The 52,270-nt window shown below is 70.6% G+C and carries 53 protein-coding genes, 1 pseudogene and 1 riboswitch (1 of these 55 running past the window's edge); of the genes and pseudogenes, 45 read left to right on the forward strand and 9 right to left on the reverse strand.

Translation table 11 applies throughout. From position 1 onward, the window contains the following. Both BK819_RS14120 and BK819_RS14125 read right to left on the reverse strand, forming a co-directional pair. Positions 1-46 carry the 5' portion of a hypothetical protein gene (locus BK819_RS14120; protein ID WP_143049314.1) on the reverse strand. Its footprint begins 227 nt before the window's first position, so the window shows 46 of its 273 coding nt (coding positions 1-46); it begins with the start codon at positions 44-46; its stop codon lies beyond the left edge, outside the window. A gap of 10 nt (positions 47-56) precedes the next feature. Next, positions 57-239 (reverse strand): hypothetical protein, encoded by a 183-nt coding sequence (locus tag BK819_RS14125; protein ID WP_071329695.1) that lies wholly within the window; start codon positions 237-239, stop codon positions 57-59. Between the two features lie 1,022 nt (positions 240-1,261). Between BK819_RS14125 and BK819_RS14130 the strand changes: the two genes are divergently transcribed. From BK819_RS14130 to BK819_RS16630, 7 genes are all read left to right on the forward strand, one after another. After that, a complete protein-coding gene (locus tag BK819_RS14130; protein ID WP_071329738.1) occupies positions 1,262-1,441 on the forward strand; it encodes a hypothetical protein in 180 nt (59 codons plus the stop codon). A gap of 19 nt (positions 1,442-1,460) precedes the next feature. Next, a complete protein-coding gene (locus BK819_RS14135; RefSeq protein ID WP_256209480.1) occupies positions 1,461-1,844 on the forward strand; it encodes a TadE/TadG family type IV pilus assembly protein in 384 nt (127 codons plus the stop codon). Next, positions 1,834-2,268 (forward strand): TadE family protein, encoded by a 435-nt coding sequence (locus BK819_RS14140; protein WP_071329697.1) that lies wholly within the window; start codon positions 1,834-1,836, stop codon positions 2,266-2,268. The genes BK819_RS14135 and BK819_RS14140 overlap by 11 nt, the downstream gene beginning before the upstream one ends. 8 nt (positions 2,269-2,276) lie before the next feature. Then, positions 2,277-2,705: a pilus assembly protein TadG-related protein gene (locus BK819_RS14145; protein ID WP_256209481.1), complete on the forward strand. Its 429-nt coding sequence runs from the start codon at positions 2,277-2,279 to the stop codon at positions 2,703-2,705. A gap of 243 nt (positions 2,706-2,948) precedes the next feature. Beyond that, entirely contained in the window at positions 2,949-3,362 is a 414-nt protein-coding gene (locus tag BK819_RS16625; protein WP_143049315.1) for a hypothetical protein, read from the forward strand. 119 nt (positions 3,363-3,481) lie between these two features. Beyond that, complete coding sequence (locus BK819_RS14150) at positions 3,482-4,081, forward strand: hypothetical protein (protein ID WP_143049316.1); 600 nt, start codon at positions 3,482-3,484, stop codon at positions 4,079-4,081. Further along, a complete protein-coding gene (locus tag BK819_RS16630) occupies positions 4,081-4,479 on the forward strand; it encodes a hypothetical protein (protein ID WP_143049317.1) in 399 nt (132 codons plus the stop codon). The genes BK819_RS14150 and BK819_RS16630 overlap by 1 nt, the downstream gene beginning before the upstream one ends. A 28-nt stretch (positions 4,480-4,507) precedes the next feature. On the opposite strand, the gene BK819_RS14155 is transcribed toward BK819_RS16630, so the two are convergent. Then, positions 4,508-5,749 (reverse strand): MFS transporter, encoded by a 1,242-nt coding sequence (locus tag BK819_RS14155; RefSeq protein WP_071329740.1) that lies wholly within the window; start codon positions 5,747-5,749, stop codon positions 4,508-4,510. A gap of 122 nt (positions 5,750-5,871) precedes the next feature. On the opposite strand from BK819_RS14155, the gene prfB reads away from it, so the two are divergent. Continuing rightward, positions 5,872-6,981 (forward strand): peptide chain release factor 2, encoded by a 1,110-nt coding sequence (gene prfB, locus BK819_RS14160; protein ID WP_025105296.1) that lies wholly within the window; start codon positions 5,872-5,874, stop codon positions 6,979-6,981. A 66-nt stretch (positions 6,982-7,047) separates the two neighbouring features. On the opposite strand, the gene BK819_RS17045 is transcribed toward prfB, so the two are convergent. Continuing rightward, positions 7,048-8,370: a DUF2510 domain-containing protein gene (locus tag BK819_RS17045; protein ID WP_071329699.1), complete on the reverse strand. Its 1,323-nt coding sequence runs from the start codon at positions 8,368-8,370 to the stop codon at positions 7,048-7,050. 176 nt (positions 8,371-8,546) lie between these two features. Between BK819_RS17045 and ftsE the strand changes: the two genes are divergently transcribed. The 3 genes from ftsE to smpB all read left to right on the forward strand — a co-directional run bounded on the left by ftsE (position 8,547) and on the right by smpB (position 11,097). Next, a complete protein-coding gene (gene ftsE, locus BK819_RS14170; protein ID WP_071329700.1) occupies positions 8,547-9,641 on the forward strand; it encodes a cell division ATP-binding protein FtsE in 1,095 nt (364 codons plus the stop codon). Then, a complete protein-coding gene (gene ftsX, locus BK819_RS14175) occupies positions 9,638-10,552 on the forward strand; it encodes a permease-like cell division protein FtsX (protein ID WP_071329701.1) in 915 nt (304 codons plus the stop codon). Before ftsE ends, ftsX begins: the two co-directional genes overlap by 4 nt. Positions 10,553-10,620: 68 nt before the next feature. Continuing rightward, positions 10,621-11,097 carry an SsrA-binding protein SmpB gene (gene smpB, locus BK819_RS14180; protein ID WP_062636644.1) on the forward strand — a complete coding sequence of 159 codons (477 nt, stop codon included), beginning with the start codon at positions 10,621-10,623 and terminating at the stop codon, positions 11,095-11,097. Positions 11,098-11,107: 10 nt separating this feature from the next. Here smpB and BK819_RS14185 read toward each other — a convergent pair whose 3' ends face one another. Continuing rightward, the gene (locus BK819_RS14185) at positions 11,108-12,970 is read right to left on the reverse strand and encodes a prolyl oligopeptidase family serine peptidase (RefSeq protein WP_071329702.1); all 1,863 of its coding nucleotides are present in this window, start codon (positions 12,968-12,970) and stop codon (positions 11,108-11,110) included. A gap of 184 nt (positions 12,971-13,154) precedes the next feature. Here BK819_RS14185 and BK819_RS14190 point away from each other — a divergent pair, with 184 nt between their 5' ends. Together BK819_RS14190 and metE are read left to right on the forward strand one after the other, a co-directional pair. After that, positions 13,155-14,102 (forward strand): methylenetetrahydrofolate reductase, encoded by a 948-nt coding sequence (locus BK819_RS14190; protein ID WP_071329703.1) that lies wholly within the window; start codon positions 13,155-13,157, stop codon positions 14,100-14,102. A gap of 21 nt (positions 14,103-14,123) precedes the next feature. After that, a complete protein-coding gene (metE, locus tag BK819_RS14195) occupies positions 14,124-16,433 on the forward strand; it encodes a 5-methyltetrahydropteroyltriglutamate--homocysteine S-methyltransferase (RefSeq protein ID WP_071329704.1) in 2,310 nt (769 codons plus the stop codon). A 79-nt stretch (positions 16,434-16,512) separates the two neighbouring features. On the opposite strand, the gene lexA is transcribed toward metE, so the two are convergent. Then, positions 16,513-17,199, reverse strand: a complete 687-nt coding sequence (lexA, locus tag BK819_RS14200; protein ID WP_025105289.1) for a transcriptional repressor LexA — start codon at positions 17,197-17,199, stop codon at positions 16,513-16,515. Positions 17,200-17,482: 283 nt separating this feature from the next. Between lexA and BK819_RS14205 the strand changes: the two genes are divergently transcribed. The 6 genes from BK819_RS14205 (at position 17,483) to BK819_RS14230 (ending at position 21,911) form a co-directional block, all read left to right on the forward strand. Further along, positions 17,483-17,851 (forward strand): LysM peptidoglycan-binding domain-containing protein, encoded by a 369-nt coding sequence (locus tag BK819_RS14205; protein WP_071329705.1) that lies wholly within the window; start codon positions 17,483-17,485, stop codon positions 17,849-17,851. Between the two features lie 79 nt (positions 17,852-17,930). Continuing rightward, the gene (locus BK819_RS14210) at positions 17,931-19,025 is read left to right on the forward strand and encodes a histidinol-phosphate transaminase (protein ID WP_177173848.1); all 1,095 of its coding nucleotides are present in this window, start codon (positions 17,931-17,933) and stop codon (positions 19,023-19,025) included. Then, entirely contained in the window at positions 19,022-19,639 is a 618-nt protein-coding gene (gene hisB, locus BK819_RS14215; RefSeq protein ID WP_071329707.1) for an imidazoleglycerol-phosphate dehydratase HisB, read from the forward strand. Before BK819_RS14210 ends, hisB begins: the two co-directional genes overlap by 4 nt. Further along, positions 19,636-20,271, forward strand: coding sequence for an imidazole glycerol phosphate synthase subunit HisH (gene hisH, locus BK819_RS14220; protein WP_071329708.1), 636 nt, complete (start codon positions 19,636-19,638; stop codon positions 20,269-20,271). Before hisB ends, hisH begins: the two co-directional genes overlap by 4 nt. A gap of 112 nt (positions 20,272-20,383) precedes the next feature. Further along, entirely contained in the window at positions 20,384-21,130 is a 747-nt protein-coding gene (gene priA, locus BK819_RS14225; protein WP_025105284.1) for a bifunctional 1-(5-phosphoribosyl)-5-((5-phosphoribosylamino)methylideneamino)imidazole-4-carboxamide isomerase/phosphoribosylanthranilate isomerase PriA, read from the forward strand. Continuing rightward, positions 21,114-21,911: an SseB family protein gene (locus BK819_RS14230; RefSeq protein WP_071329709.1), complete on the forward strand. Its 798-nt coding sequence runs from the start codon at positions 21,114-21,116 to the stop codon at positions 21,909-21,911. The genes priA and BK819_RS14230 overlap by 17 nt, the downstream gene beginning before the upstream one ends. Positions 21,912-21,929: 18 nt before the next feature. On the opposite strand, the gene BK819_RS14235 is transcribed toward BK819_RS14230, so the two are convergent. Next, positions 21,930-22,328: a DUF1844 domain-containing protein gene (locus BK819_RS14235; protein WP_025105282.1), complete on the reverse strand. Its 399-nt coding sequence runs from the start codon at positions 22,326-22,328 to the stop codon at positions 21,930-21,932. 232 nt (positions 22,329-22,560) lie between these two features. Here BK819_RS14235 and infC point away from each other — a divergent pair, with 232 nt between their 5' ends. The 22 genes from infC to argH all read left to right on the forward strand — a co-directional run bounded on the left by infC (position 22,561) and on the right by argH (position 46,243). After that, a complete protein-coding gene (infC, locus tag BK819_RS14240; RefSeq protein WP_083391811.1) occupies positions 22,561-23,187 on the forward strand; it encodes a translation initiation factor IF-3 in 627 nt (208 codons plus the stop codon). A 72-nt stretch (positions 23,188-23,259) separates the two neighbouring features. Beyond that, complete coding sequence (gene rpmI / locus BK819_RS14245; protein ID WP_025105280.1) at positions 23,260-23,454, forward strand: 50S ribosomal protein L35; 195 nt, start codon at positions 23,260-23,262, stop codon at positions 23,452-23,454. Between the two features lie 32 nt (positions 23,455-23,486). Further along, on the forward strand, positions 23,487-23,873 hold the full coding sequence (gene rplT, locus BK819_RS14250; RefSeq protein ID WP_017202428.1) for a 50S ribosomal protein L20: 387 nt from the start codon (positions 23,487-23,489) through the stop codon (positions 23,871-23,873). An 88-nt stretch (positions 23,874-23,961) separates the two neighbouring features. Beyond that, positions 23,962-24,774: an RNA methyltransferase gene (locus BK819_RS14255; protein ID WP_071329711.1), complete on the forward strand. Its 813-nt coding sequence runs from the start codon at positions 23,962-23,964 to the stop codon at positions 24,772-24,774. A gap of 22 nt (positions 24,775-24,796) precedes the next feature. Then, positions 24,797-25,468: a response regulator transcription factor gene (locus BK819_RS14260; RefSeq protein ID WP_071329712.1), complete on the forward strand. Its 672-nt coding sequence runs from the start codon at positions 24,797-24,799 to the stop codon at positions 25,466-25,468. A 3-nt stretch (positions 25,469-25,471) separates the two neighbouring features. Then, positions 25,472-26,845, forward strand: coding sequence for an ATP-binding protein (locus BK819_RS14265; protein WP_071329713.1), 1,374 nt, complete (start codon positions 25,472-25,474; stop codon positions 26,843-26,845). Next, on the forward strand, positions 26,842-27,807 hold the full coding sequence (locus BK819_RS14270) for a TAXI family TRAP transporter solute-binding subunit (RefSeq protein ID WP_256209482.1): 966 nt from the start codon (positions 26,842-26,844) through the stop codon (positions 27,805-27,807). Before BK819_RS14265 ends, BK819_RS14270 begins: the two co-directional genes overlap by 4 nt. A gap of 261 nt (positions 27,808-28,068) precedes the next feature. After that, entirely contained in the window at positions 28,069-28,815 is a 747-nt protein-coding gene (locus tag BK819_RS14275) for an amino acid ABC transporter ATP-binding protein (RefSeq protein WP_025105274.1), read from the forward strand. A 46-nt stretch (positions 28,816-28,861) separates the two neighbouring features. Beyond that, a complete protein-coding gene (locus BK819_RS14280; protein ID WP_025105273.1) occupies positions 28,862-29,776 on the forward strand; it encodes a glutamate ABC transporter substrate-binding protein in 915 nt (304 codons plus the stop codon). Positions 29,777-29,860: 84 nt separating this feature from the next. Next, a complete protein-coding gene (locus tag BK819_RS14285; protein WP_071329714.1) occupies positions 29,861-30,508 on the forward strand; it encodes an amino acid ABC transporter permease in 648 nt (215 codons plus the stop codon). After that, the gene (locus BK819_RS14290) at positions 30,505-31,431 is read left to right on the forward strand and encodes an amino acid ABC transporter permease (protein ID WP_071329715.1); all 927 of its coding nucleotides are present in this window, start codon (positions 30,505-30,507) and stop codon (positions 31,429-31,431) included. The genes BK819_RS14285 and BK819_RS14290 overlap by 4 nt, the downstream gene beginning before the upstream one ends. 49 nt (positions 31,432-31,480) lie before the next feature. Beyond that, positions 31,481-32,521, forward strand: coding sequence for a phenylalanine--tRNA ligase subunit alpha (gene pheS, locus BK819_RS14295; protein WP_025105270.1), 1,041 nt, complete (start codon positions 31,481-31,483; stop codon positions 32,519-32,521). Further along, positions 32,521-35,025: a phenylalanine--tRNA ligase subunit beta gene (pheT, locus tag BK819_RS14300; protein ID WP_071329716.1), complete on the forward strand. Its 2,505-nt coding sequence runs from the start codon at positions 32,521-32,523 to the stop codon at positions 35,023-35,025. Before pheS ends, pheT begins: the two co-directional genes overlap by 1 nt. A 237-nt stretch (positions 35,026-35,262) precedes the next feature. Beyond that, positions 35,263-36,234, forward strand: a complete 972-nt coding sequence (locus tag BK819_RS14305) for an NAD-dependent epimerase/dehydratase family protein (protein ID WP_071329717.1) — start codon at positions 35,263-35,265, stop codon at positions 36,232-36,234. A gap of 7 nt (positions 36,235-36,241) precedes the next feature. Next, positions 36,242-36,335: riboswitch (TPP riboswitch) on the forward strand. Beyond that, the gene (gene thiM, locus BK819_RS14310; RefSeq protein ID WP_083391812.1) at positions 36,327-37,175 is read left to right on the forward strand and encodes a hydroxyethylthiazole kinase; all 849 of its coding nucleotides are present in this window, start codon (positions 36,327-36,329) and stop codon (positions 37,173-37,175) included. It overlaps the preceding riboswitch by 9 nt. After that, positions 37,172-39,319 (forward strand): bifunctional hydroxymethylpyrimidine kinase/phosphomethylpyrimidine kinase, encoded by a 2,148-nt coding sequence (locus tag BK819_RS14315; RefSeq protein ID WP_071329718.1) that lies wholly within the window; start codon positions 37,172-37,174, stop codon positions 39,317-39,319. The genes thiM and BK819_RS14315 overlap by 4 nt, the downstream gene beginning before the upstream one ends. 239 nt (positions 39,320-39,558) lie before the next feature. Further along, entirely contained in the window at positions 39,559-40,620 is a 1,062-nt protein-coding gene (gene argC, locus BK819_RS14320; protein ID WP_071329719.1) for an N-acetyl-gamma-glutamyl-phosphate reductase, read from the forward strand. Beyond that, positions 40,617-41,774: a bifunctional glutamate N-acetyltransferase/amino-acid acetyltransferase ArgJ gene (argJ, locus tag BK819_RS14325; protein ID WP_071329720.1), complete on the forward strand. Its 1,158-nt coding sequence runs from the start codon at positions 40,617-40,619 to the stop codon at positions 41,772-41,774. Before argC ends, argJ begins: the two co-directional genes overlap by 4 nt. After that, complete coding sequence (argB, locus tag BK819_RS14330; RefSeq protein WP_071329721.1) at positions 41,771-42,688, forward strand: acetylglutamate kinase; 918 nt, start codon at positions 41,771-41,773, stop codon at positions 42,686-42,688. The genes argJ and argB overlap by 4 nt, the downstream gene beginning before the upstream one ends. Next, positions 42,685-43,890: an acetylornithine transaminase gene (locus BK819_RS14335; RefSeq protein ID WP_071329722.1), complete on the forward strand. Its 1,206-nt coding sequence runs from the start codon at positions 42,685-42,687 to the stop codon at positions 43,888-43,890. Before argB ends, BK819_RS14335 begins: the two co-directional genes overlap by 4 nt. Next, positions 43,887-44,816, forward strand: coding sequence for an ornithine carbamoyltransferase (gene argF / locus BK819_RS14340; RefSeq protein WP_071329723.1), 930 nt, complete (start codon positions 43,887-43,889; stop codon positions 44,814-44,816). The genes BK819_RS14335 and argF overlap by 4 nt, the downstream gene beginning before the upstream one ends. Next, a complete protein-coding gene (argH, locus tag BK819_RS14345; RefSeq protein ID WP_071329724.1) occupies positions 44,816-46,243 on the forward strand; it encodes an argininosuccinate lyase in 1,428 nt (475 codons plus the stop codon). Before argF ends, argH begins: the two co-directional genes overlap by 1 nt. Positions 46,244-46,273: 30 nt before the next feature. Here the strand turns inward: argH and BK819_RS14350 are convergent. After that, a pseudogene (locus BK819_RS14350) lies at positions 46,274-46,844 on the reverse strand (DUF1349 domain-containing protein). 74 nt (positions 46,845-46,918) lie between these two features. Between BK819_RS14350 and BK819_RS14355 the strand changes: the two are divergent. The 4 genes from BK819_RS14355 to BK819_RS14370 are packed head-to-tail and all read left to right on the forward strand — an operon-like array spanning position 46,919 to position 50,536. Continuing rightward, a complete protein-coding gene (locus BK819_RS14355; RefSeq protein ID WP_071329725.1) occupies positions 46,919-47,563 on the forward strand; it encodes a SatD family protein in 645 nt (214 codons plus the stop codon). Continuing rightward, entirely contained in the window at positions 47,560-48,357 is a 798-nt protein-coding gene (locus BK819_RS14360) for a hypothetical protein (protein WP_071329726.1), read from the forward strand. The genes BK819_RS14355 and BK819_RS14360 overlap by 4 nt, the downstream gene beginning before the upstream one ends. Before the next feature lie 52 nt (positions 48,358-48,409). Continuing rightward, on the forward strand, positions 48,410-49,711 hold the full coding sequence (tyrS, locus tag BK819_RS14365; protein ID WP_143049319.1) for a tyrosine--tRNA ligase: 1,302 nt from the start codon (positions 48,410-48,412) through the stop codon (positions 49,709-49,711). A gap of 12 nt (positions 49,712-49,723) precedes the next feature. Continuing rightward, positions 49,724-50,536, forward strand: a complete 813-nt coding sequence (locus BK819_RS14370; RefSeq protein ID WP_071329727.1) for a DUF4184 family protein — start codon at positions 49,724-49,726, stop codon at positions 50,534-50,536. 39 nt (positions 50,537-50,575) lie between these two features. Here BK819_RS14370 and BK819_RS14375 read toward each other — a convergent pair whose 3' ends face one another. Further along, positions 50,576-51,910, reverse strand: coding sequence for a CoA transferase (locus BK819_RS14375; protein WP_143049320.1), 1,335 nt, complete (start codon positions 51,908-51,910; stop codon positions 50,576-50,578). Between the last annotated feature and the right edge of the window lie 360 nt (positions 51,911-52,270).

Here is a 52,270-nt window from a genome sequence, read left to right on the forward strand (position 1 = left end):
CGATCTCGACCCGCGCCCGCATCTCATCGTCAGGTCCGGGGCGCATGCGTGACAGGCTATCCCTCGTCGTGGTGTCCGGACCCGGGGTTGTGCGATTCGCGCGACGGGGGTACAGAACCCCGCCGCTTCGCCCTCCGGGCGCCGACGACGATGACGATGATGACGGCGACGAGGATCACCACGCCGACGACGATCGCGATCAGCACCGGAATCGACGGCAGCAGAGGGTTGGGTTCCATGAGGTGGGAGCCTATTGCGTTCCGTCGCTTTCGGACAGGCAGCGACGCAGCCCGCCCGGATGCACCGTCTCGGCATGAGCGGCCTCACCTCGAGATCCACCTCACACCGTCGATGTCGGGCGGTAACCGAGTTGCAGCGTTCGTCTCGAGCTCTTCTACCAGGGGAATGAGGACCTCCCAGAGCGCCCAATGCTGCGGTGTACCCGTTTCTCCTGGTGTCTTGTCACTGCGCATATGGGTCGGAAGTGGCGTACGCCAACCGAAGCGCGACCCGGCGGAGTCTGTAACCTGCAGCGTCAACGACTCGCCGTCGGCTTCCAGATGCGTCAACTCGAGTTCCGCCGGCACCACGATCGTCCCGTGCGCCTTATCCCATTCTTCGCGGACCGCTGAGAGAAAGGTCTCTGCATTCACGTCGCTACCCATGCGTAGTGCTGCCCTTCAGCCCGCAACGTTAATGACCCACTGGGGACACACCGTGACGTGGTTCCATTGCCCGCGCGAGCAACGATCGGCTGTGCAATATTATCGGCCCACGTCGAGACGATCCGATAGGCCGTGTCACCCACGGCCATCGCTGCGCGGTCGTCGGATCGTCGCCCGCTCGGACTCGACGGGTGGTTGAGCCGCTGCCGGTGCGACGCCAGTTCCCAGCATCGCGACGGCAGCAACCAACGCCATCCCTGCACGCCATTCACACTTCTCCGAAATCCCCATCATCGCTCGATGGCTCGCACCTGCGGGCCAGCGTCACAGTCACCTCGAAGTGATCAGGTGTCTGTCACCTCATCGCGTCCGGCTGCGGACGTGTGGTGCCTGCGTGGCTAGACGGGCTTCGGCACGGCGCGAAGTGCACGTGAATCACGGATGCGCTCGGTGACTTCTGGCACGATCTGGCAAGCCGGCTCCGGCTCGGACAAAGACCGCCTCGAACTGGTGTCGCCGCGTGAGGGCGCGGGTCACCCGCACGGCCCTGTGGATAACGTCCGCACCGCGACGGCTCTCCGATGCACACTGGCGGCATGATCTCTCGTGCGCGCTCGATGCTCCGTGCCCTTCAGGATGACGAACGGGGAGACGTGCCCGGCTGGGTGCTCGTCACATTGATGACCGCGGGCCTCGTCGTGCTCATCTGGGCGGTCGCCGGGCCTGCGCTCACCTCCCTCTTCGAGCAGGCCATCCAGCGGGTGTCGGGGCTCTGACATGCGTGCGCCTGCGGGGGTGACCGAAGACCGCGGATCGAATCCGGTGGAGTTCCTCCTCGTCGGCACCCTGCTCACCGCGCTCACCCTCGCAGTGCTGCAACTGGCGTTCGCGATCTACGTGCGCAACGTCGTCCATGACGCCGCGGTCGAGGGGGCGTACTACGCGGCTCTCGCAGACACGACAGCCGCGGAAGGGGAGGAGCGGGCGCGCGAGGTCATCCGTCGCGCGGTCGGCCCCTCCTACGCGGACGACATCACGGTGGCCTCGGCGCGGCGAGCGGGACAGGAGACCGTCGAGGTCCGGATCCGGACGATGCTCCCGGTGTTCGGCCTCGTCGGCGTCCCTGCGGCCTTGCAGGTGGAGGCCCACGCACCGGCGGAGTCCTTCGATGCGCGATGACGCCGGGTCGAGCTCGCTCGAGTTCATCGCCGTCGGTGTGATCATGCTCGTGCCGCTGCTGTACCTCGTGATCGCCGTGGGGTCGGTGCAGGAGCAGTCGCTGGGCGTCGAGGCCGCGGCGCGGCAGGCCGCACGTGCCATCGCGTCGGCACCCGACTTGTCGGCGGCGGCCGGCCGCGGGGAGCGAGTGCTGGAGGGGATCGTCGAGGAGTACGGCATCGACCCCGGCGCGGTCGACGTCGAGGTCTCCTGTCGGCCCCGTCCATCGCCCTGCCCGGCGGCGGGGACGACGGTGGTCGTCACGGTCTCGACGCGGGTGCCGCTGCCGCTGGTGCCGGGCGTGCTCGGACTCGACAAGGCGACGTCCGTCCCCGTGGAGGCCGTATCGGTGCAGAAGGTGTCTCGGCGATGGGGCGCGGGATGAGGGGACGCGTGCCGGCCCTGAAGCAGCACGGAGAGGGCGACGACGACGGGAGCGTGCTGCTGCTCGTGCTCGGCTACCTCGTCCTTGCGCTCGCGGTGCTCTTCGTGTGCGTCTGCGCCACCGACCTCTACATCGCCCAGAAGCGGCTGGACGGTCTCGCCGATGCGGCGGCGCTCGCCGGAGCGGACGGCTTCACGCTGCAGGTGGAGGGGGAGGTGCCCCGGGCGACGCTCACCGACGCGGGGGTGGCCGAGCAGGCGCTGCCGCTCGTCCTCGGAGCGGGGTTCGAGGCGACCGTCGTCGATGCGGGAACCCCGGACGGTGTGAGCGCGCGCATCACCGTCGCGGCGACCTGGCACCCGCCGCTGCTCTCGCCGTTCGTGCCGGACGGGGTGACGCTGCAGGCGACGGCCACGAGCCGGACGGCGCTGCGCTGAGTCGCACGCCGAGCGTTCGCCGTCTGCCCGACGAGGCCTCTCGATCGTCCGCGATGTCTGCGTCGGAGGAGGCGTCAGGGACCAGTGCAGCAGACGAGGAATACTGATATGAAACGGACAAAAGTTGTGGTCATGTGAGGCGTGAAACACTTCATGTGCATAACATTCGGTATCAGAAGTCGCGCTTGCTCAGATGAGCCGGAGCGCAGCGCGCGCATGCATCGTTGTCGAAAGGTCCCGAACGTGAATGCAAGAGAAGTGAGACCGCGCGGACGACGCAACAACGGGGTGCGAAACGCGGTGATTGCAGCCCTATTGGCGCTCGTGCTCGGATTCGTTGCCGTACCGACTGCTGCCTTCGCGGCCGACCGGTGGTATGCCTCGGGTGTGGCGAGATCCGAAGGCCAGCCTGCACTCTCCCGGCAGGTGACCCTCAACGGCGCTCGCGGCGGGGCGGCATCGAACTATATGCGCTTCCATCTGGTCAATACCTACTCCTGGCAGGGCCAGATCGCTAGTTCTGTCGTGGACGGGCACTCCACAAGCTTCAGTCATGCGAAGGTCTCGAGAGCTTTCAGCAACTGCTGGTGGGACTACCCGGAAGGGAACATCCCGAAGAGCCAGAAGATCGGCGTTTCATGCGCGTACACCAATTGAGCTCCGGGTCACGTCGCGTGCGAGTGGTCACTGGAGCGGCGATAGCGGCAGCTGCGATCGTCGGCGTTGGACTAGGCGTCACCACCCAGGGCGGCGCCCCGGTGGCGCGAGGTCCACGGATGGCAGCCGCTGCTGCGGTGATCGACAGGCTGGGGAGCGTAGAGAGGCCCACTGACGTGCTCCCGGCTGGTATCGACCTTGAGGAACTGGATGAGACCGTCGATTCGACGAGTATCCGTCTACTAGGTCAGGACGAGGTGTCTTCATATTGGATGGGTACGAAAGAGGGTGGCGATGTCTGTCTGATCACGGACTTCGTACAGGACGTGTCGGCGGTGGCCTGCACCAGTCCGGAGCGATTGCAGCAGAAGGGCATGGCCTGGTCCCTCGCGGGGGACCCCGCATCGGACGGCTATCGGGCAATTGTGGCATTGGTGTTGCCTGACATCGCCGCGCCGGACGAGATGCGAGTAAACCTCGTGAAGACCGCTGCGGAGCTTCCGGATCGCGCCGAAGCAGAAGCGACGCGGGTGTGGGATGAGGTGTCCCCAAATTTGCTGATCGCGGACGCTTCAGCCCTCGATCCCCGCCTGCAGTACGTGATCCCTTTCAGTCAGCCATCGGATGAGTCGGCCGTCAATGCGGTTGGCATCACCTTCGTCTTTGATCCATCGACGGTGCCGGCAACCAAGAGGCTCGAGAAGAGGTCGACTGACTGATGGTGAAGATCTCGAGGCTCGTTCTCGCTCCCGCGACTGCGCTGATGGTTGTGGCGACGAGCGGGTGTTCAGGCTCTGCCGGAGGCTTCTCCGACCTCACATCCCCGGATGTGGCAGGCATAGAACTGCCGACGAATCTTCCTGAGAACGCGCTCGAAGGGTTCGAGATAAACAGCGCACGATGGGTAGGTGCGAGCGCTGATGCGGACGTATGGCTGGCGAAAGGCAAAGAGCATCCGGTCTGTTTCTTGAGTTACTCCACCGAACGCTGGTTCAGCGCGTGCGGGAGCGGCGGCACCTATGCCCTCGGAGAGGAGACGTATTGGATAGTCCCGGACGGCGGCGCCGTCCCGACAGATGCAGCACCGGTCTCTCGAAACGTGTACCGGTCTTCATAAGGCGCGAAGCGCGGGTCTTCCCGACTGCTCAGTCGTCGGCCGGGTCCGGCATGCGCGGGGGCGTCCGGGGGACGAATCGGGGGATCCAGCGGAGGAACCCGGCGGCGCCGACGAGTCCGATCAGGCCCATGGCTCCCGCGGCGAACGACAGGGACGCGACCGCGGTGATGCCCGAGACGAGGAGCGGAGCGACCGCGCCGCCGGCATCGGTCAGCGTGCGCCACGACCCGAGGAACGCGGCGGGGTCGTGCTTCGGGGCGACATCCGCACCGAGCGTGAGGAGGATGCCGCTCGACAGCCCGTTGCCGACGCCGAGGACCGCGGCGAACATGCCGAACCAGAGCACCGCGGAGTCGAGGTCGTGCGTGACCGACAGGGCGAGGAACCCGGCGCCCATCAGCACCATCGCGGGCATGGCCGCCCAGAGCCGGCCGAAGCGGTCCATCACCTGGCCGCTGGCATAGAAGAGGGCGAAGTCGATGGCTCCGGACACGCCGACGACGAGGGCGATGGTCGATGCGTCGAGACCCAGCGAAAGGCCCCACAGCGGCAGGACGACCTGCCGTGCCGACCGCACCGCGGACAGCGAGGCCGCAGCGAGTCCGAGCCGACCGAGCACTCCGCGCTGCCGCCACATCGTCTGGAAGATGCCGGCCCGCTCGACGGTGGGGATCGACCCGGTCACCGCCTCTCCGCTGTCCTCGGCGAACCGGATCGTCGTCCGCAGCGGGGCGACCGTCTTCTCCGGATCCGGTCCGAAGAGCACGAGCGCGACCATGACGACGAGGCAGGCGAGGAAGAACCAGATCGCCGCGGCCTCGGTGCCGAAGAGCTGCAGGAGGCCGGCGGAGATGAACGGGCCGATGAAGATGCCCAGACGGAAGCTGCCGCCCAACAGGGAGAGCGAGCGGGCGCGGAACGCCAGCGGCACCCGCGTGGTCATGAACGCGTGCCGAGCGAGCCCGAACGCCGCGGCGCACAGGCCCAGGAGGAATACGGACGCTGCGAGCACCCCGAGCGACGGCGCGAACACCATGCCGACGGCGGCGAGGATGGCGATGACGCCCGCGATCACCATCGTGAAGCGCTCGCCGATGCGGCCCACGGCCCAGCCGGCCGGGAGGTTGCCGCAGAGTTGACCGACCACGAGCGCCGAGGCGACGAGGGCCGCGAAGGCGACGTCGGCGCCCATGGACGCGGCGATCACCGGGATGAGCGGGATGACGGCACCTTCACCGAGGGAGAAGAGGACGGTCGGCAGGTACACCATCGGTCCGAACTGGCGGAGGACCGTGGATGCGCTGCTCACGTCCTTCACGCTACTCCGGTCGGCGCACGGCCCTGGACATGCCCGTCCCCGCGCGCACGGGCGGCACGTTAGGCTGAGGTGTCATGCTCGAACTAGATCTCTCCGCCGAAATCCAGGCGCTCAGGCACACCTTCGGCGACATCAGCGAGGTCGTCGATGTCAACCGTCTCCGCGAGGACATCGCGCGTCTCAGCGAGGAGGCCGGTGCGCCCGACCTCTGGGACGACACCGAGAACGCCCAGAAGGTCACCAGCGCGCTGAGCCACCGTCAGTCGGAGCTCGCCCGCATCACCGGCATCGCCCAGCGCCTCGACGATCTCGAGGTGCTCGTCGACCTGGCGAACGAGATGGGCGACGAGGAGTCGGCGATCGAGGCGCGCAAGGAGCTCCAGACGCTCACCGACCTCATCAACCAGCTCGAGGTGCAGACGCTGCTCGACGGCGAGTACGACGAGCGCAGCGCCATCGTCACCATCCGCTCCGGCGCGGGCGGCGACGACGCCACCGACTTCGCCGAGATGCTCATGCGCATGTACCTGCGCTGGGCGGAGCGGCACAAGTACCCCGTGAAGGTCATGGACACCTCGTACGCGGAGGGCGCGGGCATCAAGTCGGCGACCTTCGAGATCGACGCGCCGTACGCCTTCGGCACGATCTCGGTCGAGGCGGGCACGCATCGCCTCGCCCGCATCAGTCCGTTCGGCTCCGCGGACAAGCGCCAGACGTCGTTCGCCGCCGTCGAGGTCATCCCGCTCATGGAGGAGGCGACCGAGGTCGACATCCCCGAGAGCGACATCCGGGTCGACGTCTTCCGCTCTTCCGGCCCCGGTGGCCAGTCCGTCAACACGACCGACTCCGCCGTGCGCATCACGCATCTCCCGACCGGCATCGTCGTGTCGATGCAGAACGAGAAGTCGCAGATCCAGAACCGCGCTGCGGCCATGCGGGTGCTGCAGAACCGCCTCCTCCTGCTGCAGAAGGAGCAGGAGGCCGCCAAGAAGAAGGAGCTCGCGGGCAACATCACCGCGAGCTGGGGCGACCAGATGCGCTCCTACTTCCTCTACGGCCAGCAGCTCGTGAAGGACCTCCGCACGGGCCAGGAATCCGGCAACCCGGCCGCCGTGTTCGACGGCGATCTCGACGACTTCATCTCGGCGGGCATCCGCTGGCGCAAGCGCAAAGACGAGGACTGAGGGCTCACACCCACACGACGAAGGCCCCGGGAGCTCCCGGGGCCTTCGTCGTGTGGTGAGGCTGGGTCAGCGTGCCGACGCCTCGACCGTCACCCTGGCGACCTCCTGCAGCATCTCGTCCGTGATGACGATCACGTAGGACGGGCTCTCGGCGACGTCGAACGACACCGTCCCCTCCGTCGTGGAGCCGGCCTTCTGCTGGCTGGACTCCAGCGTCGCGTCGCCGAAGATGTCGTAGTCGCCCTCGGTACCATCGGCCGTCTCGACGGAGAAGTAGAGGGGGTTGACGTACGTCGTCCCGTCGAGCGTCTCCCAGGCGACGTCGATCACCAGGTAGCCGCCGTTGTTCGCCTCGAAGTCCGAGCCGTTGCTCGGTCCGTACGTGGCCGAGCGGATCGTGACCTCGGCGGTGCCCTCGATCTGCGGCACGGCGACCGGCTCGCCGAGCGTGCCCTCGGCGACCTCCCCCGTGCCCGAGTCGCCGGTGTCATCGGTCTCCGGCGCCGGGCTCTGGCTCGTGCCCTCGTCGTAGTCGGGAAGCGGGACCGGGCGCACGTTGTTCGCGACGGACACGACGAAGAGGATGCTCACGACGATCGCGACGATCCCGCCGAGCACGGAAACCCCGAGACCGGTGATCCCCGGCCACTTGGTGCCCTTCAGGAACAGCGAGATGAGGGAGACGATGAATCCGGCCGCCAGGAGGACCCAGGCGAACGGAAGCGTCAGGGGGATGAAGGCGAGGATGAGGCCGAGCGCGGCGATCCCGAGGCCGACGAGGCCGAGCACCGACGTCTTCTTCGGCCCGACGGGGGCCGGCGCCTGGCCAGGGTACGGCGCCTGTCCGGGGTAGGCGTTCTGTCCGGGATATGCACCCTGACCAGCGGGGGCCTGCCCCGGGTAGCCGCCGACGCCCTGCGTGCTCGGGTATGCGCCCGGGGCCGGGTACCCGCCATGAGCCTGGTACGCATTCGCGCCGGGAGCGGCGGGAGGATAGGTCGCGGCTCCGCCATCGGCGCCCACCGGCGGGACGACCGGTGCCGCACCGGGGAGATCGTGCGCGCCGGAGGCGGGTGCCGTCCAGTCCTGTGCGGGCTCGGGGGAGACGACGAAGTCGGTCGCGGGCTCGTCCGGGGCGATCTCGCGCTCGGCCGCGACGGTGGCGGAGGGCTCGGCGGACGAAGCCGCCTCCTCCGCCAGGGGCGCACTGTCGGGCGCCTCGGCTGTGGTGTCGGGGGGGAGGTCCTCTGCGACCGCTTCGTCGGTCGTCGCAGCGGTCGGCTCTGTCGTCGCGGACGTCTCCGGCGCGAAGTGCTCCGTCCACTGCTGGCCGTCCCACCAGCGCAGGCGCCCGGAACCGTCGTCGTACCAGCCGGCAGGTGTCGTCATGGGGGTCCCCTCCGTGTGTGCGCTCGCGCGCGGTGGACGCGAATCGACACTCCATGTATAGCAGCGGGCGACGACATCGGTGGGCCTGCGACCACGGCGGAGGAGCGGAGCGGCCTCCTGCGCGGCGGGGTGTCGTGCCGAGGCGGGGCCCGTGGCGCGCTTAGGCTCGAATCGCCATGATTCGGTTCGAGAACGTCACGAAACGCTACCGCGGGACGTCGAAGCCCGCCCTGTCCGGTGTCGACTTCGAGGTGCAGCGTGGGGAGTTCGTCTTCCTCGTCGGTGCCTCCGGCTCCGGCAAATCCTCCTGTCTGCGCCTCATCCTGCGCGAGGATGTGCCCACGACGGGTCGCGTCGCCGTCCTCGGCCGCGATCTGCGGGCTCTGGCGAACCGGAAGGTGCCGTACTTCCGTCGGCACATCGGCTCGGTGTTCCAGGACTTCCGGCTGCTGCCGTCCAAGACGGTCTACCAGAACGTCGCCTTCACGCTGCAGGTCACCGGCTCGTCCCGCGGCTTCATCCAGCAGGCCGTTCCCGAGGCGCTCGCCCTCGTCGGACTCGACGGCAAGGAGAAGCGCATGCCGCACGAGCTCTCCGGCGGCGAGCAGCAGCGTGTCGCGATCGCCCGGGCGCTCGTCAACCGCCCGCAGGTGCTGCTCGCGGACGAGCCCACCGGAAACCTCGACCCGGCGACCTCGGTCGACATCATGCAGCTCCTCGCGCGGATCAACGCGGGAGGCACGACGGTGCTGATGGCCACCCACGAGGCCGGCTTCGTCGATCAGATGCGCCGCCGCGTGATCGAGCTCCGCGACGGCGAGATGGTCCGCGACGAGGTGCACGGCGGATACGGCGACACCTCGAACATCCCGCGCCTGGTGCCGGAGGAGGTCCGCGGAGCCGCTGCCGCCGCCGCCCTCACAGCCGTACAGGAGGTGCAGCGCCAGACCGCCGACCTCTCCGTGGTCCGCGCCGCGCTGGCCGAGGAGCTGGATGCCCAGCGCCGGGCCGCCGCCGCATCTCCCGCGGTCACCAGGCCCGCTGCCGACGCGACCCCGCAGGTGGTCGAGCCCCCGGAGCCTGTGCGGGAGCCTGGCGTGGTCGAACCGCCGGACGTCGTGCAGCCGCAGCCTGCCGCCGCGCGCCCGGCGCCCGCGGGTCCGCGGACGCACCCGATCGTGATCCCGGAGGTGGACGTCGCCGAGCTCGGCGTCGCGGACCGCCTCGGCCTGTCGGACCAGGACGACGAGGAAGTGGGCCCGACCTCATGAGAATCGGCCTGATCCTGACCGAGGCCCTCGTCGGCCTGCGGCGCAACATCTCGATGGTGATCTCCGTCGTGCTCGTCACGTTCGTGTCGCTCACGTTCGTCGGCGCCGCAATCCTCATGCAGTCCCAGATCGGCGTCATGCGCGGCTATTGGGCCGAGCGCGCCCAGGTGGCGGTGTACATGTGCTCTGCAGTGTCGGAGTCGGACACCTGCGTGGACGGTGCGGCGAGCGAGGAGCAGGTCGCCGCGGTGCGTGCCCAGCTCGAGGGCGACGCGCTGTCGCCGCTCATCAGCTCCATGACCTTCGACACGAAGGAGGAGACGTACGCCAAGCTCGTCGAGCAGGTGGGGGAGGAGCAGGCCAGCGTGCTCTCGCCCGACCAGGCGTTCGAGGTCTTCTTCGTCACGATGAAGGACCCGGGCCAGTCGCAGGTGCTCGCCGAGGCGTTCAGCGGGCAGGCCGGAGTGGAACAGGTGCAGGACCAGCTCCAATACCTCGAACCGCTCTTCTCCGCGCTGACGGTGGCGACGTACATCGCCGTCGGCATCGCGGTCCTCATGCTCATCGCCGCGACGCTGCTGATCGCCACGACCATCCGCCTGTCCGCCTATGCGCGGCGCAAGGAGATCGGGATCATGCGGCTCGTCGGCGCCTCGAACCGCTTCATCCAGACGCCGTTCGTGCTGGAGGGCGTGTTCGCCGCGCTCCTGGGCTCGGCCCTCGCGAGCGCGGCGGTCGTCGCCGGCATGCACTTCGGCGTGAACGGCTACCTGCGCGGGCGCGTGCCTTTCATCACCACCTGGGTGACCATGCAGGACGCGGCCCTCGTGGTCCCGGTCCTCGTCGGGATCGGTGTCGTGCTCGCGGCGCTGTCGGCCGGCTTCGCGATCCGACGGTGGCTTCGCACCTGATACCCTGAAAGGCTGCTCGGCAGATCCGCCGCCGAGCCGTCCACGGCACCACAGCACAGGAGATCATCATGCCCAGGGAACGCGGGGAGAAGGTCATCGCGACCAATCGTCGCGCGCGTCACGACTACACCATCGAGAAGTCGTACGAGGCGGGCATGGTGCTCACGGGCACCGAGGTGAAGTCGCTCCGTCAGGGGCGCGCGAACCTCAGCGACGGCTACGCTTTCGTGAAGGGCAACGAGGTCTTCCTCGACGCCGTGCACATCCCGGAGTACTCGCAGGGGCACTGGACGAACCACTCGGCCAAGCGCATCCGCAAGCTCCTGCTCCATCGGGAGGAGATCGCGAAGCTCGCCCACGCCGTCTCCGCAGGCGGGTACACGCTGATCCCGCTCAAGCTGTACTTTTCCGACGGCCGCGCCAAGGTCGAGATCGCTCTCGCGAAGGGCAAGCGCGAGTACGACAAGCGGCAGACCCTCCGCGAACGCCAGGACACCCGTGAGGCCGAGCGGGCGATGCGGCTGCGCAACCGGGTGGGCGAGTAGCCTCCCCGGCTCAGAGGCTCGGCGTGAAGCCGAACACCCGGCCGAGGAACGCGAGCTCGCGTTCCAGCGCGTCGACGATGGTCTCCGCGCTGCGGAACCCGTGACCTTCGCCCGGGTACAGCACGTACTCGTGGTCGATGCCGTTCGCCGCCAGCGCGTCGCGGATGGCCTCGGACTGGGACGGCGGCACGACGCGGTCCTCCCCGCCCTGCAGCAGCAGCACCGGCACGTCGATGCGCTCGGCGTGGGTCAGGGGCGAGCGCTCGATGTATACGTGCTCGGCAGCGGGGAGCGGACCGACGAGGCCGTCGAGGTACGACGCCTCGAAGTCATGGGTCTCGGCGGCGAGCATCCGCAGATCCGCGACGCCGTAGCGACTGATGCCGGCGGCGAACGTCCCGCCGCGCACGAGCGCCGAGAGCACCGTCCAACCGCCGGCCGAGCCGCCGCGGATGGCGATGCGCGCGGGGTCGGCGAGCCCGGCGTCGGCGAGCCCGCGGGCGGCCGCGATCACGTCGTCCACGTCGACGACGCCCCACTGCCCCTGCAGGCGGTCGCGGTACGCCCGGCCGTAACCGGTGGACCCGCCGTAGTTCACGTCGAGGACCCCGATTCCCCGGCTCGTGAAGAACGCGATCGAGGCGGAGGCCGCTCCCGTGACGTGGGCGGTCGGCCCGCCGTGCACGAGCACGATGTAGGGCGGGAGCTCGCCGTCGGCGCCCCGGGGCTCTCCGGGCGCGGCAGGCGGATAGGCGAAGGCGTGCACGGGCCCGTGCGCACCTTCCACGACGAGCTGCTGGGCCGCCGGCATCCAGTCCTCGTCGACCGGAGCGCCGCCGGTGACGGTCTCGACGGCACCGCTGTCCACGTCGACGCACCAGATGCCCGAGGTCACGCGCGAGCCGTCTCCGCTGAGCAGGACGCGTGAGCCCGAGACGTCGTCCACGCTGAGGTGCCCGTCGGCCGGGACCGCGATCACGCGCGTCTCGCCGTCCGCGGACACGAGCTGCACCTCGTCGCGGCCGTCGGTGCGGACGGCCACGAGGCGGCCGTCCGCCAGCGGCTGGAACCAGCGGTTGCCGAGCACCCACAGGCCGTAGCCGGTGTCCGCGTCGGAGGAAGTGAGCGGACGGGAGGCACCGGGCTGGAGTCCGTCGAGCGCGAGGTGCTGGAGCTGCCAGCGTCCCGAGGAATCATCGGCGAACACGAGCGCGTCGTCGCCGGCCCATTCCGGCTGGAGGGCGGCGGAGGTGGGGACCCGGGTGATCGCCCGGCCGGCCGCTGATCCGATCGCGAGCGTGGCGCTCTCCCAGGGCATGCTGTCCGCCTGCCATTCGACCCAGGCGACGCGGCTGCCGTCGGGCGAGAGCGCGGGGTGGGCGAAGAAGCCGGGACCCTCGACGATCACCCGGATGGCGGAGGCATCCTCGGCGGCTGAACCGTCCGCGGGGATCTCCACGATCGCGCGGCGGTGCGGGTCTGTCGAGAGGTCTTCCCGGACGGCCAGCAGCCGGCCGCTCTGCACGCGCAGCCCGCCGTACGACGGGCCGGCGGCGGTGAGGGGGCTCGGCTCGGAACCCCGATCCATCCGGTGCACGCGCTGGTCGGCGCCGGAGACGAAGTACAGGGTGTCGCCATCGACGGTCCAGGCACCGCCCCCGTACTCGTGCACGCGGGAGCGGGCGTTCCAGGGAGCCGGGAGGATCTCCGCGCCCGTCGAGCTGCGCACCGTGACGCGGCCGCCCTCAGCCGGCACGGACTCGGCCCACCACACCTCGTCGCCCACGAAGCGGGCCCCGTCGATGCGCGGTGCTGCTCCTGCGACGGCTGCGGCGGTGAAGGGGGAGGACCAGGAGCCGAACGGTGAGGACATGCCTCGAGCCTACGGGCGGTGACACACGACGTCACACTCGTGCGGCGGGCCGAGGGCGTGTTCTAGGTTTCTGGAAACGCCCGGTTCATCCCGGGCGTGGAGCGACAGCCGAGCCCGGCACCCGCCCGCGAACGACGTGCTCTTCGTCGTGCGCGGACCCCGGCCCCTGTCCCCTGGAGAGAAGATGTCTTCCACGTTCGACGCCTCCCGCGCCTCCCGCGTGCCGTTCTCCTTCGAGCTCTACCCGCCGCGCTCGGAGTCGAGCCAGGAGGCCCTGCACGAGACCGTCCGTCGTCTCGCCGCGGCCGGCCCGGAGTTCCTGTCGGTGACCTACGGCGCCGGCGGCTCGACCGGCGGCCGCTCGCTCGATGTGCTGCGCTTCATCCGGGAGCACACCGACGTCGAACCCCTCGCTCATCTCACCTGCGTCGGCAACACCTACGCCGGAGCCACCGCGCTCATCCGGGAGTTCCTCGACGCCGGGATCCTCCGCTTCCTCGCCCTGCGCGGAGACCCGCCCGCGGGACAGAGCGAGCCCTTCCTGGGGGACCTGGAGAGCGCCGCCCAGCTCGTGCAGCTCATCGATCGCGTGCAGGCCGAGCGCGCGCCGTACCAGGAGTCTCCGGTCCCCGGTCTCCCCGGGGCCGCACTCGTCGCCCCGCGGCAGAAGGTCGACATCGCGGTGGCCGCGTTCCCGAAGGGGCACCCCCGGGCCACGCACCGCACGCAGGATGTCGAGGCGCTGCTCGCCAAGCAGGCCGCGGGGGCGACCTTCGCCATCACGCAGCTCTTCTTCCACCCCGATGACTACCTCGCCTTCGTGGAGCGCGCCCGCGCCGGAGGCGTCACCATCCCGATCCTCCCCGGCATCATGCCGATCACGTCGCCGGCCCGGCTGGCCCGGGTGCTGGAGCTGACCGGGGAGGACCTGCCCAGCGAGCTCTCGGTCGCCCTCGATGTCGAGCCGACCGCCGAAGGGCGGCGGGAGATCGGGATCTCCTGGGCCGCGCGCCTCGCCGCCGACGTCGTCGCCGGCGGGGCCCCCGGCGTGCATCTGTACGCCTTCAACCAGCACGAGACCGTCCTGACCGTCCTCGCCGAAGCCGGCATCGTCCCGGCGCTCCGGCACTAGTCCCCGCCGAAAGGAAACACCATGACCGCATTCCCCGAGGGCACCATCCTCGGCTACCCCCGCATCGGCCGTCGCCGCGAGCTCAAGAAGGCCGTCGAGGCGTTCTGGGCCGGCCGCATCGACGAGCAGGAGCTGGAGCGGACGGCCGCGGAGCTGCGCGCGGCGACCCGCGAGCGCCTGGCGGAGCTCGGCCTCGGCCGCACGGACTCGTCCATCCCGGAGTCCTTCTCCTTCTACGACCAGGTCCTCGACGCCGCCGTCACGGTCGGCGCGATCCCCGCCCGCTTCGACGACCTCCGCGAGGCGGACGGCACGATCGGCCTGCCCGCGCTGTTCACCGTCGCCCGGGGCGAGGGCGAGCGCGCGCCGCTGGAGATGACGAAGTGGTTCGACTCGAACTACCACTACCTCGTGCCGGAGATCGGGCCGGAGACGGTGTTCTCCCTCGCCAGCGACCGCCTGGTGCGCGAGGTCGCCGAGGCCGTCGCCGCCGGCTTCGTCACGCGTCCCGTGGTCGTCGGGCCGGTCACCCTGCTGGCGCTCGCGAAGGCGTCGGACGACGCTCCGGAGGGCTTCGAGCCGCTCTCGCGGCTGGAGGACGTGCTGCCGGTCTACGTCGATCTGCTCGTCCGTCTGCGCGCCGCGGGCGCCGAGTGGGTGCAGCTCGACGAGCCCGCCCTCGTGAGTGAGTCGCTGCCGGCGACGCCCGCGCAGCTCGCCTCCGCCGCGGAGCGCGCGCTCGCGGTGCTCGGGAACGCCGAAGAGCGGCCCTCGATCCTCGTCGCGGCGCCGTACGCGAGCCTCGGCGCGACGTTCGCGACCGTGGCCGCCGCCCCCGTCGAGGCCATCGCCGTGGATCTCGTGCGCGGCACCGTGCCCGACGCGGTGCCGGGCCTCGAGGGCAAGACCCTCGTCGGCGGTGTGATCGACGGTCACAACATCTGGCGTGGCGACCTCTCCGCGGCGTTCGACTCTCTGGAGGCGCTCCGTGCGCTCGGGGCCCCGGTGTCGGCATCGACCTCGACCTCGCTGCTGCACGTGCCGCACGATGTGGACGACGAGACCGCGCTCGACGAGCGTCTCGTCTCGTGGCTCGCGTTCGCGGACCAGAAGGTGCAGCAGGTCGTGACTCTCGCCCGCGGCCTGTCCGCAGGGCGCACGGCGATCGCGGCCGAGCTGGACGCCGCGACCGCCGCGCTGCAGGACCGCCTGACCGCTCCCGGCGTGCGCGACGGCGAGGTGCGTGCCCGTGCGTTGAGCGACGCCGACTTCGCCCGAGCCCCGTACCAGGAGCGGGAGGAGGCGCAGAACGCCCTCGGCCTGCCGGCGCTGCCCCTGACGACGATCGGCTCCTTCCCGCAGACCGGCGACATCCGTCGCGCGCGCGCCCAGTTCCTCCGTGGCGAGATCCCCGAGGACGACTACGAGGAGTTCCTGCGCCGTGAGGTCGCCGCGGTCGTCTCCCTGCAGGAGGACCTCGGTCTCGACGTCCTCGTGCACGGTGAGCCGGAGCGCAATGACATGGTGCAGTACTTCGCGGAGCACCTCGACGGCTTCGCGGTCACGCAGCACGGCTGGGTGCAGTCGTACGGCTCGCGAGCCACGCGCCCGTCGATCCTCTGGGGCGACGTCTCGCGTCCCGCGCCCATCACGGTCGCCTGGTCGGCGTACGCCCAGTCGCTCACGGCGAAGCACATGAAGGGGATGCTCACGGGCCCCGTCACGATCCTCGCGTGGTCCTTCGTCCGCGACGACCAGCCGCTGGGCGTGACCGCGAACCAGGTGGCGCTGGCGCTCCGCGATGAGATCGCCGACCTGGAGGCCGCGGGCATCCAGGTGATCCAGGTCGACGAGCCGGCGCTCCGGGAGCTGCTCCCGCTGAAGCAGGCCGACCAGCCGGCGTACCTCGACTGGTCGGTCGCGTCGTTCCGACTGGCCACGGGCGGCGCGGCACCGGCCACGCAGGTGCACACCCACCTCTGTTACTCGGAGTTCGGCGTCGTGATCGACGCGATCCGTGCGCTCGACGCGGACGTGACCTCCATCGAGGCGGCCCGGAGCCGCATGGAGGTCGTCGCGGACATCGCCGAGGTGGGCTTCGACCACGGCATCGGCCCCGGCGTGTACGACATCCACTCGCCGCGCGTGCCCACCGTGGAGGAGGTCGAGTCCCTGCTCCGGCGTGCGGTCGACGAGATCCCGCTCCGGCAGCTCTGGGTGAACCCGGACTGCGGTCTGAAGACCCGCGGCTACGCCGAGACCACGGCGTCGCTGCGGAACATCGTCGAGGCGACCCGACGGGTGCGCGAGGACGTGGTGGTCACCGCCTGACGCGGTCGTCCCCGGACACACGAAGGCCCTCCCGGCGCACCGGGAGGGCCTTCGTCGTCGTCTCCGACGATACGGCGTCTCAGACCGCGCGCATGACCGCGACGACCTTGCCGAGCACGACCGCCTCGTCGCCCAGGATCGGCTCGAACGCGGAGTTGCGGGGCAGCAGCCACGTGTGGCCGTCGCGACGGCGCAGCACCTTGACGGTCGCCTCGCCGTCGAGCATGGCGGCCACGATCTCGCCGTTCTCCGCCGTGTTCTGCGAACGCACGACGACCCAGTCGCCGTCGCAGATGGCGGCGTCGATCATCGACTCCCCGGAGACCTTGAGCATGAAGAGGTCGCCCTTGCCGACGAGCTGCCGGGGGAGCGGGAAGATCTCCTCGACCTGCTGGTCCGCCGTGATCGGCACGCCCGCGGCGATACGCCCGACCAGGGGGACCAGGGCGGCATCGCCCACGGGGGTCGCCACGTCCGCCGGGTTCTCCGCGCCGGTGCCGGGCAGGTCGATGAGGACCTCCATGGCGCGCGTCTTGCCCGGGTCGCGTCGCAGGTAGCCGCTGAGCTCGAGCTGACCGAGCTGGTGGGTGACGCTGGACAGCGACTTGAGCCCGACGGCGTCGCCGATCTCGCGCATGCTCGGCGGATAGCCGTTCTGCGCGATCGAGGCCTGGATGACCTCGAGGATCGCCATCTGCTTCGGGCTGAGGCTCTTGCGACGGCGGGTGCGCGGCGCCTCGGACTCGAGGGCTGAGGTGTCGCTCATGGTGCTCCTTCACTGCGTGATCCGACGTGCCGCTTCGAATGTCGGTGGCCCGTGGTGGGGTGTCCTTATCGAAACCGTATCCGAGAAAAGCGCCGATCTGGAAGATCTGTTCGAGCGTGTCGGCCGATTCGCGGGGCGTGGTTTCGAAGACGGCTTGACAGATGTTCGAACTCGAAGATATCTTCGGAACGTAGCTTCGCATCCACGGCTCCCGGCCGAGTCGCGGATGCGAAAGCTACGCCAACCTCCCCGGGCTCCGGCGCCGGGACAGTAAGGAGCAGACATGAGCAGCATGAGCCTCAGCACCGCGACCGCCCTTCCGGCGCCGGCCCGTCCGGCCACCCGGCTGCGGATCACGGCCCGCGGCCGCCGCACCCTGCTCGCGCTCGCCTCCGTCCCGCTCGCTGCGGGCATCGCCTTCGCCGCCATCGGCGGGGGCAGCGCGATCGCCTCCGGTGTAGACGCACCGGCCGTCTCCGTCGAGACCGTCACGGTCATGCCCGGTGACACGCTCTGGTCGATCGCGAGCAGCATCGCTCCCGACGCCGACCCGCGGGATGTCATCGGCGAGATCAGCCGGATGAACCTCCTGCGCGGCGGTGAGCTCCAGGTCGGTCAGGAGCTCGCGCTCCCGGCACGGTACACCGACTGACGCGGAGCCCGAGGTCCTGCCTCCGGTCCGTGACCATCCGATCGTCACGATGACCTCGGCGCTCCGTGCTCCTCTTAAGATGGGAAGGGTGACCTTCTCCCTCAACGATCTCCCGCTCCGCGACGATCTGCGCGGACTCACCCCGTACGGCGCACCTCAGGCCCCGCTGCCGGTCGCCCTCAACGTCAACGAGAACACGCATCCTGTTCCCGACGACGTCGCCAGTGACATCCTCGACGACATCGCCGTGGCGATCCGAGACGTGAACCGGTACCCGGACCGTGAGTTCACGACGCTGCGGGAGGCGTTCGCCGACTACCTGGGTCACGGCCTCACGCCGGAGCAGATCTGGGCGGGCAACGGATCCAACGAGGTGCTGCAGCACATCTTCCAGGCCTTCGGCGGACCGGGGCGCACGGCCTTCGGCTTCGCTCCCACGTACTCGATGTACCCGCTCATCGCGAAGGGGACCGGCGCGTCCTGGATCGCCGGTACCCGTCAGCCCGACTACACGGTCACCCCGGAGGAGGCGGCGGAGCAGGTGCGCGCGGCGGACCCCGACATCGTGATCCTCTGCTCGCCGAACAACCCGACCGGCACCCCGCTGGGGCTCGACGTGGTGGAGGCCGTGTACCAGGCGGCCCGCGGCGTCGTGATCGTCGACGAGGCCTACCAGGAGTTCGCGCCGCGGGATGCGGCGTCGGCCCTCACCCTCCTGGAAGGACGGCCGCGGCTCGCCGTCTCCCGCACCATGAGCAAGGCGTTCGCCTTCGCCGGTGCCCGCGTCGGCTACCTCGCGGCCGATCCGGCGTTCATCGACGCGCTGCGCCTCGTCCGGCTGCCGTACCACCTGAGCGCCTTGACGCAGGCGGCCGCCGTCGCCGCTCTCCGCAACGCCGACGTCATGCTCGGCATGGTGCAGGAGATCGTGGAGCAGCGGGACCGCATCACGGCGACGCTCGAAGCGCTCGGCTACACGCCGCACCTCTCGTGGTCCAACTTCGTGCTGTTCGGAGGCGTCGCGGATCCGCAGGCGACCTGGCAGCAGCTGTACGATCGCGGCGTGCTCGTCCGCGACGTGGGCATCCCCGGCCACCTGCGCGTCAGCGCCGGCACGGAGGCGGAGACGACGGCGTTCCTGGACGCCCTGGCCTCGATAGGATCGGCATCATGACCATCCCCGCGCCCACCGCACGCACCGCGAGCCGCGTGCGCAGCACGTCGGAGTCCACCGTCGAGGTCGAGCTGAACCTCGACGGCACCGGTGCGAGCCGCATCGACACGTCGGTGCCGTTCTTCGACCACATGCTCACGGCGTTCGCGAAGCACTCGCTGACGGATCTCACCGTGCGGGCCTCAGGGGACACCCACATCGATGCCCACCACACCGTGGAGGACGTCTCGATCGTGCTTGGCCAGGCGATCCTCGCAGCGCTGGGGGACAAGTCCGGCATCTCGCGGTACGGCGACGCCCTCGTGCCCCTGGACGAGGCGCTCGCACAGGCGGTCGTCGACATCTCCGGTCGCCCGTACCTCGTGCACGAGGGGGAGCCCGCAGGCTTCGAGCACCACCTGATCGGCGGGCACTTCACCGGATCGCTCGTACGGCACGTCTTCGAGGCCATCACCGTCAACGCCGCGCTGACCGTGCACGTGCGGGTGCTGAGCGGGCGCGACCCGCACCACATCGCCGAGGCCGAGTTCAAGGCGTTCGCGCGGGCGTTCCGGCAGGCGAAGGCCCTGGATCCCCTCGTCGACGGCATCCCGTCCACCAAGGGCGCGCTGTGAGTGCCGCGCCCCGGGTCGCCGTCTTCGACTACGAGTCCGGCAACGTCCACTCCGCGGTCAAGGCCCTCGTCGCCGCGGGAGCCGACGCCGTCCTCACGCGCGACCGCGCCGAGGCGCTTGAGGCAGACGGGTTCGTGGTGCCCGGTGTCGGGGCCTTCCAGGCGGTGCGGGATGCTCTGCACGCCCACGGCGGCGACGAGATCATCGGCCGTCGTCTCGCGGGCGGCCGACCGGTGCTCGGCATCTGCGTCGGCATGCAGGTGCTCTTCGAGCACGGCGTCGAGCGGGGGCACGACACCGCGGGCCTCGGCGAGTGGCCGGGCGCCGTGACGGAGCTCAACGCGTCCGTGCTGCCGCACATGGGCTGGAACACCGTCGAGCCGGGGAAGGACACGGTCCTGTTCCGCGGCATCGAGCAGGAGCGCTTCTACTTCGTGCACTCCTATGCCGCGCAGTCCTGGGAGCTCGACGTGATCCCGCCGTTCCCGCAGCCCGTGCTCACGTGGGCGGACTACGGCGGCCCCTTCCTCGCGGCCGTCGAGAACGGCCCGCTCTCGGCGACGCAGTTCCACCCGGAGAAGTCCGGTGACGCCGGCATCCGGCTGCTCCGGAACTGGGTGCAGAGCCTCTGACCCCGAGCCGCGTCGGCGCCCGGCGTCACGCGGTTTGTCCCGCGCCTCGCGGCGGACTACCCTCGTCTCTCGTGCCCTCTCGGGCCGCAGACCCACCCGAACCAAGGACCCCATGAACGACTTCGCGCAGTCCCCTTCGCTCACGCTCCTTCCCGCGGTCGACGTCGCCGGCGGCAAGGCGGTCCGTCTCACGCAGGGGGAGGCCGGGACCGAGACGAGCTACGGCGACCCGCTGGACGCCGCCGGGGAGTGGGTCTCGCAGGGAGCCTCCTGGATCCACCTCGTCGATCTGGACGCGGCGTTCGGTCGCGGGAGCAACGCGCCGATCCTGCGCAAGGTCATCAAGCAGTTCAAGAACGTCAATGTCGAGCTCTCCGGCGGCATCCGGGACGACGCGAGCCTGGAGGCAGCTCTGGAGAGCGGTGCCGCCCGCATCAACCTCGGCACCGCCGCGCTGGAGAACCCGGAGTGGGCGGCCGACGTGATCAGCCGCTTCGGGGAGGCGATCGCCGTCGGCCTCGACGTCCGTGGCACGACGCTCGCCGCGCGCGGCTGGACGAAGGAGGGCGGCGACCTCTGGGAGGTGCTCGAGCGCCTCGAGGACGCCGGCTGCAGCCGCTACGTCGTGACCGATGTGACCAAGGACGGCACGCTGCGCGGCCCGAACCTGGAGCTGCTGCGCGAGGTGACCTCGCGCACGCCGAAGCCGGTCGTCGCCTCGGGTGGCATCTCGAACCTCGACGACATCGCCGCGCTGCGCGACCTCGTGCCCCTGGGCGTCGAGGGAGCCATCGTCGGCAAGGCTCTGTACGCGGGCGCCTTCACGCTCGCGGAGGCCCTGGATGTCGCCGGAGACTGACCCCCACGCCTGCGGCCCCGAGTCGCACAACCGGGCCGATTCCGCCGGGGTGCCCTGGGAGGGCCGCAGCTTCGAGTCGAACCCGCATGCGGCGGACGACGGCTCGGCGGACCCGGCTCTGCTCGCTGCGCTTCACCGTTTCCGCGCGGGGGAGGGAAGCCAGGCCGAGGTCGTCGACGCGTTCCGCTCCGCCCGGGTGCTCGTCCCCCTGATCGCCGAGAAGGGCGAGGAGGGAGTGGCCCCCAGCGGTCTGGCGGTGGACAAGACGCAGGAGCTCTCGATCGTCACCGTCGCCGCCCCGGACGGACGCCGCGTCCAGCCGGTGTTCTCGTCGGTCGAGACGATGCAGCGCTGGGATCCGTCGGCACGCCCGATCCCGGTCGAGGCCGTCCGCGCGGCCCTGGCCGCGTCGTCGGAGGACACCGACCTCATCGTGCTGGACCCCACGTCCGACACCGAGTTCGTGATCCGCCGCCCCGCCGTCTGGGCCGTGGCGCAGGGGCACGCGTGGGAGCCGAGCTTCCTCTCTCCGGAGGTCGTCACCGCCCTCCGGGAGAGCATCGCCCACGAACTCGCCGTGATCGACATTGCGGTCGCGTCGGGAGACCCGGACGCCCGGCTCCGCGGACCCGAGCTCATCGTGGTGCTGGAGCTCGTCGACGGACTGGAGCGCGAGGTGCTGGATGCCGTGCTCGCCCGGCTCGCCCAGCGCTGGGCCGCGGACGACCGCATCGCCGTCCTCGCCGACTCTCTGGCGGTCAAACTCCGCCGCAGCAGCTGAGGCGGAGCTTCGGCCGGATCAGGTGACGGGGCCGGTCCACTTCTCGCCCGGCCCCTTGCCGATCGGGTCGGGGATGGTCGAGGCCTCGCGGAAGGCGAGCTGCAGCGAACGGAGGCCGTCGCGCAGTGAGCGTGCGTGCATGTCGCTGATCTCCGGGGCGCCGGCGGTGATGAGCCCTGCCAGGGCGTTGATGAGCTTGCGCGCCTCATCGAGGTCGAGCTGGGCCGCGGCGTCGGGGTCGTCCGCCAGGCCGAGCTTCACGGCCGCGGCGCTCATGAGGTGCACGGCGGCGGTCGTGATCACCTCGACGGCCGGGACGTCGGCGATGTCACGGACGGCCGAGGAGGCTGCCTCCTCCTGCCGAGCCCATCGCTCCTCGCGCTCGCGGGCCGCCTCGTCCGATGCCTGGTTCGTCACTTCGCCTTGCTTTCTGTTAGACTTTGGCGGGCTCCGGAGCGTCATGCTCCGGATCGAAAGAGGATTCACTTCCCACCCGCGCTTGCCGTTCCAGGCTACCGGGTCTTGCGCTCCGCCGGCTCCGCTCGTCATGAGAGGCCGGTAGACAGGGTGCGAAGCCGGCATCTGAACGCCGGCGGGTGGGGGACGACTCCGATTTCGCCCGGGATGCAGACCGCATCACGGTGGCCGAATCACATCGTCTAAGGAGCTCCGCATCAGCGATCCCCGTACCAATGAGCGCATCCGCGTCCCCGAGGTCCGCCTCGTCGGCCCCGCGGGTGAGCAGATCGGCGTTGTCCGCATCGAGGCAGCGCTGCGTCTCGCCCAGGAAGCCGATCTCGACCTCGTCGAGGTCGCCCCGAACTCGAAGCCGCCCGTTGTCAAGATCATGGACTACGGCAAGTTCAAGTACGAGGCCGCGCAGAAGGAAAAGGAAGCGCGTCGCAACCAGGCGAACACGATCCTCAAGGAAGTCCGCTTCCGTCTGAAGATCGAGGCGCACGACTACACGACGAAGCTCAAGCGCGCCGAGGGCTTCCTCAAGGCCGGCGACAAGGTCAAGGCCATGATCCTCTTCCGCGGTCGCGAGCAGTCGCGCCCGGAGCAGGGTGTCCGTCTGCTGCGCAAGTTCGCCGATGACGTCGCCGAGTTCGGCACGGTCGAGTCGAACCCGACCATCGATGGCCGCAACATGGTGATGGTCGTCGCGCCGCACAAGAGCAAGTCCGAGGCGAAGCAGGAGCAGAACGCCGTGCGCGCCGCGAACAAGCAGGCCGCGCGCGAGGCGAAGAACGACGCGGACGCCAAGGCGGAGTAGGTCCGCCCCCAGAACTCCCGCACCGCGGGTTGACACCGTCGCCTGAGAAGGCGCCATACGAAGGAAGAGAAGATGCCGAAGCAGAAGACCCACTCGGGTGCTAAGAAGCGCTTCAAGATCACCGGCAGCGGCAAGCTGAAGAAGCAGCAGGCCGGGATGCGCCACAACCTCGAGCACAAGTCGAGCCGTCGCACCCGTCGTCTGAACCAGGACCAGGTGCTCGCGAAGGCGGACTTCAAGGTCGCGAAGAAGCTTCTCGGTCGCTGACGCGCCCGATCGCAGGATAGGAACACAGGAAAATGGCAAGAGTCAAGCGGGCGGTCAACGCCCACAAGAAGCGTCGGGTCATCCTCGAGCGCGCCTCCGGCTACCGCGGTCAGCGTTCGCGCCTCTACCGGAAGGCCAAGGAGCAGGTCATCCACTCCCTGGTCTACTCGTACCGGGACCGCCGCAAGCGCAAGGGCGACTTCCGTCGTCTGTGGATCCAGCGCATCAACGCTGCGGCCCGCCAGAACGGCATGACGTACAACCGCTTCATCCAGGGGCTGGGCCTCGCGGGTGTCACGGTCGACCGTCGCATGCTCGCCGACCTCGCGGTGAACGACGCCGCGACGTTCACGACGCTGGTCGAGACGGCGAAGAAGGCTCTGCCCTCCGACGTCAACGCGCCGAAGTCGGCCGCGTAAGCATCTCGCTTCCGAACGGGCGCTTTCCTCCGGGAAGGCGCCCGTTCCGCGTATCCGGGCGGCGTCGGGCTGACCGTAGACTGAGTTCGTGCTGGAGAACCCCCGTTCCCCCCGAGTCCGTGCCGTCGCCAAGCTGACCAAGCGCAGCGCGCGCACCGAGACCGGTCTTTTTCTGCTCGAAGGTCCGCAGTCCGTCCGTGAGGCGCTGACGTACCGTCCCGAAGCGATCGTCGAGCTGTTCGCGACCCCGCACGGGTGGGAGAAGCACGCGGACATCCGAGCCGTCGCCGCGGAGGCGGATGTCGACGTCGAGTACGTGAGCGAGGACGTCCTCCACGCGATGGCCGACACGGTGACCCCGCAGGGGCTCGTCGCGGTCGTCCGTCAGACGCCGACCTCGGTGCGGGACATCTTCGATGCGGCACCGCGTCTCGTCGCGATCTGCGAGGAGGTGCGCGACCCGGGCAACCTCGGCACCATCATCCGGGCCGCCGACGCCGCCGGCGCCGATGCCGTCGTGCTCACTGGTCGCACGGTCGATCCATACAACCCCAAGGTGGTGCGGGCGACGACCGGCTCGCTCTTCCACCTTCCGGTCTCGGTGGGCAGTGAGCTCGACGAGGTCGTCCGGCGTGCACACGATGCGGGCCTGCAGATCCTCGCGGCGGACGTGAAGGGGGATGACCTCCTCGCGGCACGCGCCGACGGCGTGCTCGGTGAGCCGACCGCCTGGCTGTTCGGCAACGAGGCGCGCGGGCTCGAGGACGAGGCGCTGACTCAGGCCGACCGTGTCCTCCGGTTGCCGATCTTCGGCCGCGCCGAATCGCTCAACCTGGCCACCGCGGCGAGTGTCTGCCTGTACGAGAGCGCGTTCGCCCAACGCGCGGCCTCCACCGGCTGACCGGCGAAGAACGGGACGCGGGATGCAGATACTGATCGTCGAGGATGACGAGCGGGTGGCGGGGGCCTTGCAGGCCTTCCTCGCGCGCTCGGGCTACGCCACCGTGCATGCGGCCGACGGGGCCGCGGCGCTGGAGCACCTCGATGCGGACACCGAGGTGGTGCTGCTGGATCTCGGGCTGCCCGACGTCGACGGGATCGATCTGTGCCGCCGCATCCGCGGGCGCTCCGACGTCCCGATCGTGATCGTCACCGCGCGCAACCAGGTCGCCGAGCGGATCAAGGGGCTGCGCGCCGGTGCCGACGACTTCGTGGTGAAGCCCTATGACGTGCACGAGCTCCTGGCGCGGATCGAGGCAGTCACCCGGCGATCACGGCCGCTGCGCACGGAACCGGACACCCGGGTGCTGCTGCATGACGGGGCGGTGCAGATCGACCTCGTCGCGCGGGAGGTGCAGGTCGGCGGGGTGCCGCTCGCGCTCACCCGCAAGGAGTTCGACATCGTGGGCGTGCTCGCGCGGTATCCGGGCGTCGCGGTGCCGAAGGAGCGCCTCATCCGCGAGGTCTGGAACACCGATTGGCGTGGCTTCGGCCACTCCCTCGAGGTGCACGTGGCCGCCATCCGGAAGAAGAGCGGCGATCGCGCGTTCATCGAGACCGTGCGTGGCGTCGGCTACCGGCTCGCGGGGTCCTGACGCGTGCGCCGCCGCCTGACCGTCGTCTTCCTCGTGCCGTTGATCATCGTGCTCGTCGCACTCGGCGGCGTGACCGGGTGGAGCGCGGCACGCAGCGTCCAGCAGTCGTTCTACGCCGAGCAGCTCGGCGACCTCGGGTACTTCGCGACGAGCGCCCGACAGGCGCTGCGCTCCGGGAGTCCGGCGGTGATGGACGCCGAGGTCCGCCGCTTCCAAGAGGTCTACGGGATCGAGGTGACCGTGTTCGATCTCACCGGCAGCCCCTGGGCGGCCGGTGACCACGGAGACACGGTGCTGTCGGAGGAGGATGCGCAGCGGGTGCGGTTGGCGCTCTCCGGTCGCCGCGCCGAGCAACCGACGTCCTTCCCGTGGGTCGTGTCCGATGCGGCACTGGTGGAACCCGTGTTCGACGACGGGGATGTGATCGGCGCGGTGCTCGTCACGGGTGGCACGGACACGCCGCAGACGGTCATCCTGCGGCAGACGCTCGTGCTCGCTCTCATCGTCGTGCTGCTCAGCGCGCTCGGCATCCTCCTGGTCGCGGGGCTCGCGCGCTGGGTGCTCTCGCCGGTGCGCCGTCTCGACGAGGCGATGGCGGCGATCGAGCGGGGGGAGATGGACGCCCGGGTGGCCGAGGGGACCGGGCCGCCCGAGCTGCGGCGCATGACGCGGGTGTTCAACGGCATGGCCGACGAGATCGAGCGCGTCATGACCCGGCAGCAGGAGTTCGCGCTGAACGCCTCGCACGAGCTGCGGAATCCGCTCAACGCGCTGTTGCTGCGCGTCGAGCACCTCGCGACAGGGCTGGGGCACGAGTGGGACCACGACGTGGAGGAGACCAGGGAGGAGGGCCGGCGGATGACCCGCATCCTGGAGACGCTCCTCGGGCTCGCGCGCGGCGGTCGCACCGACTCCACCATGTCGGCGGTCGATCTCGCCGCCGTGGCCGCCCGCCGAGTCGAGGCATGGCAGGAGGTGGCCGCCCACCGGGCCATCGTGCTGCGCCGGACGGGGGAGCCGTCGGTCATGACGATCACCGACCGCACCATCGTCGAGAGTGCTCTCGACGCCGCGATCGACAACGCGGTGAAGTACTCGCCGGAGGGCTCGTCTATCGAGGTCGGTGCGCAGCGCGAGGGCGACGAATACCAGCTCACCGTGCGCGACCACGGTCCCGGGCTGTCGCCGGAGGACGCGTCGTCGGCGGCGGACCGCTTCTGGCGGAGCGCGGACAGCGGTGACATGCCGGGAACCGGGCTCGGGCTGGCGATCGCGACCGACCTCCTCGCGACGGTCGGGGGCGAGTTGAGGGTGTGCGGCGCCGACGGCGGCGGGCTCCTCGTGGCCCTCGTCCTCCCCGCGGAGGCGGCAGCGTGAGCCGGCGGGGGCGGCGCGTCGTCGCCGGGATGCTCGCGCTCGTGACGGCGGCGGTCGCGGTGAGCGCGTGCAGTCCGCGTTCCGAGGACTGGACGGAGACCGCCGCCGTGCTCGCCGCGGGCAGCCCCACCGGTGTCTACCACGACTACGGCAGCCACCTCGCGACAGAGCTGTCGCGTGGGCTCGACGTCGACCTCACGGCGGAGGTGACGGCGGGATCGGTGGACAACCTGCTGCGCGTGAGCGCGGGGGAGGCGCTCCTCGGCTTCGCGCAGGGCGACGCGGCTGCCGATGCCGTGGCGGGGACGGGAGCGTTCACCGAGCCGCTGGACGTGCAGGCGGTCGCCCGTCTCTACGACGAGTACCTGCAGATCGTCGTGCGGGACGACTCGGCCGTCGAAGACCTCGCGGACCTCTCCGGACGGACGATCTCTCTCGGGGCCGAGAACTCGGGGGTGAACGTGATCGCCACCCGCGTGCTCCACGCGGCCGGCGTCGCGGCCGACGTGATCGACGATCCGCAGCTCGACCTCGGCGGGTCGATCGCCGCGATGGAGCGCGGCGAGATCGACGGCTTCTTCTGGGTGGGAGGGCTGCCGACGCCCGGCATCGCGGACCTCGCGGAGACCATCGACGTGCGCCTGCTCCCGGTCGAGCAGGACTGGGTGAACGCGGTCAACGAGCGCTACTCGCATGCGTATCGACCCGCCGATGTGCCCGCAGGCACCTACGGCCTCGATGCCGCGGTGACGACGTTGGCGGTGCCGAACTACCTCGTCACCGCCGGCAGCACCCCGCCCGGCGTGGTGCATGACCTCGTCGCCGGCCTGTTCGCCGCGCGCACCACGCTGGCCGCCGACGTCCCGGCGGCGGCCCTGCTGGACCGACGATCTGCGATCTTCACCGGGCCGGTCCCCCTGCACCCGGGCGCGGAGCAGTACTACCGCGATCTGCGCCGGTGACCTGCGCCCCTCAAGAAATCCTCAAGATCTCTGACAGCCGTCGGCGCGCTCTGCCAGGGTGAGGTCGATCGCACACGATCGGACACCTGCTGCCTGCTGTCGCTGGGAGCGTGGCAGCAGGGCGATCCCGCGGCCCGAGGGGGCGGGCCGTGGGGTGCCCTTGCGAAGATGCATTGGCCCCGCGATCAGGTGATTACGAACATGTAAACCTCACCGTGGTGCCTGGAACCGCGCGCATCGCGTGGCTAGTTTGGAGAAATGATGACCTCTGAAACCCCGCTCGTCGTCGTCGAGAACGTCCAGAAGCACTACGGCGAGTTCCAGGCGCTCAGCGACATCGACCTCACCGTCAACGCGGGGGAGGTCGTCGTCGTGATCGGCCCCTCCGGCTCGGGCAAGTCGACGCTCTGCCGCACGATCAACCGCCTGGAGACCATCACCAGCGGCTCGATCCGCATCGACGGCAAGGAGCTGCCCGCGGAGGGCAAGGCACTCGCGCACCTGCGCGCCGACGTCGGCATGGTCTTCCAGTCCTTCAACCTCTTCGCGCACCTCACGATCCTCGAGAACGTGACGCTCGGCCCGATCAAGGTCCGGGGACTCAAGAAGTCCGATGCTGAGGCCGAGGCGATGATGCTCCTCAAGCGCGTCGGCGTCGCCCAGCAGGCGAACAAGCTTCCCGCGCAGCTCTCCGGCGGCCAGCAGCAGCGCGTCGCGATCGCACGGGCCCTCGCCATGCAGCCGAAGGTGATGCTCTTCGACGAGCCCACGAGCGCCCTCGACCCGGAGATGATCAACGAGGTCCTCGACGTCATGGTCGAGCTCGCCCAGGAGGGCATGACGATGATCGTCGTCACCCACGAGATGGGCTTCGCCCGCAAGGCGGCCGATCGCGTCGTCTTCATGGCGGACGGTCGGATCGTCGAGGAGGCCAAGCCCGAGGAGTTCTTCACGAACCCGAAGAGCGACCGCGCCAAGGACTTCCTCTCGAAGCTCCTCACGCACTGACTTCCCAGACCCAGCACCCACAGCACAGCACACGAAGGAGACGCACATGCGACGCACACGGACACTGGCCGGATTCGGGATCGCCACGGTGGCGCTGCTCGCGCTCACGGCCTGCAACAGCGGCACGCCGTCGAGCACCGGCACCTCGGGGAGCGACGAGGGCGACACCTCGAGCAGCACGCCCTGGACCGTCGAGGAGGACGTCACGATCGAGGGGAGCCCCACGTTCGACCGCATCTCCTCGTCGGGCACCGTCAAGGTGGGCGTCAAGGAGGACCAGCCCGGTCTCGGCTACCTCGACCCCGTGACCGGCGAGCGGACCGGCTTCGACGTCGACATCGCCCGCTGGATGGCGGCATCCCTCGGCGTCGACCCGGAGAAGATCGAGTTCCAGGCGATCGCCTCCGCGAACCGCGAGCAGGCCATCGTCAACGGTGACATCGACTACTACGTCGGCACCTACTCCATCACGGACAAGCGCAAAGAGCAGATCGCCTTCGCCGGTCCCTACTTCGTCACCGGCCAGGGCCTCCTCGTTGCCGCCGACAGCGACATCGCGAGCGTCGACGACCTCGACTCCTCGACGACGGTCTGCTCGGCGACGGGTTCGACGCCGATCCAGAACATCAAGGAGAACTACCCCGAGGTGAAGACGAAGGAGTACGACACGTACTCCAAGTGCGTCGAGGACCTCAAGAATGGTCAGGTCGACGCGGTCACCACCGACGAGGCCATCCTCATCGGCTACGCCGCGCAGGACCCCGACAACCTCAAGGTCGTGGGCGAGCCGTTCAGCGAGGAGCGCTACGGCATCGGTGTGGCGAAGGGCGACGACGCGCTCGTCGAGTACTTCAACACGCAGCTCACCGACGGTGGCGACATCTGGCAGCAGATCTTCGACAACAATCTCGGCGCCTCCGGTGTGAAGGCCGAGCAGCCCGAGGTCGACCCGGTCGGTTGATCTCCCGGGGGCGGCCGGTCCGACCGGCCGCCCCCGTCCTCCTCGGCGTCGACCTGACGCGGAAACGAACCGAAAGGCACAGCAGTGGGAGTGATCTCTGACCACCTCGACCTCTGGGGTGAAGCGCTGTGGGGAACCATCGCGCTGTTCCTCGGCGGTGGCCTCATCGCCGTGGTGCTCGGACTCATCGTCGGAGCGGCCCGCGTGTCCCCGGTCCCGATCGCGCGCGGCGTCGGCGCCGTGTACGTGAACTGGATCCGGAACACCCCGCTCACGCTGGTGATGTTCTTCTTCGCGTTCTGCCTTCCGATCCTGATGGGGGAGCGGGTCAACTCCCTGCTGCTGGCGACGATCGCGCTCGGCATCTACACCGCCACGTACGTCGCGGAGGCGATCCGTGCCGGCATCAACACGGTGCCGGTCGGACAGGCGGAGGCGGCACGGGCCATCGGCCTCAACTTCGGCCAGGTCATGCGCTTCGTCGTGCTGCCCCAGGCGACGCGGTCCGTGGTCCCACCGCTCATGAGCGTGCTGATCGCCCTCATGAAGAACACCACGGTGGCCGCCGGCTTCTCGGTGGTCAACCTCGGCACGATCCGGGCGGCACTCAGCGAGCGGGGCGAGAACGCCCTCGTCGTGCTGCTCTGGGTCATGGTCATCTTCGTCGTGCTCGTGCTGCTCCTGAGCTGGGTGCAGCGCGTACTCGAGAACAAGTGGAGGATCGCGCGATGAGTTCCGTCCTGTTCGACGTCCCGGGCCCCCGCGCGGTTGCCCGCAACCGGATCATCGGTGCCGTCACGATCCTGGTCGTGCTCGCCGTGCTCGGCTGGGTGGTCTGGCGCCTGTATGCCACCGGCCAGTTCTCCGCGGAGAAGTGGAACATCTTCACGTACTCGGCGGTCTGGGTGCGGTTCGGGGAGGGGCTGCTCAGCACGCTCTCCGCGTTCGCCGTCGCCGGTGTCGGCTCTCTGGTCCTCGGTTTCATCCTCGGCATCGGCCGCCTCTCCGAGCACGTCTGGGTGCGTGAGCCGGTGCGGTGGATCATCGAGATCATGCGGGCGATCCCCGTCCTGATCCTCATGATGCTGCTGTACTACGGCCTCCCCGTGATCGGCATCAGGATGCCCCCGTACTACGCGGTGGTCATCGCGCTCATCGTCTACAACGGCTCGGTGCTCGCGGAGGTGCTGCGCGCCGGGATCGAGTCGCTGCCGCGCGGACAGAAGGAGGCCGGTTACGCGATCGGTCTGCGCAAGACCGGGGTCATGTACTTCATCCTCATCCCGCAGGCCGTCCGGGCGATGATGCCCGTGATCATCGCGCAGCTCGTGGTGGCCCTGAAGGACACCGCGCTCGGCTTCATCATCACGTACAAGGAGCTGCTGTACGTCATCAACCAGATCGGCAACCAGGCGCCCTACGGGTCGCCGCTGATCCCCGCCGCGATCGTCGGCGGCTCGATGTACGTCGCGGTCTGTCTGGTGCTCTCCTACATCGCCTACCGCATGCAGCGTCGGGCGAAGCGGTCGGCCAAGGCCGGGCCGGACGAGGCGGACCCTCGCCAGCACGACGGGGAGACGAACACGTCGCTCATCGTGGCGCAGCGCGGGCTGGGCAAGTTCGACGCCAACAGCTCCGGCGCTTCCGGCCTCTGAGCCGCCACCGGCGCGGGACGCCCGTCCCGCGCCGGTAGACTCGACTCCCGTGTCAGAGTCTCCGGAAATCACCCCCGAAGCGGTCGAAGCCGCTGTCGCCGACGCCCTCGCGGCGATCGACGCGGCCGCCGACACCGCCGCGCTGAAAGCCGCCCGTGCGGCGCACGTCGCGGAGGGATCGCCGCTCGCGGTCCTGAACGCCTCGATGCGCCAGGTCGCCCCCGAGAACAAGGCCGCATTCGGCAAGCTCGTCGGCCAGGGCCGCGGTCGTGTGAACCAGGCGCTCGCGGCGAAGGAGGCCGAGCTGGCCGCCGCCGAGGTCGCCGCGCGCCTGGAGGCCGAGCGCGTCGACATCACCGCCGTCCCGTCGCGGACGCGCGTCGGCGCCCGGCACCCGCTCGCTCTCCTGCAGGACCACGTCGAGGACATCTTCGTCGGCATGGGGTGGGAGATCGCAGAGGGGCCGGAGCTCGAGCACGAGTGGTTCAACTTCGACGCCCTGAACTTCGACGTCGATCACCCCGCCCGCCAGGAGCAGGACACCTTCTACGTCGACCCGACCTCGCGCCACCTCGTCATGCGGACGCACACGAGCCCGGTGCAGGTGCGGTCGATGCTGAACCGCGAGGTCCCCATCTACGTGCTGTGCCCGGGCCGCGTGTACCGCACGGACGAGTTCGACGCCACGCACCTCCCGGTCTTCACGCAGTTCGAGGGACTGGTCGTCGACAAGGGCATCACGATGGCGCACCTCAAGGGCACGCTCGACCACTTCGCGAAGCAGCTCTTCGGTCCGGAGGCCAAGACCCGCTTCCGCACGAACTACTTCCCCTTCACCGAGCCCTCCGCCGAGCTCGACCTGTGGCACCCGACCTTCAAGGGCGGCGCGCGCTGGATCGAGTGGGGCGGCTGCGGCATGGTCAACCCGAACGTGCTGCGCGCGGCCGGGATCGACCCGGAGGTGTACAGCGGCTTCGCGTTCGGCATGGGCATCGAGCGGGGCCTGATGTTCCGCAGCGATGTGCAGGACATGCGCGACATGGCCGAGGGCGACGTCCGTTTCAGCGAGCAGTACGGGATGGTGGTGTGATGCGCGTCCCGCTTTCGTGGCTGCGTGAGTACGTCGATCTGGCAGCGGAGGCCACGCCCGAGGACGTCCTCGCGGCGCTGGTGACCGTCGGCTTCGAAGAGGAGGACGTGCACCGCTTCGACATCACGGGTCCCGTGGTGGTCGGCCAGGTCGTCTCGCTCGAGCCGGAGCCCCAGTCGAACGGCAAGACCATCAACTGGTGCCAGGTCGACGTCGGTCCCGAGCACGGCGGCGTCCGCGGGATCGTCTGCGGCGCGCACAACTTCGGCGTCGGCGACAAGGTCGTCGTGACCCTGCCCGGCGCTGTCCTTCCCGGGCCGTTCCCCATCGCCGCCCGCAAGACCTACGGTCACGTCTCCGACGGCATGATCGCCTCCGCGCGCGAGCTGGGGCTCGGCGACGAGCACAACGGAATCGTCGTGCTGAGCGACCTCGGGATCGATGCCCCCGTCGGCACGGACGCGATCGCGCTGCTGGGCCTCGACGACGTCGCGGTGGAGATCAACGTCACGCCGGACCGCGGCTACGCCTTCTCGGTGCGCGGCATCGCCCGTGAGTACTCCCACGCCACGGGGGCGGCCTTCCGCGACCCCGCCGAGCGCGACTTCGCCGAGCTGCAGCCCGGTTCCGGACACACGGCCGTGGTCGACGACCAGGCGCCGGTGCGCGGCCGGGTCGGCGCAAGCGAGTTCGTCACCAGGGTCGTGCGCGACGTCGATCCGTCGCGGCCCACCCCGCCGTGGATGATCGCGCGCCTGAGCCTCGCGGGCATGCGGTCGCTGGGTGTGCTCATCGACATCACGAACTACGTCATGCTCGAGCTCGGGCAGCCGCTGCACGGCTACGACCTCGACAAGCTCACGGGCGGCATCACCGTCCGGCGCGCGACGCCGGGGGAGAAGATGACCACGCTCGACGGCGTGGAGCGGAAGCTGCACGTCGAAGACCTCCTCATCACCGACGACTCCGGTCCCATCGGCCTCGCCGGTGTCATGGGCGGCGGCACCACCGAGATGAGCGACACCACGCGGAACGTGCTCATCGAGGCGGCGACCTTCGACGCGACGACCATCGCCCGCACGGCCCGCCGGCACAAGCTCCCGAGCGAGGCGTCCAAGCGCTTCGAGCGGGGCGTCGACCCGCTGATCCCGTTCGTCGCGGCCCGGCGCGCAGCCGACCTCATGGTCGAGCTCGCCGGTGGCACGCTCACGGAGGAAGGTGGCGCGCTCTTCGCCGAGGTCTTCGTCGCCGAGATCGAGCTCCCGCGCGGCTTCGTGCAGGGGCTGATCGGCGTCGACTACACCGACGACGAGATCACCGGCGCGCTCACGACGATCGGCGCGGAGGTCACCGCGGCGGAGAACGGCTGGACGGTCATCCCGCCGACCTGGCGCCCGGACCTCACCGACAAGTGGACGCTCGCCGAGGAGGTCGCCCGCATCCACGGGCTCGACCGCATCCCCGCGGTGCTGCCGACTCCGCCGTCCGGTCGCGGCCTCACGGCCCACCAGCAGGGGCGTCGACGCGTGGCGAACGCTCTCGCGGCCGCGGGGTTCGTCGAGACTCCGGCGTTCCCGTTCACGACCGAGGCGCAGAACGATCTGCACGGTTCCGCGTCCGGTGAGCACCTGCCCAGCATCCGCCTCGCGAACCCGCTCGACGGGCAGGTGCCGTTCCTGCGGCGCTCGCTCATCCCCGGTCTGCTGCAGACCGCGCACCGCAACATCTCGCGCGGGCTCACGGATCTTGCGCTGTTCGAGACAGGCGCCGTGTTCGTCCCGGAGCCCGGCGTGGAGTACGGCACCGCCGAGGTTCCGCCGCTGGGTGTCCGGCCGTCCGATGAGGTGCTCGCCGAGCTCGACGCCTCCATCCCCCCGCAGGAGCGCCACGTCGCGGTGCTGCTGACCGGCAATGTGTCGCCGCGTCAGCCGGGTCGTGCCGCCGAAGCCGCCGGGCTCGTCGAGGCGCTCGACGCGGTCCGCGTGATCGGGGCCGCCGCGGGCATCGAGATCGACGTCGTGCAGACACAGCGCGCCGCACTCCACCCCGGACGCACCGGTGCGCTCGTCGCCGGGGGCGAGGAGGTCGGCTACGTCGGCGAGCTTCATCCGGCCGTCGCCGAGGAGGCCGATCTGCCGGGTCGCGCCACCGTGCTGGAGCTGGACCTCGACCGGCTGCTCACGCTCGCCGGAGGACGCATCGTGGCGGCATCGCTCTCCACGTTCCCGGCCGCGACGCAGGACGTCTCGCTCACGCTCCCGGCCGAGGTGCCGGCGGGCGAGGTCCGCGCGGCTCTCGCCGAGGGCGCTGGCGCGCTGCTGGAGTCCGTCCGGCTCGTGGACGACTACCGCGGCGAGGGCGTGCCCGAGGGATCGAAGTCGCTGACGTTCGCCCTGCGCTTCCGCGCCGACGACCGCACGCTGACCGCCGCGGAGGCCTCCGAGGCGAAGATGGCGGGCGTCGTCGTCGCCGCGGAGCGCTTCGGCGCCGCCCTCCGCGACTGATCCTGATGCCGCGCGGGTTCCTCGGGAGGTCGCGCGGCATCAGGCGCTCGCGTGGCATCAGGTGACAGCAGTGCCGGTGGCCTGTGCTCGCGTCATGGCCTGTGTTCGCGGGGTGGGCTGTATTGCGGGGTGGCCTGTGCTCGCGTGAGGGCCTGTGCTCGCGTGATGGCCTGTCCTGCCGCTCCGCTCTGAGCGGAGGCCCTTTCCCCGAGTCGTCGATCCTGATGACATGGGCACATGACGGATGTGCTGATCTTGGGGGGAACCGGATGGCTGTCGGGGCGCATCGCCGCGCAGGCGCTCGGGGCGGGGGCGACCGTGACCTGCCTGGCCCGCGGCGGGCGGCCGTCGCCACCGGGAGCGACCCTCGTGCTCGCCGACCGCGACGACGAGGACGCCTATGACGTCGTCTCGCGCACCGACTGGGACCACGTCGTCGACGTCTCCTCCCGCGTCGATCACGTCTCCGGGGCGGTCCGCGCACTCGGCGACCGTGCCGCCCGGTGGACGTACATCTCGTCGATGTCGGTGTACCGCGACGACGAGACGGTCGGGACCGACGAGTCGGCCCCGCGGCACCCGGCGGCGCAGGCCGGTGAGGACGACGACTACGCGCGGCAGAAGGCCGCGGCGGAGGACGCCGTGCAGGAGAGCCTCGGCGACCGTGCGCTCCTCGTCCGTCCCGGCCTCATCGTCGGCGACGGCGACCCCAGCGATCGCTTCGGCTACTGGGCCGCGGCGTTCCTCCGGGCCCTGGACGAGCCGGTTCTGCTCCCGCCGCTCGACGGGCGCATGGCGCAGATCATCGACGTCGAGGACGTCGCCGCCTTCGTCCTGTCCGCCACCGTCACCGGTGCCGTGAACGCGATCGGCGACGTGCGCCAGCTGGACGACGTGCTGCAGACCGTGCGCGCGGCCACCGGGCACACCGGGCCGCTCGTCGTCGGCACGGAGGAGCGTCTCGTCGCGGAAGGCGTCGCCTACTGGGCGGGACCGCGGTCGCTGCCGCTGTGGCTGCCACCCGGGATGCGCGGGTTCATGACCCGCTCGAACGCGCGGTATCGCCGCAGCGGAGGCACGCTCCGCCCCCTCGACGAGACGGTGGAACGCGTCGTGGCGGACGAGCGCGAACGGGGCGTGGACCGGGAGCGCCGCGCCGGGCTCACACGGACGGAGGAGCGGGCGTTGCTCGACGCCCTCGCTCGCTAGACTGCGAGGCAGTGACACGGGGTGCCGCATCCGCGGCTGAGATCACACCCGTCGAACCTGATCTAGTTCGTACTAGCGAAGGGATGTCGCCCATGAGCGATCCTGTGCGTCCGCAATCCGTCCTCGACCTCGCCGCCGCGGCGGGAAGGCTGCGGGAGGAGGTCAGGGCTACGCCACCGTTGACGCACTGCGTCACGAACGCCGTGGTGACGGGGTTCACCGCCAACGTGCTGCTGGCGCTCGGGGCGGCGCCGGCCATGGTCGACATCGTCGGCGAGGCCGAGCCGTTCGCCGCTGCCGCCTCGGGGCTCCTCATCAATCTCGGCACGCCGACCCCGGAGCAGCGGGAGGCGAGCAGGGAGGCCGTGGCGGGAGCGCGCGCCGCCGGCACGCCGTGGGTGCTCGATCCCGTCGCGATCGGCACCCTCCCGGTGCGGACGGCCTTGGCCCACGAGCTGGCCGCGCTGCGCCCCACCGCCCTCCGCGGCAACGCGTCGGAGATCCTCGCGCTGGCCGGACACAGCAGCGGCGGCCGGGGTGTCGACGCGACGGACGGGACCGAGGCGGCGGCAGCGGCGGCGCGGGAGCTCGCCGACCGGCACAGCTCCGTGGTCGCCGTCTCCGGTCCGGTCGACCTCCTCACCGACGGGGAACGGGTGATCCGCATCGCCAACGGGCACGAGCTGCTCACGCGGGTGACCGGCGGCGGCTGCGCGCTGGGGGCCGTGATGGCGGCCTTCCTCGGGGCGGCCCGCGGTACCGGGACCGACGCGCTGACGGCGGTGGCCGCGGCCACCCTCGTCTACACGGTCGCGGCCGAGCAGGCGGCGGAGACCTCCCGCGGACCAGGCAGCTTCGCCGTCGGACTGCTCGACGCCCTGTCCGCCGTGACGCCGGGGGACCTCCGTGCCCGCGCCCGCGTCGAGGAGGAGGCCCGATGACCGTCGACCTGTCCCTCTACCTCGTCACCGATCGGTCGCTGTGCGGCGCCTGCGGGGTGGTGGAGACGGTCCGCGAGGCCGTGGCGGGTGGGGTCCGCATCGTGCAGCTCCGCGACAAGGAGGCGACGGACGAGGAGACCGTCGACCAGCTCCTTGCTCTGTCCGCTGCCATCGACGGTCGCGCGCTGCTCGTCGTGAACGATCGCCTCGATGCGGCCGTCGAGGCCCGTCGCCGCGGTGCCAGGGTGGACGGGGTGCACCTCGGCCAGGCGGACGCCTCGGTGCTCCGCGCGCGCGAGCTCCTCGGCCCGGAGGCCCTGATCGGGCTCACCGCGAACACCCCTGCCCATCTCGATGCCGTGAACGCGCTGCCGCCGGGGACGGTCGACTACCTCGGGGTCGGCGTGATCCGCCCCACGCGCACGAAGCCCGACCACCCGGCCCCTCTCGGCATCGACGGCTTCGCCGCGTTCGCCGCGCGCAGTGCGCTGCCGTGCGTCGCGATCGGCGGGGTGGACCTCGACGACACGGGGGCGTTGCGCGCGGCCGGTGCCGCCGGGATCGCGGTGGTCTCGGCGCTGTGCGCGGCGGACGACCCGCGGGCCGCCGCCGCGGCCTTCCGTCGGCGGTGGCTCGGACGGGCGGTGCCGCATGTGCTCAGCATCGCCGGCAGCGATCCATCCGGCGGCGCAGGCATCCAGGCCGACCTCAAGGCGATCGCCGCGCACGGGGGCTACGGCATGGCCGCCCTCACGGCCCTGACCGCCCAGAACACGCAGGGCGTCCGTGCCGTGCACGTCCCTCCCGCGGAGTTCCTGCGCGCGCAGCTCGACGCCGTCGCCGACGACATCCGCATCGACGCCGTGAAGATCGGCATGCTCGCGGACGTCGACGTGATCCGGACGGTCGCCGCGTGGCTCCGGGACACCCAGCCCCCGATCGTCGTGCTCGACCCGGTCATGATCGCGACCTCGGGGGACCGGCTGCTCCAGGCCGATGCCGATCGGGAGCTCCGGGACCTGCTGCCTCTGGCGACCGTGGTCACCCCGAACCTCGCCGAGCTGGCGGTGCTCGTCAGTCACGAGGTGGCCGACTGGACGGACGCGCTCGCCGCGGCGCAGGAGCTGTCGGCGGCCACGGGGACCGCGGTGCTCGTGAAGGGCGGTCACCTGCCGGGGGACGAGGCGCCGGACGCCCTGATCGATGCCGCGGCGGGAGAGCACGCGGAGTTCCCCGGGGCACGCATCATGACGGAGAACACCCACGGGACCGGCTGCTCGCTGTCCGCGGCTCTGGCCACACGACTGGCGAGGGGCGACGATCCGGCGTCCGCGGTCCGCGCCGCGCGCGCCTGGCTGCGGGAGGCCCTCCGCGCGGCGGACGACCTGGACGTCGGGCGAGGACACGGCCCGATCCATCATCTCGCGGGGCTCTGGGCGCGCGGCGGGGTCGAGACCCGGCCGACGCCGGAGCAGGTGGCTGCGGCCTGGTGGGAGGAGACCGCCGCGATCCGCCGCGACATCGATGCGCTGCCCTTCGTGCGCGCGCTCGCCGAGGGGACTCTCGACCGCGATGCCTTCGTCTTCTACCTCGCGCAGGACGCCCTCTACCTCCGCGAGTACGCCCGGGTGCTCGCGGAGGCGTCGCGCCTCGCCCCGACCCCCGACGAGCAGGCGTTCTGGGCTGAGGCCGCCCACGGCGCGATCCGCGGCGAGCTGGAGCTGCACGCGTCGTGGCTGACACCGGAGACCGGCGTGAGTGGCGCCACCTTCGCGACGGACCCCGCGCCGGCGACGGTCGCCTACCTCGACCATCTGCGGGCCGTCGGCTTCGGCGGCGACTACGCCGCACTGATCGCGGCCGTGCTGCCGTGCTTCTGGCTCTACACCGACCTGGGGGAGCGGCTCCATGCCGGAGCGTTCGGCGCGGCGCCCCGCGACCCCCGGCATCCCTACGCGTCGTGGCTCGCCACCTACGCGGATCCGGCCTTCGCGGAGGCCACCCGGCAGGCCGTCGCGCACGTCGCCGCCGCGGCCGCGAGGGCCGACGACGCCGGCCGGGAGCGGATGCGGCGCGCCTTCCTCGCCTCGAGCGCCCACGAACGTGCCTTCTTCGCCGCACCGGTCGCCCGCGCTGTCGTGTGACGCCCCGGATTTGCGGTGCCGAACGCGCCCGCGCTATCGTCGCCGCATGCCTTCGGTCGCCACCGCTCCTTCGACGCTCGTCCCGAGCGTCATCGCCGTGCGCCGACGTCGCGGCCGCCGATTCTAGGCGACCCCGCCCTTCTGCCTGCGTCCGCGCGGCGGTCGAGTGCCGGTGTCGCCGCCTCCGGCCCCGCCCCCGGTCCCGAGATCGTCGAGGACCCGACCGTTAAGGTAGAAGCATGACGTATTCCGTCGCCGTCTCCGGCGCCTCCGGCTACGCAGGCGGCGAGATCCTGCGCCTCCTGGCCGCTCACCCCGACGTCGAGATCCGCACCGTCACGGCGCACTCGAATGCCGGACAGCCTCTCGTCGCCCACCAGCCGCACCTCCGCTCGCTCGCCCACCTCACGCTGCAGGACACCACGCCGGAGGTCCTCGCCGGACACGACATCGTGTTCCTGGCCCTCCCGCACGGCCAGTCCGGGCAGTACACGGACGCCCTCGGCGACACCCCGCTGGTGATCGACGCAGGAGCCGACCACCGGCTCACCTCGTCCGCGGAGTGGGACGCGTTCTACGGCGGGGCGTTCCACGAGCCGTGGACGTACGGCGTGCCCGAGCTCCTCGTCGGAGGCGACAAGCAGCGGGAGGTGCTCCGCAGCGCGACCCGGATCGCCGCGCCCGGGTGCAACGCCTCCACGGTGAGCCTGAGCCTCGCCCCCGGTGTCGCGGCCGGTGTGATCGACCCGGGCGACATCGTCTCCGTCCTGGCCGTCGGCCCGTCCGGGGCCGGCAAGAGCCTGAAGACGAACCTCCTCGCCAGCGAGATCCTCGGCTCCGCGAACCCCTATGCCGTCGGCGGCACGCACCGCCACATCCCGGAGATCCGTCAGGCGCTCGCCGCCGCCCGCCCGTCGACAGACTCAGGGGCCCAGGACATCCGGATCTCGTTCACTCCGGTCCTCGTGCCGATGTCGCGTGGCATCCTCGCCACGTGCACGGCGCCGATCGCCGAGGGTGTGAGCGACGCCGAGATCCGTCAGGCGTGGGAGAGCGCCTACGGCGACGAGACCTTCGTCCAGCTGCTGCCGGAGGGGAGCTTCCCGCGCACCGCCGACGTGCTCGGGGCGAACACGGCCCTGGTGGGCCTCGCGATCGACCGCGCCGCGAACCGCGTGACGGTGGTCACCGCCGTCGACAACCTCGTCAAGGGCACCGCCGGAGCTGCCGTCCAGTCCATGAACATCGCGCGGGGGCTTCCCGAGACCCGCGCCCTCTCAGTGAACGGAGTCGCCCCGTGAGCGTCACCGCCCCCGCAGGATTCGAGGCGGCCGGGGTCGCCGCCGGACTCAAGTCGACCGGCAAGCCCGATGTCGCCGTCGTGGTCAACCGCGGCCCCCGCAAGGTCGGCGCCGCGGTCTTCACGAGCAACCGCGCCAAGGCCAACCCCATCATCTGGTCCCAGCAGGCGGTCGCGGACCGCGTGGTCGAGGCCGTCGTCCTCAACTCGGGCGGGGCGAACTGCTTCACCGGCAGCTTCGGGTTCCAGACCACCCACCAGACCGCGGAGAAGGCGGCCGAGCTGCTCGGCATCAGCGCGGGCGACGTTCTCGTCTGCTCCACCGGGCTCATCGGGACGGGCGACGAGGTCTTCCGCGAGAAGGTCCTCGCGGGCACCGCGCAGGCGATCGCCGAGCTGAGCGCCGACGGCGGCGAGAGCGCCGCGCACGCCATCATGACCACGGACACCGTCGCGAAGACCGCTGTGGTGACCCGCGACGGCTGGACGATCGGCGGCATGGCGAAGGGCGCGGGCATGCTCGCCCCCGGTCTGGCGACGATGCTCGTGGTGCTCACCACCGACGCCGTGCTCGAACCGCTCCAGGCCGATGAGGCCCTGCGCCGGGCGACGGGACGCACGTTCGACCGCCTCGACTCCGACGGCTGCATGTCGACCAACGACCAGGTGACGCTGCTCGCCAACGGCGCCTCCGAGGTCGTCCCCGATCTCGACGACTTCGCCGAGGCGCTCACCGAGCTCTGCCAGGAGCTCGCGGTCAAGCTGCAGGGCGACGCGGAGGGGGCGAGCCACGACATCACGATCGAGGTGCAGCACGCCGTCTCCGAGCAGGACGCCGTCGAGGTCGGCCGCTCGGTCGCCCGCAACAACCTGTTCAAGGCGGCCATCTTCGGCAACGACCCGAACTGGGGCCGCGTCCTTGCGGCGATCGGCACGACGGCCGCGCAGTTCGACCCCTACGACGTCGACGTGTGGATGAACGGCGTCCGCGTCTGCACCGCCGGTGGCCCCGACCGCCCCCGCGAGGAGGTCGATCTGACGCCGCGCGCCACGCACCTGATGATCGACCTCAAGGTCGGGGAGGTCACCGCCACGGTGCTCACCAACGACCTCACCCACGACTACGTGCACGAGAACAGCGCCTACGCCTCATGACCGACATCCAGGACACCACGCCGGACATCGCGGCGCAGAAGGCCACCACCCTCATCGAGTCGCTGCCATGGCTGAAGAAGTTCCGCGACCAGATCGTCGTCGTCAAGTACGGCGGGAACGCCATGGTCTCGGACGAGCTGCAGGAGGCCTTCGCCCAGGACATCGCGTACCTCCGCTACGTCGGCGTGCAGCCGGTCGTCGTGCACGGGGGCGGGCCGCAGATCTCCGACATGCTGCAGCGGCTGGAGATCCCCAGCGAGTTCAAGGGCGGGTACCGCGTCACCAACACCGAGGCGATCGGCGTCGTGCGGATGGTGCTCACCGGTCAGGTCAACCCGCAGCTCGTGTCGAAGATCAACTCGCACGGCCCCATCGCCACCGGGCTCAGCGGCGAGGACGCCGGGCTCTTCGGCGGGCGTCGTCGCGGTGTCATGATCGACGGCGAGGAGGTGGACCTCGGCCGCGTGGGCGACGTGGTCCAGGTCGACCCGACGCCGGTGCTCGATCACCTTGCCGCGGGGCGGATCCCCGTCGTGTCGAGCATCGCGCCCGACCTCGACCACCCGGGGCAGTCCCTCAACGTCAACGCCGACGCCGCCGCGGCCGCCCTGGCCGTGGCCCTCGGGGCGCGCAAGCTCGTCATCCTCACCGATGTGCCGGGGCTGTACGCCGACTGGCCCAACCGGGACTCGCTCGTGTCGCACCTCACCTCGGACGCGCTCATCGAGATGCTGCCGCGGCTGGAGTCGGGGATGATCCCGAAGATGCGCGCGTGCCTCGATGCGGTCGAGGGCGGCGTCGACGCGGCGGCGATCATCGACGGACGGGTGCCGCACTCGGTGCTCGTCGAACTGTTCACCAGCAAGGGAATCGGGACCGAAGTGGTCCTGGCAGAGAAAGGGGCGACGGCATGACCGTCTGGCAGGACGACGCGGCACGTGATCTCGTGCTCAACGCGGGGGAGCGCCTCGCGCTGCTGACCCGCGGTGAGGGCTCGTACCTGTGGGACGCCGAAGACCGACGCTACCTCGACTTCCTCGCAGGCATCGCCGTGACCTCCCTCGGACACGCGCACCCGGTGTTCGTCGAGGCGGTGTCGCGGCAGGCCGCCACCCTCGCGCACGTCTCCAACTACTTCGCGACCCCGCCGCAGCTCGCGCTCGCCGCCCGGCTCAAGCGCCTGGCCGGAGCGGGGCTGGACGGTCGGGTCTTCTTCTCGAACTCCGGTGCCGAGGCCAACGAGGCCGCGTTCAAGCTCGCCCGGCTGCACGGCGGGGCGGAGCGTCCGCGCATCCTCGCGCTGGAGAACGGCTTCCACGGCCGGACGATGGGCTCGCTCGCCCTCACCGCCAAGGAGTCGATGCGCGCGCCGTTCGCGCCGATGCCGGGAGGCGTGGAGCACATCCCGGCCACGATCGAAGCGCTGGAGGCCGCGATGGACGACCGTGTCGCCGCGGTCATCGTGGAGCCGATCCAGGGTGAGGCCGGCGTCGTCGAGCTCCCCGAGGGCTACCTCGCCGCGGCGCGCTCGCTGACCCTCGCGCACGGCGCCCTGCTCATCGTCGACGAGATCCAGACGGGCGCGGGCCGCACCGGCGCCTGGTTCGGGTTCAGCCACGAGGGCATCACGCCTGACGCGATCACGCTCGCCAAGGGCATCGGCGGCGGATTCCCGATCGGCGCCCTCGTCACCTACGGCGCCGCGAGTGCCCTGTTCACCCCCGGTTCGCACGGCTCCACGTTCGGCGGCAACCCGCTCGCGACGGCCGTGGCGGACGCGGTGCTGGCCGAGATCGAGCGTGCCGAACTCGTCGACAACGCCGCGCGCCGCGGTGCGGAGCTGCGGGAGATCATCCTCGGCATCGACTCCCCGCTGATCGCCGGGGTCCGCGGCCGTGGACTCCTCGTCGGTGTCGCGCTCACGGAGCCGGTGGCGGGTGCGGTCGTCGCCGCCGCCCAGGACCGCGGTCTCATCGTCAACGCCGCCAACCCTGAGACCGTGCGCGTCGCGCCGGCTCTGACGATCGGCGATGCCGAGCTGGCGGAGTTCCGCGAGCTGTTCGCCGCCGCACTCTCCGACGTCCACTCCTCCGCCACCGGAAAGGTCCCCGCATGACCCGCCACCTGCTGCGCGACGACGATCTGACGCCCGCCGAGCAGGCGGAGATCCTCGATCTCGCGCTCGAACTCAAGAAGGATCGCTGGGCGGACAAGAGCCTCGCCGGACCGCAGACCGTCGCCGTGATCTTCGACAAGTCGTCCACCCGGACGCGCGTCTCGTTCGCGGTGGGGATCGCCGACCTCGGCGGCACGCCGCTCATCATCTCCACGGCGAGCAGCCAGCTCGGCGGGAAGGAGACGCCGTCCGACACGGCCCGGGTTCTCGAGCGCCAGGTCGCGGCGATCGTGTGGCGCACCTACGCGCAGTCGGGCCTGGAGGAGATGGCCGCCGGCACGCGGGTCCCCGTGATCAACGCGCTGTCCGACGACTTCCACCCCTGCCAGCTCCTCGCCGATCTGCTGACCATCCGTGAGCACAAGGGCGACCTGAAGGGCCTCACGCTGACGTTCTTCGGCGACGGCCAGAGCAACATGGCGCACTCCTACGCGCTCGCGGGCGTCACGGCCGGCATGCACGTGCGCATCGCCTCGCCGGAGGACTACGCACCGCGCGCCGACGTCATCGAGGCGGCCGACCGTCGTGCCAGGGAGACCGGGGGATCGATCACGCTCTTCACCGACCCGGTCGAGGCGGCCGCGGGCGCTGACGTCGTCGTCACCGACACCTGGGTGTCGATGGGCAAGGAGGAGGAGAAGCTCGCGCGGATCCGCGATCTCGGGGGCTACAAGGTCACGCCCGAGACCATGGAGCTCGCGCACGACGACGCGATCTTCATCCACTGCCTCCCCGCCGATCGCGGCTACGAGGTGGATTCCGCCGTCATCGACGGCCCGCAGAGCGTGGTCTGGAACGAGGCGGAGAACCGCCTGCACGCCCAGAAAGCCCTGCTGGTCTGGCTCCTCGGGAAGAAGGACGCGTGATGGCCGGCTCGCACGAAGGTACCAACGAGGGCGCGCTCTGGGGCGCGCGGTTCGCCACCGGTCCGTCGCCGGAGCTCGTCGAGCTGAGCCGCTCGACGCACTTCGACTGGATCCTCGCGCCGTACGACATCGCCGGTTCGCACGCGCATGCCACGGCGCTGGCCGCCGCGGGCTACCTGGAGCCGGATGAGGCCGCCCGGATGCACGAGGGCCTCGACGCCGTGGCGCGCAAGGTCGCCGACGGCACCCTGCAGCCGCAGCCCACCGACGAGGACGTGCACGGCGCGCTCGAGCAGGCGCTGATCGCCGAGCTGGGGCCGGAGCTGGGCGGACGTCTCCGCGCCGGCCGCAGCCGGAACGACCAGATCGCCACACTCGTGCGGATGTACCTGATCGACCACGCCCGGGTGATCGCCCGCGACCTGCTGCGCGTGATCGATGCCCTCGTGGCGCAGGCGGAGGCGCATCCCGACGCGATCCTGCCCGGTCGCACGCACCTCCAGCACGCGCAGCCGGTGCTGCTCGCCCATCACCTCCAGGCCCACGCCTGGCCGCTGGTGCGCGAGCTCGAGCGCCTCGTCGACTGGCGTCGTCGCGCCGGCGTCTCGCCGTACGGCGGGGGAGCGCTCGCGGGGTCGACCCTGGGCCTGGATCCCGCGCTCGTCGCGACCGAACTGGGTCTCGACCGTCCCGCGGAGAACTCCCTCGACGGCACCGCCGCGCGGGACGTCGTGGCGGAGTTCGCGTTCATCGCGGCGATGACGGGGGTCGACCTCTCCCGCCTGTCCGAGGAGATCATCCTCTGGAACACCCGCGAGTTCGGCTTCGTCACCCTCGACGACGGCTACTCCACGGGTTCCAGCATCATGCCGCAGAAGAAGAATCCGGACATCGCCGAGCTCGCGCGCGGCAAGTCCGGGCGTCTCATCGGCAACCTGTCCGGCCTGCTGGCGACCCTCAAGGGCCTGCCCCTCGCGTACAACCGTGATCTGCAGGAGGACAAGGAGCCGGTCTTCGATTCGGTGCAGACGCTCGAGGTCGTGCTGCCGGCGTTCGCCGGGATGATCGCGACGCTGCGTTTCCACACGGAGCGCATGGCCGAGCTCGCCCCCCAGGGGTTCTCACTGGCCACCGATGTCGCCGAGTGGTTGGTGAAGCGGCGCGTGCCGTTCCGCGACGCCCACGAGATCTCCGGCGCGCTCGTCCGTGCCTGCGAGGAGCAGGGGATCGGGCTGGAGGACGCCTCCGACGAGCTGCTGCTGTCGGTGTCGCCGCACCTCGTCCCCGAGGTCCGCGAGGTGCTCACGATCGAGGGCTCTGTCGCGTCGCGCACGGGTGTCGGCGGAACCGCTCCGGAGCGGGTCGCCGAGCAGCGCGCCGAGCTCATCGCCCGTGCCCAGGCGGCCGCACACGCGCTCGGTCTGTAACCGTGGGGCGGCCGGCCCGGGCGTTCGACCTCAGTGCAGGTCGCTGTCGGCGGCCGACCGCTCCCATCGGAGGAAGCGCACGGTGAGACCGGCGCGGGTGGGGGCGGCCAGGAAGGGCCCGGCGGAGACGGCGGCGTCGCCGTCGAAGGGGGCGACCCTGACCAGGCGCCAGGGGCCGTCGTCCGCGCGGGCGCGCACGATCATCGCGTCCGACCAGCGGCTGACCCGGACCGTGATCTCGCTGTCGCGCCAGGTCGTCGACGTAGCCGACCGACCAGTCCGAGCGGCCGGCGGTCACGACGGCGCCCAGACCGAGGTGCCCGTCGGCGAACTCCACCCCGGCTTTGATCCAGTGCTCGTCGTCCGCGCGGACGAAGAGTCCCGCCTGGTCGAACTGCCCCTCCCACGGCGCGCGGAAGGCCACCTCGATGGCCTCGCCGACCGCGAGCGGCGCGAGCAGCGCGTGCTCGGTGTCGTGGACGAAGCCGTAGGCGGTGTGTCGCCAGGCGTCGCTCCCCTCGACGGCGGTGGCGTCGAGGTGCCCGTCGATGCGAGTCGTGGCGGGCGCGTGGGTCCACGTACCGTCGGACCAGGGGATCATGCGTAAATCGAGCATATTTCCTATCTATAGCCATAAAAGGCATAACTCGCGAATATTCGTGTTAGGGTTATCCCATGGTCATCGCCGTGATCGCCGACATCGTGGGTTCCCGAGAACTCGGAGACCGGAGCGCCGCACAGCGTGCGCTGGACGAGACCATCGCTCAGGTCGAACGGGACCGCCCGCTGGCGGCCCAGCCGCTCACGCCCACGGTAGGGGACGAGCAGCAGGGCGTCTACCGGGAGCTTCCCGACGCGCTCCTCTCGCTCCTCATGGTCCAGCTCCGGCTCCCCGAGGGGCTCGCCTTCCGCTTCGGCATCGGGATCGGCGAGGTCCGTCCCGTGCCGTCCGTGCACGGAGAGCTCGCCGACGGTCCCGGCTGGTACGCGGCCCGCGCGGCGATCGAGACCGTGCATGCACGGGAACAGCGCGCCGTGCCGAGGACCCGCACCTGGATTGTCGGAGCCCCGGGTCAGGATGAGGTCATGGAGACCGTGATCGCCGTGTCCAACGCCTACGTGCTCGCGCGCGACGAGCTCGTCGGGGCGATGAGCGAGCGCGAGCGCCACCTCACGTACGGGCGGCTGATCGGCCGGTCCCAGCAGGAGCTTGCTGCCGAGGAGGGCATCTCGCAGCCCAGCGTGTCCAAGTCGCTGCGGAGCGCCGGAGCCGCCGCGCTCATCGAAGGAGTGGCCGCGCTCCGGGGGGAGTCCGCATGATCCTCGCGGGCTTCGTCCTCCTCGCCGTCGGCGCGACCGACCTCGTCCGGCAGTTCGTGCCGCGACGGTGGGTCGGGTACGTCGTCGCCGCGGCCGTGATCCTCCTCCTCGGCATCGGCGGAGACGCGCTGCTGCCCGCGCTCCTGGGGCTCGGCGTCGGAGCACTGTGGGTCTGGAGCATGCCGGAGGTGGGGCCGTCCAGGGCCGGATTCTGGCCCGCGGTCGCGTTGGCCGCGCTCAGCATCGGCGCCGTGCTCTGGGGCGGAGCCCGCGACACCGGCGGTCTCATCGGTGAGATCTGGACGCTCCGCTCGCCCTTCGGGGAGGTCCCATTCGACCTCGTCGTGCTCGCGCTCGGAGCCGGCGTCTTCCTGCTCGAATCCGCCAACCTCGTCGTCCGCGCTGCTCTCGACGGCGAGCACACCTGGCGCCCGACGGAGGTCTCGGCTCCGGAGTCTCTTCCCGACGCGTCGTCGGACCGCGTGTCCGCCGCAGTGAACGCCAGCGAGACCGCCACGGTGTCCGCGGTCACCCCGGCCGATCCGCGCCACGGCTTCAAGGGCGGGAGACTCATCGGCCCGCTGGAACGTGTGCTCGTGATGATCCTCACGCTCGCCGCGGCGTACCCGGTGCTCGCGGCCATGCTCGCCGCCAAGGGCATCGTCCGGTTCCCGGAGATCTCGCGCGACGGGGAGACCGGCGCCCGTGCCGAATACTTCCTCGTCGGCAGTCTCGTGAGCTGGGTGATCGGTCTCGGTGCCGCGTTCCTCGTCTGGTGGGCGGCGCACAGCTGACACCCCTGCCGGCGACGCAGCGGGACGGTCGCGCGCTGCTAGCCTGGAGCGCGTGTCAACTCCCGCTCTGACGACCGCGCCGCAGGCGATCGACCCCACGTTCGAGAACGTGTGGGACGAGATCGTGTGGCGTGGCCTCGTCCACGTGTCCACCGACCAGGAGGCGCTGCGCGCCCTGCTCGCGGGAGACTCCGTCACGTATTACTGCGGCTTCGACCCGACGGCACCGAGTCTGCATCTCGGGCACCTGGTCCAGCTGCTCCTGCTCCGCCGTCTTCAGCTCGCCGGGCACAAGCCGCTCGGTCTCGTGGGCGGCTCCACCGGCCTGATCGGCGATCCCCGGCCCACTGCGGAGCGCACGCTGAACACCCGCGAGACGGTGGCGGAATGGGTCGATCGTCTGCGCGGCCAGGTCGAGCGGTACCTCAGCTTCGAGGGCGACAACGCCGCCCGCATGGTGAACAACCTCGACTGGACCGCACCGCTCTCCGCGATCGACTTCCTGCGGGAGATCGGCAAGCACTACCGCGTCGGCACGATGCTGAAGAAGGACGCGGTAGCCGCGCGCCTGAACTCCGACGCCGGCATCAGCTACACCGAGTTCAGCTACCAGATCCTGCAGGGGCTCGACTTCCTCGAGCTCTACCGCCAGTACGACTGCGTGCTGCAGACGGGTGGCTCCGACCAGTGGGGCAACCTCACCAGCGGCACCGACCTCATCCACCGGGTCGAAGGGGCGTCGGTCCACGCGATCGGCACGCCGTTGATCACCAACAGCGACGGCACGAAGTTCGGCAAGAGTGAGGGCAATGCGATCTGGATCGACGCGGAGCTCACGAGCCCGTACGCGTTCTACCAGTTCTGGCTCAGCACGGCCGATGCCGACGTGATCGAACGCCTCAAGGTGTTCACGTTCCTGACCAGGGCCGAGATCGAGGAGTACGCCGAGCTCGTCGCGACGGAGCCGTTCCGCCGCGCCGCCCAGAAGCGCCTCGCGCTCGAGGTCGTCGCGACGGTGCACGGCGTGGAGGCGACGGCGGCGGTGATCGCGGCGTCCGAGGCTCTCTTCGGTCAGGGCGACCTCACCGCTCTCGACGCGGCGACCCTGCGCACGGCCCTGGATGAGCTTCCCCACGCGACCGTCGCCGCCGGTACCCCGGTCGTCGACGCGCTCGTCGCGACCGGGCTGGTGTCGAGTCTGTCGGAGGCGCGTCGCGCCATCGCGCAGGGCGGCGTCTCCCTCGACGGCGAGCGGGTGGAGGACGACACCGCGATCGTGCAGGGTACGCTTCCCGGCGGCGTCTCGGTGCTCCGCCGCGGGAAGAAGACGCTCGCCGGCGTCTTCCTCGGCTGACCCCGGCCGCGCATGCCGTTCACTCCGAGTCACGCGATCGTCGCGCTGCCGTTCGTGCGCACGCCGCTCGTCCCCGCGGCGATCGCGATCGGAGCGATGACACCGGACATCTCGCTGTTCCTGCGCAACGTCGGCCTCAACTACGGGTTCCTGCACGATCCGGTCAATGTCGTGTGGACGTCGTTGCTCGCGCTGGCGCTGTTCCTGCTGTGGCGCGTCCTGCTGCGCCCGGCGACCCTCGAACTGCTGCCGGGATGGGTGACCGTGCGGTTGCCCGCCGGGTGGGAGGCGAACGGAGTCCGAGCCGCGGTGGAAGCCGTGAGCCGTGACGACCGCTCGCGGTACCGTGCCGCGCGAACGCTGTATCCGTTCCTCCTCGTGGTCTCGGCGATGTTGGGGGTGCTCTCGCACATCCTCTGGGATGCGTTCACGCACGAGTCGCGGTGGGGCGTCGATCTGGTGCCCGCGCTCGCGGACTCGTGGGGTCCGTTCGACGGATACAAGTGGCTGCAGTATGCCTCCAGCGCCCTCGGTCTGCTGGGTCTGGCGATCTGGGCGGCGCTGTGGCTGCGGCGTGCGACACCGCGAGCGGGTGCGCCGCAGATCCTTCCGACGTTCGTGCGGGTCGCCTGGTGGCTCTCGCTGCCGGTGATCCTCGTGGTCGCATGGGTCGGCGGTCTGCTCGCGTTCGGTCCGCTCTCCGCCGACTTCACGCTGCAGCATCTCGCGTACCGCGTGCTGCCGCCCGCCTGCGCAGTGTGGGGCGTCCTCACCCTGGTCCTCTGCGTGGTCCTCGCCGTGCGACGGCCGCGCCTCGCCGGCTGATCCCGCTTCCCCGATGCCTCCCGCGGCGCGGGCCCCGGTTCACCAGCGCGGTGCGTCGGAACCCCAGGCGTGCGGGGCGTCGAAGGTCAGCCCGGGAAGCGCAGGTGCCGCCGTCACGACCGGGACCCCGTCCACGTCGAATCGCGCGAGATGCGCCGACGCGTCGATCTCCGGAGCGCGCACGACATCGGTCGTGCGCGGCAACCCGAGCAGCTCGGCAGCGACGCGGCGCAGCGAGGTGCGCACGATACGCGAGCGCCCGTCGCGCGAACGGAGCAGCCGGGTGAGTGCGGCGGCGAGGAGGTATCCGCTGCTGTGATCCAGCGCCTGGGCGGGGAGGGCGCCCGGCCGTCCGTCGTCGCCCTCGATCATTGCGATTCCGCTCTCCGCCTGGACGAGGCTGTCGAAGCCGGCGCGGTCGGGGTGATCGGTGCCCCACGCGCTGAGCTGTGCGACGACGAGACCAGGGTGCTGCTCGACGAGAGCGTCGGGGGAGAGGCCCAGCCGATCCAGAGCAGCGGGACGATATCCGAGCACGATCGCATCCGCCGACTCCAGGAGGGCCTGCAGTTCGGGGGAGCAGGCGTCGAGAAGAGCCGTGCGCTTGCCATGGCCGGTGTCGAGGTGCTGCCACGGGAGCTCGGGGAGCTGCGGGGGATCGACACGCAGCACGTCGGCACCGAGGAGAGCGAGAGTCCGTGTGCACACCGGCCCCGCGATCACTCGCGTGAGGTCCAGGACGCGGAGGCCGGCGAGGGGCATACGCGCCGAGGCGCCGCGGGACGGGCTCCGTCGCTCGCCGCGCCGTCCGTCCGCGGGCTCGATGGTCGTGACGTCGAGGAGGGGAGTGCTCCGCAGGGCGAGATCGATGTCCGGGTCCTCGCGGCGCACGGTGACGGCGAGACCACCGGCTGCGGAGATCCGGTCGACGGCCGCCTCGCTCGACAGGGCCGCCACCCCGCGGGCGACCGCTTCCGGACCCGCCGTATCGGTCAGGCCGAGCGCGTGGCGAAGCGCGCGAGCATGATGCGGGTAGTTGCCGTGCGTCCGGATCCAGCCGTCCGCGCTCTCCCAGAATCCGGAGAGGGGCGCCCACACCGGCGGGGGAGCACCGTCGACCCGCAGGTACCGGTCGCTCCGATAGGCGACGGCCACTCGACGGGGATCGATGGATGCCGGGTCGAGTCCGGCGGCGAGCACGACCGAGGCCACGCTGGCGAGAGCCAGCTCTGCGGTCGCGGTGCGGGACGGGAGCGGCACGGCATCCAGGGTTCGCAGGGCGGCGAGGGCAGGGGCGGATGAGGACTCCGCGCCCAGCTCCCGCCAGACACTGGCCAGCAGGTCGGCAGGGTGAGAGGAAGCGTGCGGGGGCATGCGCGCGATGCTACTCCGGCACCGATCCGGGCGGAAACGACGGCTGACCCGGGAGAATCCCCTCGAGCGGCACACGCGACACGCCCGGGGTGGTGCGCCCGATTTGCCAGACCCCCGGAATCCACGTAACTTATTACTTGTTCGCCCCACAGGGAAGCGGAGAAGCCCCGAGCTTCACCCCCCTCAAGCGGAGAACCACTCCCGATCCACTCTCACTTGAGAGATCCGGCGCTTGCGCCTAGGATGGGAGATCCACCCCTTCTGCGGCTGTCACCGGCTGCGCAGCGGATCCACGATCCGCACGGCGCGCCGATTTGACAAGCGGGTCGGGATGGCTAGGATAGAGAAGTTGCCCTGCGG

Source organism: Microbacterium sp. LCT-H2 (assembly GCF_001866135.1).
Lineage (GTDB): Bacteria > Actinomycetota > Actinomycetes > Actinomycetales > Microbacteriaceae > Microbacterium.

Bases quoted from the DNA above. Each gene is read 5' to 3' on its own strand.
- BK819_RS14125 (WP_071329695.1), bottom strand. From the start codon at position 239: ATGGAACCCAACCCTCTGCTGCCGTCGATTCCGGTGCTGATCGCGATC.
- BK819_RS14130 (WP_071329738.1), top strand. From the start codon at position 1,262: ATGATCTCTCGTGCGCGCTCGATGCTCCGTGCCCTTCAGGATGACGAA.
- BK819_RS14140 (WP_071329697.1), top strand. From the start codon at position 1,834: ATGCGCGATGACGCCGGGTCGAGCTCGCTCGAGTTCATCGCCGTCGGT.
- BK819_RS14150 (WP_143049316.1), top strand. From the start codon at position 3,482: ATGGCAGCCGCTGCTGCGGTGATCGACAGGCTGGGGAGCGTAGAGAGG.
- BK819_RS16630 (WP_143049317.1), top strand. From the start codon at position 4,081: ATGGTGAAGATCTCGAGGCTCGTTCTCGCTCCCGCGACTGCGCTGATG.
- BK819_RS14155 (WP_071329740.1), bottom strand. From the start codon at position 5,749: ATGGTGTACCTGCCGACCGTCCTCTTCTCCCTCGGTGAAGGTGCCGTC.
- prfB (WP_025105296.1), top strand. From the start codon at position 5,872: ATGCTCGAACTAGATCTCTCCGCCGAAATCCAGGCGCTCAGGCACACC.
- BK819_RS17045 (WP_071329699.1), bottom strand. From the start codon at position 8,370: ATGACGACACCTGCCGGCTGGTACGACGACGGTTCCGGGCGCCTGCGC.
- ftsE (WP_071329700.1), top strand. From the start codon at position 8,547: ATGATTCGGTTCGAGAACGTCACGAAACGCTACCGCGGGACGTCGAAG.
- ftsX (WP_071329701.1), top strand. From the start codon at position 9,638: ATGAGAATCGGCCTGATCCTGACCGAGGCCCTCGTCGGCCTGCGGCGC.
- smpB (WP_062636644.1), top strand. From the start codon at position 10,621: ATGCCCAGGGAACGCGGGGAGAAGGTCATCGCGACCAATCGTCGCGCG.
- BK819_RS14185 (WP_071329702.1), bottom strand. From the start codon at position 12,970: ATGTCCTCACCGTTCGGCTCCTGGTCCTCCCCCTTCACCGCCGCAGCC.
- BK819_RS14190 (WP_071329703.1), top strand. From the start codon at position 13,155: ATGTCTTCCACGTTCGACGCCTCCCGCGCCTCCCGCGTGCCGTTCTCC.
- metE (WP_071329704.1), top strand. From the start codon at position 14,124: ATGACCGCATTCCCCGAGGGCACCATCCTCGGCTACCCCCGCATCGGC.
- lexA (WP_025105289.1), bottom strand. From the start codon at position 17,199: ATGAGCGACACCTCAGCCCTCGAGTCCGAGGCGCCGCGCACCCGCCGT.
- BK819_RS14205 (WP_071329705.1), top strand. From the start codon at position 17,483: ATGAGCAGCATGAGCCTCAGCACCGCGACCGCCCTTCCGGCGCCGGCC.
- BK819_RS14210 (WP_177173848.1), top strand. From the start codon at position 17,931: ATGGGAAGGGTGACCTTCTCCCTCAACGATCTCCCGCTCCGCGACGAT.
- hisB (WP_071329707.1), top strand. From the start codon at position 19,022: ATGACCATCCCCGCGCCCACCGCACGCACCGCGAGCCGCGTGCGCAGC.
- priA (WP_025105284.1), top strand. From the start codon at position 20,384: ATGAACGACTTCGCGCAGTCCCCTTCGCTCACGCTCCTTCCCGCGGTC.
- BK819_RS14230 (WP_071329709.1), top strand. From the start codon at position 21,114: ATGTCGCCGGAGACTGACCCCCACGCCTGCGGCCCCGAGTCGCACAAC.
- rpmI (WP_025105280.1), top strand. From the start codon at position 23,260: ATGCCGAAGCAGAAGACCCACTCGGGTGCTAAGAAGCGCTTCAAGATC.
- rplT (WP_017202428.1), top strand. From the start codon at position 23,487: ATGGCAAGAGTCAAGCGGGCGGTCAACGCCCACAAGAAGCGTCGGGTC.
- BK819_RS14260 (WP_071329712.1), top strand. From the start codon at position 24,797: ATGCAGATACTGATCGTCGAGGATGACGAGCGGGTGGCGGGGGCCTTG.
- BK819_RS14275 (WP_025105274.1), top strand. From the start codon at position 28,069: ATGACCTCTGAAACCCCGCTCGTCGTCGTCGAGAACGTCCAGAAGCAC.
- BK819_RS14280 (WP_025105273.1), top strand. From the start codon at position 28,862: ATGCGACGCACACGGACACTGGCCGGATTCGGGATCGCCACGGTGGCG.
- BK819_RS14290 (WP_071329715.1), top strand. From the start codon at position 30,505: ATGAGTTCCGTCCTGTTCGACGTCCCGGGCCCCCGCGCGGTTGCCCGC.
- pheT (WP_071329716.1), top strand. From the start codon at position 32,521: ATGCGCGTCCCGCTTTCGTGGCTGCGTGAGTACGTCGATCTGGCAGCG.
- BK819_RS14305 (WP_071329717.1), top strand. From the start codon at position 35,263: ATGACGGATGTGCTGATCTTGGGGGGAACCGGATGGCTGTCGGGGCGC.
- thiM (WP_083391812.1), top strand. From the start codon at position 36,327: ATGAGCGATCCTGTGCGTCCGCAATCCGTCCTCGACCTCGCCGCCGCG.
- BK819_RS14315 (WP_071329718.1), top strand. From the start codon at position 37,172: ATGACCGTCGACCTGTCCCTCTACCTCGTCACCGATCGGTCGCTGTGC.
- argC (WP_071329719.1), top strand. From the start codon at position 39,559: ATGACGTATTCCGTCGCCGTCTCCGGCGCCTCCGGCTACGCAGGCGGC.
- argB (WP_071329721.1), top strand. From the start codon at position 41,771: ATGACCGACATCCAGGACACCACGCCGGACATCGCGGCGCAGAAGGCC.
- BK819_RS14335 (WP_071329722.1), top strand. From the start codon at position 42,685: ATGACCGTCTGGCAGGACGACGCGGCACGTGATCTCGTGCTCAACGCG.
- argF (WP_071329723.1), top strand. From the start codon at position 43,887: ATGACCCGCCACCTGCTGCGCGACGACGATCTGACGCCCGCCGAGCAG.
- argH (WP_071329724.1), top strand. From the start codon at position 44,816: ATGGCCGGCTCGCACGAAGGTACCAACGAGGGCGCGCTCTGGGGCGCG.
- BK819_RS14355 (WP_071329725.1), top strand. From the start codon at position 46,919: ATGGTCATCGCCGTGATCGCCGACATCGTGGGTTCCCGAGAACTCGGA.
- BK819_RS14360 (WP_071329726.1), top strand. From the start codon at position 47,560: ATGATCCTCGCGGGCTTCGTCCTCCTCGCCGTCGGCGCGACCGACCTC.
- BK819_RS14370 (WP_071329727.1), top strand. From the start codon at position 49,724: ATGCCGTTCACTCCGAGTCACGCGATCGTCGCGCTGCCGTTCGTGCGC.
- BK819_RS14375 (WP_143049320.1), bottom strand. From the start codon at position 51,910: ATGCCCCCGCACGCTTCCTCTCACCCTGCCGACCTGCTGGCCAGTGTC.